Origin of the sequence: Paenibacillus naphthalenovorans (assembly GCF_900099895.1) — a bacterium.
GTDB classification, from domain to species: Bacteria; Bacillota; Bacilli; order Paenibacillales; family NBRC-103111; genus Paenibacillus_G; species Paenibacillus_G naphthalenovorans.
On the sequence record NZ_FNDY01000002.1, the window covers coordinates 1 to 57671 of the forward strand.

Here is a 57671-nt window from a genome sequence, read left to right on the forward strand (position 1 = left end):
GAAAGAACGAAGCAAAGCGCTTACAAGGAAGAGGTTCCTTCGGGGTTCGCGTTCCAGGCATCTTAAATGACTGCCCACGCTAGCTTGACACTGACAAGCATTCCCTAAAGATTGCGGGAAGCGGTCATTTTATGCTATAAAAGATGTAGTTCACTATCAACCCGAACTTTGGTGACGGATATCGCCCATCGTTCACGGTACTATACATAGAGGAGTTGGAAATGTAGCTATGTCGATTGAAATGAATACAGAAGAAGTTATTAATCTTATTAAAACGAGCAAGAAAAAGACCCCGGTTAAAGTATACTTGAAAGGCGACCTCGAGTCGATTTCCTTTGGCGAAAACGTTCAAACGTTTATTACAGGCAAAACCGGCGTCATCTTCGGAGACTGGGCGGAGATTCAAAGCGTGCTTGATGCGAACTCCTCCAAAATCGAGGATTATGTGGTCGAGAACGACCGCCGCAACTCGGCTGTACCGCTGCTGGACTTGAAGGGCATCAATGCCCGCATCGAGCCGGGCGCCGTGATCCGCGATATGGTCGGCATCGGCGATAACGCCATCATCATGATGGGCGCGGTGATCAACATCGGAGCTTCCATCGGCGCAGGCACGATGATCGACATGGGCGCCGTCATCGGCGGCCGCGTGAAAATCGGCAGCATGTGCCACATCGGCGCAGGCGCCGTCCTTGCCGGCGTCATCGAGCCGCCTTCTGCGCAGCCGGTTGTCATCGAGGATGACGTGCTGGTCGGCGCCAATGCCGTTATTCTCGAAGGCGTACGCGTAGGCAAAGGCTCGGTTGTTGCCGCAGGCGCCGTCGTCGTAGAAGACGTTCCGGAATACAGCGTAGTTGCCGGTACGCCAGCCCGCGTCATCAAAAAGGTGGACGACAAAACGAAGTCCAAAACCGAAATTTTGAAGGATTTGCGCAATCTGTAAATCGGTCGAATTCAGGCTCGGCGTCGCGACGCCGGGTCTTTCTATTAGTATCAGCCTTTGTCAAGGTCCGCCAAAGTAAAGGAGGTTAACCCACCGTGAGCGTCACTGCCACTCCAAGCCGTTATGTGAAACTGCGCCGCGACCTGCATCAGATTCCCGAAACGGGCTTTCAAGAATTCAAGACGCAGCAGTACTTGCTTGACTATATCTCCACCCTTCCGCAGGAACATATTGAAATCCGCACGTGGAAGACAGGCGTCCTGGTCAATGTCCGGGGCACGCAGCCGCAAAAAAGGCTCGGCTACCGGGCAGATATGGACGGCCTGCCGATCCAGGAGGATACCGGCTACGATTTCCGTTCCAAGCACCCCGGCTACATGCACGCCTGCGGCCATGATCTGCACATGGCAATCGGACTCGGTATCCTGACGCATTTTGCAAGCCACCCCGTCCAAGACCATCTGACGTTTATCTTCCAGCCGGCTGAAGAGGGTCCCGGCGGCGCCAAACCGATGCTCGAAAGCGAGGAGCTGAAGGATTGGATGCCGGATGAAATTTTCGCTCTGCATATTGCACCCGAATATCCGGTGGGAACGATTGCCACAAAGCCCGGCATTCTGTTCGCCAACACCTCCGAGCTGTTCATCGATTTGACCGGCAAAGGAGGCCATGCGGCGTTTCCGCATAACGCCAACGACATGGTGATCGCCGCCTGCCAGTTGGTGGGCCAACTACAGACGGTCATCGCACGAAACGTGAATCCGTTGGATTCAGCGGTAATCACCATCGGCAAAATCGACGGCGGCACGAAGCAGAACATTATCGCCGAGAAGGCGCGTCTGGAAGGAACCATCCGTACGCTGTCGGCGGACACGATGACCCTGGTCAAGTCCCGCATCGAAGCCTTAGTCCATGGGTTGGAAACGGCATTTGCCTGTCAGGCTCATATCGACTACGGCTCCAATTACCTGCAGGTGTACAACGAGGAAAAGATCACCAGCGAGTTTATGCAGTGGGTACGCGAAACGCAGCAGTCTTATCACATCGACCTTATCGAGTGTAAAGAAGCCATGACCGGTGAAGATTTCGGTTATTTTCTGGAATCCATTCCCGGCTTCATGTTTTGGCTGGGCGTGGGCACGCCATACGGCCTGCATCATGCCAAGATCGAGCCTGATGAACGCTCGATCGATCTGGCTATCGGCCTCATGACTCGTTACCTGACCTGGAAATCGAATCGTTAAAATAAGGAAAAAAACCGAGAAGGGCCGCGCCCCTCTCGGTTTTTTTCTTTATTTTAAGCCAGCTTCCACTTCTTTAGCCATTTCCGCTACCGATATTAACCCGCCGCCGGAAAGATACCAATAGTTAGGATCCAGATAAACGATCGTTCCGTTTTGGTAAGCTTTGGTCTTTATCACCAGCTCATTTTCAATCACCTGCTTGGCCGGCGATTCGTTGCCGACAGCGGCATCCCGGTCAATCACAAACAGGTAGTCCGGATTTTTTTCAACGATAAATTCGAAGGAAATGCTTTGGCCGTGAGTGGAAACTTCAATATTTTTCTCCACAGGAGCAAACCCAAGCACATCATGAATAAGACCAAACCGGGAACCCGGTCCATAAGCGCTGACTTTCCCGCCGGTAACCAAAACAATTAAACCGTTTTTACCGCTTGCCGTTGCTTTTTCCTTGACATTATTGATCGTAGCGTCAATTTTGGCAAGCTCTTCCTCGACAGCGGAGGCTTTTTCGAAAATCGATCCCAGCAACGTCATATTTTGCTTGAAGGACTCCATATATTTGGCGTTATCCACGCCTACAAAAATCGTTGGACCAATCTTCGACAGTTCTTGATAAGCCTCGGATTGTCTGCCGGAAATGATAATTAAGTCCGGACCAATCTGATTGATTTTTTCAAAGTCAGGCTCTTTCAAACTGCCTACATTCACATATTTTGCATCCTGATATTTGGACAGATAAGGAGGAATGTTCGCTTGAGGTACGCCTGTCACTTGAACCCCCAGCTTGTCTAAAGTATCTAAAGCGCCAAAGTCAAAAACAACCACTTTCTGAGGATTTTTCTTGACCTTGGTTTCACCCAGCTGGTGCTTGATCGTCAATTCTTCATCAACCTTCGGTGCCGGGGCTCCATTGGAGCTGCCGTTAGAAAGGTTTGCAGCCGTATCGGTCGTTCCGCCGCCCGTCGTACCGCACGCGGTAAAAACAACGGCCAGCAGCACGGTCAAGAAAATCAAAGAAAGCTTTTTACTCATTCATGTCACTCTCCTAAACAAATGGTTTTATGAATTACATTGATGATGCTTCAACATGGGACTCATGATGAATACCACCAAAATAATGCCTGAAAAATACCGGATCGATTAAGCAAAATAAACACAAATTTTATTCTGGTTGATATCCTCTATGTGAATATCCATATCATAGACTTCTTTCAATACCGACGGATGGATGATGTCATCCGTATCTCCCACTTTAACGACCTTCCCGTCTTTAAGAGCGACGATGTAGTCGGAATAGCAGGAGGCAAAATTGATGTCATGGATGACCAGAACAATGGTTTTGCCCAGTTCGTCTACCATTCTTCTCAACACTTTCATAATTTGAACGGAATGCTTCATATCCAGATTGTTCAGCGGTTCATCCAAAAGGATATATTCTGTATTTTGGGCGATGACCATCGCAATAAACGCCCTTTGCCTTTGCCCGCCGCTTAATTGATCAAGATATTTATGCTGTATATCCTCCAGCTCCATATAACGGATCGCCTCATCGACATACTCCAGATCCTCCTTGGACAGCTTTCCTTGGGAATAGGGGAAGCGTCCGAATGAAACCAATTCTCTGATCGTCAAACGGATATTGATATGGTTGGATTGTTTCAAGATCGATATTTTCTTGGCGAGCTCGCCGCTTTTCCAGCGGCCGATTTCCTGACCGTCAATGAAAATTTCTCCGCGATCCTTCGGAATCAGACGGCTGATCATGGACAAGACCGTGCTTTTTCCCGCTCCGTTAGGTCCGATTAAAGAAGTGATCCTCCCTTTGGGGATGCTGATACAAACATCGTCGACCACCGATTTATTGCCGTATTGTTTAGATACTTCCCTTACTTCTACCACGACTTATTCTCCTTTAATAGAAGATAAATAAAGTAAACGCCGCCTATGAAATTGATAATCACGCTTAACGTCGTAGAGAAGGTGAATACCCTCTCGACAATCAATTGACCTCCTGCCAAGGCAATCATGCTAACGAGAATGGAGCCTGAAATCAGATAGGTATGCCTGTACGTTTGTATAAATTGATGGACGATATTTACAACCAGCAAGCCCAGGAATGTGATCGGGCCGACTAAAGCAGTCGAAATGGAGATCAGCACGGCTACGATGATCAGCAGTCTTTTGACAACCAGATCGTAGGGAATCCCCAAATTGACGGCATGCTCTTTGCCCAGCGACAGTACATCCAGGAACTTGGCATATTTCATAAAATAAACGGCTGTCGCCAAGACCACCAGGAACGAGATCAAAAGAAGATCCGTATTGATATTATTGAAGCTGGCAAACATCCGGTCCTGCACCACCATAAACTCATTGGGATCGATGAGCATTTCCATGAATGACGAAAGGTTCGAAAATAGCGTCCCGAATATAAACCCGACCAGCAGCAAAAAATAGATGTGCTGCCCTTCTTTTCTGAACAGAAATTTATACAAGACTCCCGCAAACAGGATCATCGCCCCGACCGAGATGAGGAATTGAACGTTGCTGTTCATCATCGTGAGCGTCGTGGCGCCGAACAAATAAACCACAGAAGTTTGAACCAACAGATATAACGAATCCAACCCGATCATAGAAGGCGTCAATATCCGGTTGTTGGTGATCGTTTGAAATACCACCGTAGAAAAAGCGATGGCAGCGCCGGTCAGCATAATCGCAAGAATCTTTTTGAGCCTTCGGGGAAGGACATAATCCCAATTGGATCCGGCATCGATGAATAAATACAGGATTACTAACAGGACCGCAGCCATTGCCAGAAAACCAAGCTTGCCTCTATAAGCCATGTGCCTTTCTCCTCATGAGTAAATAAAGAAAAATACCGCTTCCGATCACGCCGACCGTAAGGCCTATGGAAATTTCATACGGATAAATAATGACCCGGCCGAGGATGTCGCAAAATAATACAAACACAGCTCCCAATAAAGCGGTATGAGAAAGGTTTTTTTTCAGATGATCTCCCTGATAAATCGTCACGATGTTAGGGATAATGAGACCCAGGAACGGTAACATGCCGACCGTAAGCAGCACGACAGAGGATACGGCCGCTACAATGATCAAGCCTATGTATACCACCTGTTTATAATTCAGTCCCAAATTGACGGAAAATTCCTCACCCATCCCCGCAATCGTAAACCGGTTGGCGAACAAATAAGCGATGACCACCAACGGAACACTGATATACAACAGCTCATAGCGCCCCGTCATCATCATGGAAAAATCTCCGTGAAGCCATGTGGAAATACTTTGAATGAGATCATGCTTATAGGCAAAAAACGTAGTGATCGAGCCCAAAATATTTCCAAACATAAGGCCAACAAGAGGGATGAATATCGTATCCTTCATCTTCACTTTGTCTAAAATTTTCATGAACATCAGCGTTCCGAGCAGCGCAAAAACAAAAGCGACAAGCATCTTTTGCAAAGGAGTGGCTGAAGAAAAAATCAGCATGGACACCAGTATGCCTAATCGGGCCGCGTCCATCGTTCCGGCTGTCGTCGGGGATACGAATTTGTTTTGAGTCAGCTGCTGCATAATCAGACCAATGATGCTCATGCTGGCACCTGCGATAATAATACTTATTAACCGGGGCAGCCTGCTGTCCATCAGGATGTGGGCTTGGTCCTCGGATAAATGGAATATATCCAGGATCGAGATGTTCTTAACCCCGATAAATACGGATGTGACGGATAAGACGACGAGAGCGAGCAGTAAGTATCTTTTTTTCATAACGGTTCCTTACTCGATAAATTAGGATTACGCGCTTTAAAATCAATAAAGATAATCATTCTCAATTTGATCCCAAAAAAAATGATGCTGAGCGGTCACCGTCATCATGGAACGGCTGCCTATTGCAATTTTTCGCTGCCCTCCCTATAAAAAGCATCATAACAAGCACGTATGCAATCGATGATTAAAAGTGATAATGATTATCACTTTTTCTATTTTACATAAATTCTCCTCAACATGAATGGATATTTCTTCTTTGGAGTATGGATTTTCCTCATTTCCCCGAGGTTAGCAGCAGTTGATTAACGGTTTGATCAAGCAAGCTTTCGTGCATGGAAGGATTGTACAACAAGGGTTCAACATAACGTATAAAAAGACAGTGCTTCTTCTTCCCGTTCCGTTTAAGCCGCCGCCATTCTTCCTCCAGCTTTGCACAGTAATCGTCTGAAGCCGTGGACGGCACCAGAAACAGGACATTATTGCAATCCAGCGACGCCACCTCGCCAAGCGTCATGACTTCATGAAAGTTGACCTTATTGGCCTGGGCAGGCGGCGTAACCTGCAGCTCGTCGTAAAACAGATCTCTCATTTTTTTGTGCTGCATACCAAACACGCGAAACTGTTCCTCGAACGAACCGACCAATAAAAAGGGTTCGTCCCCCAACTGCCGGCGAATATGAAATTTTGCGTTTTCCACCTTCATATCAAAATAAGCCAGCCACCGCTCGGCAACGGTTGACAGACCCAGAATCCCGCTGATTTTCAGCAGCCGCTCCTTCCAGGACATCCCTTTCCAATGAAGCATGACGACCGGGGCGATTTTGCATAATCTCCGGTACAAATCTTCCGGTACGGGAGAGCAAAAAATAAGCTCAGGCCTGCAGCTTTCGATTTGGTGCAAATATTTCTCCGGGTGATCCGACCAGCCTCTTCTTAACGTAAGCTTCGGTGTAATACCAAGAACGGATAAATCGCCCTGAAATACCGGAGATAAATTGGCAATGCGTATTTTGGCGCACGCGGCATATTCCGTCGGCGACATCCCCATATGCTTTTTAAACACCCTGCTAAAGTATAATTCATCGGAATAACCGACGGAGTGCGCCACTTCCATGACCGATGACGGCGTATTCGCCAGCAGGCATAGCGAGGCATTCAATCGGATCGTGGTCATGAATTTGTGCGGGGTGAGCCCTGTATGCCTCCTGAAAGACTGATAAAATCGATTGGGGCTTACCCCCGACAGACGGGCGATCTCTTCAATATCCATCGGCGTATTATAGTGTTCAAGCATATAACGTTTGGTCTGTTCCACGTAATCGGTCAGAACGTCATCCACTGCCCCCGGCTTTTGAATATAAGTCATCAATGAGGAAACCATCGCGTATAAATGCGATTGCAGCTGGTAGAACAGCACCGGCTCATCGTCACCGCAGTCACTCATGAAATCTTGAATCCAATGGCGGATTTGCGGCATCCTAAAGCTGTATAAGTGAAATTCATCCGAAGGCCTGAAAGGTCGGGCCGATGGCGCCGGTATGGATAAGCGGCTCCAATCCCATTCAAACCGGATTATGATGACTTGGGAGGCCGCAGCTCCCCGATTCTCAATCGTACACTGGCAGTGCGGAGGAATGAAAAATAATTCCCCGCTCCACACTTTGCCCGACCGGCGTCTGCTCTCCGATTCCAGAGTCACCTTCAAGCTTTCCTGCATGACGAAGCCGAAAATTGATACATGATCGGCAGACAGCTCTATGCTTTGCAGACTGTCCAGTTTAAACTCCTCTGTCCCCATATAATGCAGAGAAGACTTACGAACAGGTTGTACAGGTCTCAAAGGCTTCACTCCTTGACAGTCAGAATGGCTTGATTCTTATGAAAATGATTATCATCTTCAATTATATCAAAAAATACCCCGCCACAACACTCTTTCAGTGTATCGCGGGGCTTCTTATCAACATTGTTAAATGATGTTCATTTTTAACTGCCTTGCTGCTTAACGAACTTTTCCAGCCGTTCCATCCCCTGCTCCAATACTTCCATGCTGTATGCATAGGAAATACGGACATATCCTTCGCCATAAATGGAAAAGGCATCGCCGGGTACAACAGCCACTCGCTGCTCTTCCAGCAGCTTCATTGTGAAGTCCATGGATGACAACCCGAACCGCTCGATGGAAGGAAATAAATAAAAAGCTCCCTCCGGTCTGTCCAGCTCAAACCCCATGCCAATCAGCCGGTCATACACATAATCGCGCCGCTTCCGGTATTCTTCTTTCATCGGCTGCGCATCGTCCATTCCCGAGGTCAACGCCTCTACCGCGGCATACTGGCTGATCGAACTGGCGCAGGTGACATTATATTGATGCACTTTGACCATGTGCTGCGACAAATAAGCGGGCGCCAGCGTGAAGCCGATCCGCCAGCCGGTCATCGAATGCGATTTGGACAATCCGTTGATCACGATCGTTTTGTCCCGCATGCCCGGCAAAGCGGCAATCGACCGATGAGGCGCGTCGTAAATCAGCTCGCTGTAGATTTCATCGGATATGACGAAAATATCCCGCTGCGCAAGCAGCCGCGCCATCTCCGACAGCTCCGTTTCCGACAGGACGCGACCTGTAGGATTGGACGGATAGCACAAGATGATGCATCTCGTCTTCCCGGTGATATGCGGCTCCAGCAGCTCCGCCGTCAGCTTGAAGCCGTTGGCCCGTGTATCCACGTATACGGGAACGCCCCCGCACAGGCGAACCAATGGCTCATATCCCGGATAAATCGGTCCGGGCAGAATCACCTCGCTGCCTTCGTCCAGAATCGTACGCAGCGTAATATCGAGCGCTTGACTTGCGCCCGTAGTTATAATGACTTCATTCGCCGCACCGTACGTTAACCCGTACTTTTTCTCGATAAAAGCGCTGGCTGCCTGTCTCAGCTCCAGAATACCCGGATTAGGGGTATAAGTGGTCCGGTGGTCTGCAATAGCTTGCTCGGCAGACCGCAAAATATGCTCCGGCGTCGGAAAATCGGGCTGGCCGATCGTGAGTGTGATCGCATCCTTATAGGTCGCCACCAGATTGGATATTTTGCGGATGCCGGATATTTGAATGTCCTTGACTCTCGGATTAACTAGACGCTCTAAATGCTCCATGTCCGTTTCTCTTCCTCTACCTTGTTTTTAATACTTCGAGTACGTTCACCATATCCTCCGGCATCGGAGCTTCAAACTGCAGTGATTCTCCCGTCCGCGGATGCTCGAAACCAAGCACAGCGGCATGAAGCGCCTGGCCTTCCATATGGACTCCCCTGCTTTTCGACGGGCCGTAAACCGGATCGCCCACCAGCGGGTGGCCGATAAATTTCATATGTACCCGAATCTGGTGTGTCCTCCCCGTTTCCAGCTTCAGCTCGAGCAGGGTGTAATCCTTGAAACGTTCGATGACGGCAAAATGAGTGACCGCATGCTTGCTGTTCCGTTCCGTAACCGTGTACAACTTGCGATCCTTCGGATCGCGGCCGATCGGAGCATCCACCGTACCATTATCATGGGGCACGTTCCCATGAACAAGCGCCAAGTATTTGCGGTTCACCGTATGAGCCTTCAGCTGCTCGGCAAGACTATTGTGGGCCAGATCATTCTTGGCCGCCATCAACAGCCCCGACGTATCTTTATCGATGCGATGAACGATCCCCGGACGCATGATGCCGTTAATACCAGACAAATCCTTGCAGTGGTAGAGCAGCGCATTCACCAGCGTCCCTCCCGGATGTCCCGGTGCCGGGTGCACAACCATCCCGCGCGGCTTATTGACCACAATCACATCGGAATCTTCGTAGACGACCTCAATCGGGATGGCCTCCGGCGCCAACTCCAGCTCCTCAGGCTCCGGCATCATCAGCACAACGGTATCTCCATCCGACAATTTATAATTGGGCTTCACGGTCTTTCCATTGACGGTGACATGTCCGTCTTTGACCCACTGCTGCACCTGTGTACGGGATACTTCTTCCTCCAATACTTCCGTCAGGAACTTATCAATTCTTTCTCCCGCTTCTTCAGGCTCGGCAATCCATTCAAACCGGTTGTCCGAGGATTCACGTTCTTCCCCTATGCTCATGATTTACGCATCTCCGCCTTCCGTATTGCTTTGTGCATTTTGTTTGCTTTCCTGACGCCAGCTGATGAACGAATCTACGAAAATCAGTACAACGCCGATGACAATGGCCATATCGGCCACATTAAAAATCGGATAAGTATAATCTACAGGAGTACCGAACCAGTTAAATTGAAACCGGAACATCAAAAAGTCAACCACTTCACCGAATAACGCCCGATCGATAAAATTGCCAAGTGCGCCGCCAAGCAGCAGGCTCAAAGCAAACGGGAGCAGCTTTTTGCCTTCCTTTACCGTTTTTTGCAGGTACCAGATCACTCCTACGGCAACACCGATCGTGATCACAATAAAAAACCAGCGCTGATCCTGCAAAATGCCAAAGGCGGCGCCGCGGTTCCGATGTGACGTGATCTGAAAAAACTCGCCGATGACTGAACGAACTTCTCCCAGCGCCATTTGGCTGACAATGATCCATTTGGTTGCCTGATCCAGCAGCAGCACGATCAATGCGTAGATGTAATATTTCAACGTACCAGCTCCTTTATCCGTTTCCGTGCTAACAACGATTCCCTTGCCTAAGAACAGCCGGAACCGTGAAAAATAACGTTACTTGCGATTGTGTAAAAAGGAGGCTACTCAATGACGAGCGGACCCGTACCATCCCATTCGCTTACAGCGCAGCAGCTTCAGGAATTGACGAACACGCTGCGTGAAGAGAAGCATTGGCTCGAAGAGCATTTGCAAGACGGCGAACATTTCGGTTTGGGCGACGAGATGCGTGTCCAAACCGGTGATCTGTCCACCAATGACAACCATCCCGCCGATTTGGGCACCGAGATGTTCGAACGCGGCAAAGACATTGCGCTGCTCGAGAACGCCGAGCGTCATCTGTCCGACATCAAAGAGGCGCTTCAACGTATTCAGGACGGCACTTACGGGGTATGCCGAACATGCGGCGCGCCGATTCCGTTCGAACGTCTGCAGGCGGTCCCGACAGCAGCTTACTGCGTCGATCACGTACCGGATCCGCACGCGTCCGACCGTCGTCCGGCAGAGGAGGAGCTGCTGGCTCCGCCTTTCGGACGCACCAGCCTTGACGAGCTTTCCAAACAGAATTCATTCGACGGCGAGGACGCCTGGCAAATTTTAGAAAGCTGGGGCTCATCTAACTCTCCGGCCATGGCCGAAAACCCGAATGAAGCGGACAGCTATAACGAAATGGAAATCGAGGCCGATGAAGCCGTCGGCTATGTGGAACCGTTCGAAAGCTTTTTGGCCACCGACATGTACGGTCAGCATGTCACTGTTGTCCGCAATAAAGCTTATAAAGATTATATGCGAAGCGGTGAAGGCTATGGGCTGCTTGAGCCGGATCGAACCCTGGAGGACGAGGATAAGTCCTAGAAATAACGAGCTTATCCTTGGGTTTGATTCCCTCGGATCAGCTCGTTGATCTGTTTTACGCTTCTACACCCGACTCCAAAACTTCGGCACAACGTTTGCAAAGCGAAGGATGCGTATCATGATGGCCTACTTCCGGCGTGACGATCCAGCAGCGTTCGCACTTCTCGCCTTCCGCTACGGAAATGCTCACCGACATGCCTTTATAGGCATGAGCGTCCTCCGGAATCGCAGCGCCGGCCTCATGTACATGTACGGCCGATACGATAAACAGCAGATCCAGCCGGTCGAAGCCGCTCAAAAACTGCTGCGTCTCCTGATCCGGGTACAAATGAACCGCCGCGCTGAGCGAATTTCCAATCAGCTTAGCCTTACGGGCCTCCTCAAGCGACTTCAGCACGTCGTCGCGCAGTTCCGTGAACTTCTCCCACTTCTCTTCCAGCTGGCCGTCAAACAAGCTTCTGTCCACCTGCGGAAGCTCTGCGATTTGTACGCTGGGCAGCTCTATTCCGGGGATATAGTTCCAAACCTCATCGGCCGTATGCGGCAAAATCGGTGCGATCAATTTAGTTATTGCCGTGAGGGCATCATATAATACGGTTTGTGCCGCTCTTCTTTGCGGATCCTTCGGCGCGCTCGCATACAGACGATCCTTCAGAATATCGAGATAGAAAGCGCTCATCTCCACCGCGCAGAAATGGTGCACAGCCTGATAGACCACATGGAATTCATAGTTGTCGTATGCTTCGATGACACGTTCTGCCATCCGGTGCAATCGCACCAGCGCATAACGGTCCAGCTCGTTCATTTGATCCACGCTTACCCGGTCTGTCGCCGGGTTGAAATCATATAGATTCCCGAGCAAGAACCGGAGCGTATTACGGATTTTGCGGTATCCTTCGGAAATTTGGTTCAGGATGTTATCCGAGATGCGCACGTCCGACTGGTAATCCGTAGACGATACCCACAAACGCAAAATGTCGGCGCCCAGCTTATTCGATACCTGGTTCGGATCTACCGTGTTGCCCAGCGATTTGGACATTTTGCGGCCTTCTCCATCCAGCGTAAAGCCATGGCTCAAAATTCCTTTGTATGGTGCAGAGCCCTTGACCGCCACCGAGGTAATCAACGAAGAGTTGAACCAGCCGCGGTATTGGTCCGAGCCTTCCAGGTACAGATCCGCAGGCCACTGCAGCTCTTCGCGCGTTTCCAGTACAGCGGAATGGCTTGAACCGGAATCGAACCAGACATCCATAATGTCGGTTTCCTTGCGGAAATGATCGTGCCCGCATTTCGGACATACGGTCCCGTCCGGAAGCAGCTGTTTCTCATCCTTCAAGAACCAGGCATTGGAGCCTTCCCGTTCAAAAATCAATGCCACATGCTCAATCGTCGCTTCGCTGACCAGGGGCTCGCTGCAGCTCCGGCAGTAGAAAATCGGGATCGGAACGCCCCAGGCGCGCTGCCGTGAAATACACCAGTCTCCACGGTCGGCAATCATGTTATGCAGGCGGGTTTCCCCCCACTCCGGCGTCCATTTGAGTCTTTTGATTTCATCCAGCATGGCCTGGCGGAATCCGTCGACAGACGCAAACCACTGTTCCGTAGCACGGAAAATCACCGGTTTTTTCGTCCGCCAATCGTGCGGATATTGGTGCTGGATCGTGGTCATATGAAGCAGATGCCCGGATTCCTGCAGCCTCTCCGTGATGATCTTATTTCCTTTTTCATAAAACAGCCCTTCAAAGCCCGGGGCCTCCGAAGTAAAATGCCCCTGATCATCTACAGGACAAAGCACGCCGAGGTTGTATTTTTGCCCGATCACAAAGTCGTCCTCGCCGTGGCCCGGCGCCGTGTGCACACATCCGGTACCGGCATCTAGCGTTACGTGCTCGCCAACCATCACAAGTGAAGTACGGTCATAAAACGGATGCTTGCAGAGTACATATTCCAGCTCGCTTCCCTTTAGGGTGGACAATACCTTAACATCGGTCCAGCCGATTTCCTTGGAGACAGCTTCCAGAAGTCCTTGGGCCAGCACATATTTTTTGCCGCCGGTTTCCACCAGAGCATAATCGAAATCCGGGTGAAGGCTGATCCCCAGGTTAGCGGGAAGTGTCCATGGCGTTGTGGTCCAGATGACGATGGACGCATCCTCCGGAAGCTTGCCCTTACCGTCCTTCACTTCAAAAGCAACATAGATCGAAGTGGACGTTTTGTCTTTGTACTCGATTTCAGCTTCCGCCAGGGCGCTTTCGGACGACGGAGACCAATAGACCGGCTTCAACCCTTTATAGATATAGCCTTTATTCACCATTCCGCCGAAAACGCGGATTTGCTGCGCCTCATACTTCGGCTGAAGCGTGATGTAAGGGTTGTTCCAATCCCCGCGGATCGAAAGACGCTTGAACTGGGCCTTTTGCTTTTCAACCCATTCCAAGGCATACGCTTTACAGTAGTCCCGGAATTCGGGCACGCTCATCTTCTTCCGGTCAACCTTGCCGCTGTTGGCAATCGCCTGCTCGATCGGCAACCCATGCGTATCCCAGCCGGGCACGTAAGGAGCGTCATAGCCCTGCATCGTTTTGAAGCGGACGATAATATCCTTGATGATCTTGTTTAACGCATGACCTATATGAATATCGCCGTTCGCATACGGCGGGCCGTCGTGCAGTATAAACTTCGGTTTGCCTTTACGGCTCTCCTGAACCATACGATAAATGTCCATTTCTTCCCAGCGCTGCTGCATCTTCGGTTCGGCCTGCGGCAGATTTCCGCGCATCGGAAAATCGGTCTGCAGCAGGTTCAATGTTTTGCCATAATCCATTGCCATTGCACCATTCACTCCTTACTTGATATAAACGCAAAAAAGACTTCTTATCCCTTAGGGACGAGAAGTCTCGCGGTACCACCCAAATTAAGACACAAACGAATACAGGGCGATCGCTTGACCATTCAAGCCAACCTGCCCTTTCACCGAAGCGTCTTCGCTCCATGATCGATAACGGGATCAGCCGATGCTCTTTACTTCTAATCGGTTCAAGAGATGCTCATGGGTGATATTCCTTCGCCGCCAAAGTCCGGGCTCGCACCAACCCCCGGTTCGCTGACATCAGCTTGACGCCAAGTACTCGTCCCAATCATCGCTTTCACTCATGTTCACTTATAGAGTGGAGTATAGCGGAAATCAGCGGCGGCGTCAACATCCGAGTGCAGCTCCGGTCAAAAACAGGCATGAACCCGGGTGCAGCCGTATATGTCACTGGTTTTGCTTTATGGCTGCTCTACTTCCATGCGTTCCAGAGAAGTCCAGTCTTCTTTGCTGAGCAGTTCCAGCTGCGCCTCAATCAGCGTGCGGAAACGCGTGCGATAAATCGAAGCCTGTTTCTTCAGCTCTTCGGTTTCCATGGCGATTTTGCGTGTCTTCGAGAGGGCTTCGTTGATGATGCGGTCTGCATTCTTCTCCGCTTCCTTAAGGATCAGCTGCGCTTCCTTCTTCGCATTCGTCTTGACTTCATCGGCCGCTTCCTGCGCGACGATGATGGTCTTGCTTAACGTTTCTTCAATGTTGGCAAAATGATCCAGCCGTTCTTGAATCGCGTTCAGCTGATTCTGCAATTCTTTATTTTCACGGATTAACACTTCATAATCCTTGATCACCTGATCCAAAAACTCATTGACTTCATCCTCATCATAACCGCGAAATGACCGTTTGAATTCCTTATTATGTATGTCGAGCGGGGTTAAAGCCATTGTTGCACCTCCTGCAAATTTAGCAACCAACCTAATCACGTATTGCTATATTCGACAATTGACTGCAATTTCCTGCAATCGCAAACAAAAAAAAATCGGCTTAAGCATACTTGCCGATTTTCACGCGGTACCTCCCCTTTTTGGTCACACCCTCGACCTCAAGCAGCTTGAAGCGTCCGAAGCCCTGAAGAGATACGACATCCCCTTGTTTTAGCGGCTTACTCGGATCTTCCACCTGCTTCCAGTTAACCTTGCACCGCCCCGCTTTAATCGGGATCAGCACTTTGGCGCGACTCAACCGGTATACATCACTGACAATACCGTCCAGGCGCAGTGAAGCGACAGACAGGCTCATCTCGTCCAGCTTGACCTCTGTGCTGATAAGACGGTCCAAAGGCAGCAGCTCGGTTTGCACATGCACACGATGGACAGCGTTCAGGTTCAGCCGGATATAATCGGCGACCTCGGCGGCGGCGAGAAAATGGCAGCCGTCCGGTCGGACATAGATGTCGCCCACCTTATCGCGCTTGATGCCAAGCCCTAAGATCGCTCCCATATAGTCCCCGTGATCGAGCTGCTGCAGCTTCTCGTCGGGCGAAGTCACTCCGATCAGGCGAATGCCCATGTCTTCGTCGTCCAATACGCGGTAATCCGGAGCGATGAATGCCCGTTTGCGCTCGGCGCCGGGATGGCCTCCGTCAAAGCGCACGTGAACATCTGCACTCCGGTTCACCAGCGACGTAACGATAAATGCCTGGCGCGGGTCCAAAAAATCGGTAAGTTTGACAGCGTGCTGCTCCGCCCGCTCCACCCATTCGGCCGCTTTGTCCACAAACCGGTGTTCATCCGGATGGAAGTGGGCATAAATATGTTCATTCATTCGTCAAAATCTCCTTCGACTCCATGCACCGTTCCGCCCGATGACTTAAAAAATAGCGGACACGATCGCGACAATCCCTTCGCCAACGAACCGGAGTGCAATCAGCGCCACGATCGGAGAAATATCGATCATCCCGCCAATGGGCGGAATAAAGCGGCGGAAGATGCTCAAATACGGCTCGCACAGCTTTCCCAGAAATTCTCCGATAAAGCTTTCCCGCGCATTCGGCAGCCAGGAGAGCAGAACATAGGCGATGAGTACGTATTGGTAGATATCGACCAGAGTGCGTATGTAACCCTCAATCAAGCTGTTCACCTCGTTTTGTTTAGTGGGGGCTATCCTTCGTCATGATTCATGGTTTCCGAGATCGAACCGTGAATTTCTACGGTATCCGGAGTACACAAAAAGATGTTGGGGCCAATTTTCGATATCGAGCCGCTCAGTGCGTACACGGTTCCGCTCAAAAAATCGACGATCCGGGTCGCCTGGTCCGGACGAACGCGATGCAAATTGACCACCACCGGACGCCGGTAGCGCAAATGATCGGCAATTTCCTGCGTCTCTTCATAGGTGCGCGGCTCGTTCAGCACGACCCGGACATTTTTTTGCGAGTGAATGCTCACAACGTTCCCCTTATGTTTACGTGTATCCTGCGCCGGGGTTTCAACTTCTTCATGCTGTTCTACGATACGTTCGCGCTCCACTACTTCTTCTTCTTCCTGCAAACCGATTAAATTCATGAATTTGTTCATGACGCCCATGTCCACTCCTCCTTCGTGTTTCTTACAGTCTCACTCTTTTCCCACCAGAATAGAACCGAGACGCACCCAAGTCGCCCCTTCTTCAACCGCGACTTCAAAGTCGTTGGACATCCCCATCGATAGGTGACCGACTTCGTAATCGAGCAATGCTTCCCGATTCAGTCGATCGCGCCACTCTCTTAACCCCCGGAATACGGGACGGGTTTGCTCCGGCTCCGTCTCATAAGGCGCCATTGTCATTAAACCTGCAATTCGGATATGGCGATATTCGCGAATTTCTTTGACGAAGTCGAACAGCGCTTCCGGCTCCAGACCGTATTTGGTTTCTTCCCCGGAGACGTTAAGCTGGATGAAGCACGGCATCTCCATTCCCAGGGAAGCCGCTTTTTTTTCTATTTCTTTGGCAAGCGACAGCCTGTCCAATGAATGAATGTAAGCGAACCGGCCGACAACATCCTTGACTTTATTCGTTTGCAGATGGCCTATGAAATGCCAGGTCCCCCGATCGCCGAAAGCTTCCCATTTGGCCGCGGCATCCTGCCAGCGGTTTTCTCCGATATCGGTCAGCCCTTGCTGCAGAACCTGCCCCGTTGCAGCCAGCGACACGTACTTGGTGACGGCGATGATCCTCACCTCTTGCGGATCTCTTCCCGCCCGCGTGCACGCCGCAGCAATCTTTCCTTTTACCTCGTTTAAGCGAGCTTGCAATTCCAATGTCATTGTAAAGATTCACCTACCTCCCGGCTTGCGTCAAGCGTGAGTTCAAAAGCCCCGAATGGGAAGATCCTCAAACCGGCTTATTCCCGCAAACCGATCCATGCGGCCATGCGGCCCGTTGACCCGCCATTCTTGCGGTGCGAGTAAAACAGATCGAGCCGACAGCTTGTGCATAAACCACTTATTTCGATATTTGATGGCAAAATTCCTGCTTTTATCATAATTTGTCGGTTTATTTGTTGCAAGTTTAAATTATATTTTCCGTTCGGTTTTCGGGTATACAGCGGAGGGACTTCCCCTATGGCTTCATCTTTGTACCTCAGCCCCGGCTCTCCGATCACTTTGTCCATCCGCACAATGACTGCATCGTCCACTTCATAGCAGCACATGCCAATGGAAGGCCCGATGGCCGCCTTCAGCTCGCGGGGCTTTGTGCCATATGCGGCGCTCATCGCCTCAGTAACGGCCTTGGCAATCTCCAGCGCCGTCCCTTTCCAGCCCGCATGAGCCAATCCTACAGCCTTATGTACCGGATCATAAAAGTACAGCGGCACACAATCGGCAAAAAGTGCATGCAGGTAAACTCCCGGCTCGTTGGTGATAAAGCCGTCTTTGTCCTGCAGCGCTCCTTCTCTGGAATCATGGCCCGCTCCACGCTGCCGCCTCGTTACCACTTGGACCTCTTTGCCGTGCACCTGCTCTGCGTAGGTACAGGACTCAAAAGGCACGGCAAGCGCTCCGGCCAGCCGTCTGCGGTTCTCCACCACATCCTCCGGAGCATCCGCCACATGGAGCCCGCAATTCAAGCTGTCATAATCCCCCCGGCTGACTCCGCCGATCCGTGTCGTAAATCCGGCGGTCAGCCTGGGATTTAAGCGCATGAAACCGGTAAGCAGCAGCAGTCCGCAGCCATTATCGGCCTTGTCAAGTACGAAAGGCTCCGACGTTTGCATCAACATCCATCCCCCTGCTGTCAGAATATTAACAAGTATACACGAAACGGAAAAAAAGAGCATCCTGTTCTGCTGTCAGCCGGGACAGGAATCCTTCAAACCAGTTTCCTAAGCCTTCAAGATCCGGTTCCGTTTAATCGCGGTGCTGCCGATAATATTCATAAGCAAAATTCGTCTCGTCATGCCGGCGGTAGCTTGGAATATCCTCCAGCTTGACCAGTACGACATCCATTCCGATCTTCACAATGTTTTCCCACGGTATGATCACATCCCCGCCGCCGCTAAGCAGGCCGAAAAAACGCGTTCCGTTCGGCACCACGACGGCATCAATCCGGCCATGCCACAAATCGAGCTCCAGGTCGCTGATCTGCCCCAGCTTTTTGCCGTCTACAATATTGATGACATCCTTCATTTGAAGGTCGGATATTTTCATGCTGTTATCCACCACCGTGAAGACTTGGTTATTTGAACCAGCCTTTTTTACTATATATATGAGAAACCTCTGCAAAATACCTTACCGGCACAAAAAAAGACCGTTCCCTTCATCGGGGCAGGTCGGATTTTCGATCGAAAGTCATTTTAGTTTTTAACGTGCTTTTGCATTTGCGAGATCGCCGACTTCTCCAGCCGCGATACTTGCGCCTGAGAAATGCCGATCTCGTCGGCCACCTCCATCTGGGTCTTCCCGTCGAAAAAACGCATGGACAATATCATCTTCTCACGGTCATTGAGCTTGTGCAGCGCCTCCCGAAGCGCGATGCCTTCGATCCAGGAAACGTCTTTATTGCGGTCATCGCTGATTTGGTCCATGACATAGATCGGATCGCCGCCGTCATGGTAGATCGGTTCGAACAACGATACCGGATCCTGAATAGCATCAAGCGCGAATACCACATCCTCCTTCGGTACGTTCAGCACCTCGGAAATTTCATATATCGTCGGTTCGCGCGAATTTTGATTCGTAAGCTGATCCCTTACCTGCAGCGCTTTATAAGCGATGTCACGCAAGGACCGGGAAACTCGAATCGGGTTGTTGTCCCGTAAATAACGGCGAATTTCACCGATAATCATCGGTACCGCATACGTTGAAAACTTCACATTTTGGCTCAAATCAAAATTATCAATCGCCTTCATCAGTCCAATACATCCTACTTGAAACAGATCGTCGACAAATTCCCCGCGGTTATTGAAGCGCTGAATCACACTCAGCACCAGCCTGAGGTTGCCGTTGACTAATTTCTCTCTTGCAGATCGTTCATGATTCGTTTGCAGCTGAACGAAAAGTTCACGCATTTCCGCATTGGTCAAAACCGGAAGCTTAGCCGTATCGACGCCGCATATTTCGACTTTGTTTCGGGTCACCGCGATTACCTCCCAAGGAGAAACATTACTGTTAATTATCTCCTGGGGACGCATTTTTATGCGCAAGCCTACGACCTCCCGACGCGCCTGCGGGGAACACAAATCGACCAAAGTCATACCCCGCAAGGAAGATTTCGCTTTCACGGAAAACGAAAAAAAATTTTACCAGTTTACACCATTTTGTTGAATTCTTTGCGCAGCCGCTTAATAATACGTTTTTCCAAACGGGAAATATAGGACTGTGAAATGCCCAGCATATCCGCTACATCCTTTTGTGTCTTTTCCTGGCCGTCCTGCAAACCAAAACGCAGCTCCATGATGATCCGCTCCCGTTCCGACAGCTTATCGAGCGCTTTATGCAGCAGCTTACGGTCTACCTGCTCCTCGATATTGCGGTAGATCGTATCGTTCTCGGTTCCAAGCACATCGGACAGCAGCAGTTCATTGCCATCCCAATCGATATTCAAAGGCTCGTCGAACGACACCTCCGTACGGATCTTGCTGTTGCGGCGCAGGTACATTAAAATTTCATTCTCGATACAGCGGGATGCATAGGTGGCCAATTTAATCTTTTTTTCCGGGTCGAACGTATTTACGGCCTTAATCAAACCAATCGCACCGATCGATACGAGGTCTTCAATGTTAATCCCGGTATTCTCAAATTTGCGTGCGATGTAAACCACGAGCCGGAGATTTCGTTCAATCAGCATCCCTCGTATGGCCGCATCACCGGACGGAAGCTTCTCCAGCAAATATTCTTCCTCTTCGCGGGTAAGCGGGGGCGGAAGCGCTTCGCTTCCTCCGATGTAGTATATTTCTTCTCCCTTTAACCCCAGCAGCAGCAAAAGACGGAAATACGCGATCTGCATCATCAGCTTCCACTTGACTAACATATTAAACCTTCCTCCTACCCTGAATGTCTTCTCAGGTTGGCCGTCCCGCTCATCTGTGCATTCGTCTGGTGTTTCCGAGCGATATGGCCACCTAATCGGTACAGTTGATTTATGCGGACCGGGCGAGAACCGGGACGACCGTTCCTGAAAATCAAGGCCGGTCGATTTCCATAAGCGCAGGATGAATGATGGCTTGATAGGCATTGTCTGAGCTGAGCCTCCCGCCGTCCAGACCGATCAAAACCTTCGTCGCCTCGATCTGTTTGCCTTCAGTTGTGATGACGACCCGATCCGGTTTGATCGCCAGCATAAATTGCGTACTGCGGTTCACCCCCCGATAAGGGACCAGCCGAAGCCGATCCTGCCATATAAAAGGCTCCGTTCCGATCAACGAAACCAATTGATCGACTTCCGCACGCCGGATTTTGGCCATCCACGTTTCCGGCAAGTGCTCTCCCCATTGTGCGGCCTCCATCACCATTACAGGCGTCTTGGTTAAGGGGTCGTACAGCTGATTTCCCGTATCAATCAGTCCGGTACAGCTGGAAGCATAATCGTCGATATGTACATCCACTTTCACTGTAAACGCCGCCAGCTCCTGCTTCCGCCTGAGCGCCTGCGTCACCTGCCGATAAATCCATACGGTAAAAGGGATCGAAAACAGCAGCAGCGGGAGCGTCACCTTGAGATCACGGCTGATCAAAATCCCTTGCACAAATTCGCCCGACGATTGCCAAAAGTACACACACCCGACAACCCCGCCGGCCGCAGCAAAATTAATAAGGTAAAAGGCTCCGAGATTTCTGACAAAATGCTGTAATCCTCCAAATCCGAATGCCGTGAGCAGCATCAGCAAGGACAACACAAACTTGACCGCAAACGTGTATAAGAACGATAACGGCGGGAAAAACAGCAGGATGGCGTAGCTGCCGCCGATCGCCGCGGAAAGCGCGAGTCTCCACCAGCGAAAGCTGAGCTTGCGCGACCAGGCTGTCGTCCATAGCAAAATGCCGTCAATCAACACGTTAAACAGGAAAATGACATCGATATACACGATCATTTCCCGTAACCTCCTGCCATCTGCCCCTTCTCCGTCGCGAATGAGACAAGTATATAGCAATCCTATTCCAAAGTCTGTCTAAACATGCCGATAGCGGGTGACTTTTTTTGTCGTATAGCGGAAGGGTATGAAAAGTTCGCCAAGAGAATGCAAGAGATAGGTGTAGTCACGCTGGAATAAAAAAGCCGCCTCTTATGCAGAGGCGACTGCTCGTTAGTACCTGAAATATTGAATTTACTTGTCAAAACCGCCCCGGTTGCGATTACGCAGGAAAGCGGGAATATCCAACTGATCTCCGGAGGGTTGTCCTCCGAAAGGCCGAAGATTACCCAATCGGGAATCCGACTGTTCCTGTTGAACGTTGCCCGTTCCTGCAGGCTTTCTTGCGCCGGGATTTGCCGCAGGCTTGTCCTCGAAGCCGGTGGCAATCACCGTTACCATAATCTCATCCTTCAGGGATTCATCGATGACGGCGCCAAAAATCATGTTGACCTCCATATCGGAAGCGGACGCTACGATATCGGCCGCTTCATTCACTTCATACAGCGACAGGTTGATCCCGCCGGTAATGTTCATCAGCACGCCGCGCGCGCCGTCAATGGAGGTCTCCAGCAGCGGGGAACAGATTGCTTTCTTTGCCGCTTCAGCCGCACGGTTCTCGCCCGTGGCCACGCCGATCCCCATCAACGCGGAGCCGCGCTCCGTCATGATCGTCTTCACGTCAGCAAAGTCCAGGTTAATCAGACCGGGAACTGCGATCAAGTCGGAGATCCCTTGAACCCCTTGACGGAGCACGTTATCCGCTTCGCGGAACGCTTCCAGCATCGGAGTCTTCTTATCGACAATTTCAAGCAGACGGTCATTCGGAATAACGATCAGCGTATCGACCTTTTCTTTCAAGGCCGCGATCCCCTGTTCCGCCTGTATGTGCCGTTTGCGCCCTTCAAACGTAAAGGGTCTGGTAACGACACCTACGGTTAAAGCGCCGCATTCTTTAGCGATTTCGGCAATGACCGGCGCTGCGCCGGTTCCCGTGCCGCCGCCCATTCCGGCTGTAACAAACACCATATCGGAACCCTTCAGGGCGTTCAAAATCAGTTCGCGCGATTCCTCCGCCGCTTTCTTGCCAACCTCGGGATTCGCTCCCGCTCCGAGACCGCGCGTCAGCTTATCCCCGATCTGCAGCCTTTGCTCCGATTTGGCAAGATGCAGAGCCTGAGCGTCCGTATTGACGGTAATAAACTCGACGCCCCTCACTCCGTTGTCGATCATTCGGTTGACGGCATTACTGCCGCCGCCGCCGACGCCAATGACTTTTATTTTCGCTAACTGGTCCATGTCCATGTCAAATTCAAACATACTAGCGTCTTCCCCCTCATTAGGCTTTCATCGTGCAAGCTTTTTCGATCATATAAATTCGCTTAACCAGTTTTTAAACCGTTCCATGGCCGATGGCTTTTGCTCTTGACCGGAAGACGTCTTTTTGCTGACCAGCTTTTTCACGCCGGTGTTTTGTTTGGAGCCGCGCAAATATTTGGATGCGTATTGAATAATTCCTACTCCGCTTGTAAATGCGGGATCCCGAACGCCGATATAATCCGGAACGGCGATTCGGACAGACGATGCCAGCTCCAATTGCGCGACAGCCAGCACCCCGGGCAAAGAAACGGTCCCGCCGGACAATACATACCCGCCCGGCAAATCACTGAATCCCAGCCTTAGCACTTCCATCTTTATCAAATGAAATATTTCCTGTACGCGCGGTTCGATAATATTCGCCAAATCGACCTGTGAGTACTCCTTGTCCACATTGCTGCCGAGACGGTTCACCTTGAACACTTGATCATCAGCCGCATGTTCCACCATGGCGCATCCAAATTTCTGCTTGATTTTCTCGGCGATATCCGCTTGCGTCCTGAGCCCGTATGCAATGTCATTGGTAATATACTCGCCGCCGATCGGAAGCGTGGTTGTCGCAACCAAATTGTTTTCATTAAACACAGCAATGGTGGTTGCTCCCGCGCCGATATCCACCAATGCGGTGCCAATCGCCTTCTCATCCTTGGACAAAGCCAGATGGCCTGCGGCCAGCGACAAAAGCACCAAGCCGGCTACCTTCAGACCGGACTTCTCAACAACGCGGAGCAAATTATGAATGGCTGTTTTGGTGCCGGTTATAATCGTCGCTTCCACTTCCAGCCTTACGCCGATCATGCTTCTGGGATCATGAATTTGATCCGTGCCATCCACCACGTATTGATTGGGGACAACACCGATAATTTCCCTCTCGGGAGCCAAAGGAATGACCCTGGCGGCTTGAATGACACGTTCTATGTCATCATCCCCGATTTCACGGTCTTCATTTGACACGGCCACGACGCCATGACTGGACTGCAAAGAGATATGATTGCCGGAAATACCAACATACACTTCCGCTATTTGAATGCCCACCATCCGCTCCGCATGATCCACCGCACTTCGAATCGATTGCACCGTTTGGTCGATATCAACGATTGCTCCCTTGCGGATTCCCTGCGAGTCGGCAGATCCAACTCCAATTATATTAATGGTGCCGTTAACGACTTCCCCAATAATAGCACGAACTTTGGATGTACCGATGTCCAAACTAACAATGATGTCATTGCTGCTCAACCTGTGGCACCTCCTGTGATATGTAATGTAAACGAGCCTTGGCCAGCAAACCTCCTGTAGTTATTCCACACAGCTCGTTCGTTTCCTCTTTTTCTCGCAATTTTTTTCGGAATAAGCGCATAAAATATACCATAATTACAATTCTATCATTTTTTTGTAAGGTTGAGTAGCCGGATTTTTCAATTATTGGCTTGAAGCCGGGTATTGGCGTCTCCCTCTTTTCTGCCCTGTTCGAACGGTAAAGGCGTGTGGGAATCGGCTTCCAATAACCTCAATACTCCGCCTGACTGGTTATTTTCTTTTAAATTAGCAATATACGTGTTTAAATGTATGATTTTTTCCGGCAGATATCCTATCGTGGTCTGAACTTCGAATTGCGAGCGGGTATACATCTTAATTTTGTCCGGATACGATGAGCTCGGGTCAGGCTTGATTTCCGATACGTCGGCAAAATAAGCAGCGGACAGCTTGGACATCGTTAGGCAAAGCTGGGTCTTGAGCGGATCATCCTTGCCCCAGCCCGTTAACAACGGCTTGTCCGGCACAAATCCCTGAAGCGTCACCGGAACCACGCTGGCATCCGCAAGCAGCGCTTCGATGCGGCCGTCCTCACCGATTTGATAGGCCACCCTCGGGTATTCCTTTATTTCGATCAAAATCCGCCCGGGAAAATGCTTGGACACCTGCACGGATTCTATCATTCTTAAGGCTTTGACCTTCTCTGCAATCCCGCTGGAAGAGACAGAGAAAAAATGGTCCCCCGGCTTTACCGCGGCGGCTGCCTTGACGTCTTCCGCAGACACAAGCTCTTGCCCTTGAACTTCGATTTCCGTAATCTGGCTCAGCGATGATTGAAAGAACAGCACGAGAAGCAGCGTAATGAAGAAAACGAAAAGAAACAGAAGCAGCCTTTTGCTGCTGCGGTTTCTCGGTGCAGGTTTTTTGATGACCGGAAGCCTGTCTTCTGAAGTCATGGAAATCCTCCCGAGCTCAGGAATAATATGTAAACCGCTGAATTCCCTTCCCGCAGGGGAAAAGGGATATTTCAACGGTTATGGTCATATGGATGAATATAGCTACTCCGCCCTAACGGGAGTAATCCGTTCAATACTGGCGCCCAAAGCGCTCAGCATGTGCTCGATATGCTCATATCCGCGATCGATATGGTGAATCTGCTCGATGATCGTCGTTCCTTGGGCGGCAAGGCCTGCAATGACCAGTGCGGCGCCCGCACGCAGATCGGTTGCCTCTACCGTGGCCCCGTACAACCTCGACACCCCGCGGATAAACGCCGCATTCAGATCCACCCGAATATCCGCACCCATGCGCGAAAGCTCATCGACATGCTTGAATCTGCCCTCAAACACGGTTTCTTTTATAATGCTGGCGCCGTCCGCCAAGCTCAACAGTACCATAATTTGCGACTGCAGATCCGTCGGGAATGAAGGATAAGGAGAAGTGACGACCCACCCTACGGCTTTGGGCCGGGCTTTGGCACATATGTTCATTATATCACCGTTAATCGTGATTTGAACACCTGCCCTCTTCAATACGTGAATCGCGGAGGTCAGATGAGAGGGATTTACCCTCTCCAACGTGACGTTGCCTTTTGTAACCGCAGCGGCAATCATCAGCGTTCCGGTTACGATCCGGTCAGGGATAATCCGATAAGAACAAGGAATCAATTCGCGAACGCCTTCAATCGTAATCGTATCGGTACCTGCGCCGATAATTTTGGCGCCCATGGCATTCAAAAAATTTTGCAGATCCTGGATTTCGGGCTCTCTGGCCGCATTGGTGATCGTGGTCATTCCACGAGCCGTCACGGCGGCCATCATAATGTTCTCCGTAGCCCCTACGCTCGGATAATCGAGCACGATCTCCGCGCCCTCAAGCTCATCGACCGTGCAAACGATTTTGTTGCCGCTCTCCTCAATGCTTGCCCCCATGGCAGCCAATCCCTGCAAATGCAAATCGATCTTTCGTTCTCCGATGGCACAGCCTCCGGGTTGATAAAGCTCCACTTTCCCCAGACGGGACAGCATCGGACCCATAAGGAAAATAGAAGACCTCATCTGGCTCATCAGGCTCTCGGGAATGTGAAACTGATGAACGCCATGTGTGTTCACAATGACAGCATCGCCCTTAAGCTCGGCTTGACAGCCGAGGGCACGCAAAATACCCAACATAACATGGATATCGGACAAATCGGGCACATTTTGAATCATTATTGTACCTTTTGCCATGATGCTTGCCGCAAGTATGGGCAGTGCAGCGTTCTTTGCGCCGTGAATTCTGATGGCTCCCGATAGAGGTTTCCCGCCTTCGATAACCAACTTTTCCAAAGTCCCACCTCCGATTTACCGCTCACCCACCACCAATACTTCAGGTACAAGACGAACTCCGAACCGCTCCGAAACGGCATTTCGCACTTGTTCGATCAGGGTGAGCACGTCGTGGGCTGTCGCTTGCCCGGTGTTGACAATGAAGTTGGCGTGCAGTGGCGATACTTGGGCGTCACCGACCCTTAAGCCCTTGAGTCCGGCCTCTTCAATCAGCTTTGCGGCATGATGCCCTTCCGGGTTACGAAATACGCTTCCCGCGCAGGCAAGCTGAAGCGGCTGCGTTCTCAGCCGCCTGTCTTTATAGGCTGCCATGGCCGCTGCGACCTCCTTCCGGTCCCCATAGCTAAGCTTAAAGACAGCTTCCGTCACAATCCCCGGATTCGTGTGCAGAATCGAATGCCGGTAAGCGTACGCCAAATCATCTTTTTGCATCGTCACCAACTCCCCTGTCGGGAGCAGCACTTCAACCCGCTGTAAAATGCGCGACACATCCGACCCATGCGCCCCGGCGTTCATGTAAACGGCGCCTCCCACGGTTCCCGGAATGCCTCCGGCAAACTCCAACCCGGTCAATCCTTGCTTGCCTGCCATGACCGACAGTTTGATGAACGAATATGCGCCGCCGGCAAAGGCGTACTCTCCTTCGAAACGCACGGTCTCCAGCGCATGCCCCAGTTTGATCACGACCCCCCGGATGCCTTTATCGGTTACAAGCAGATTAGAGCCTCGGCCGAGCGCAATCCATGGGATATCGTGCTGATGGAGCAGCTTAACGGCGCTGATCAATCGGCTTTTGTCCTGCGGAATGAGCAGGACATCGGCCGGACCGCCGATTTTCCATGTGGTATAAGGGGCAAGCGGTTCGTTCAATCGAACTTCACCATACGATCCTTTCAGCAATTCTGTTATGACCTGTTGCATGGGAAAACCTCCTTCACAGAACGACAAGACGATGGGCTTCCGGTACATCCCCGGAAGCACGAGAGCCTCAGGCCATGCGCCTCTTTTGTCTTTTATCGCACATTGCGGCATGCGGCTTCGTCAGGTGTCTGTCACGGTTATAGTGTAGTTTATGTGAATCACTGCAGAGTGTGACAAATGCCCAGGCAAATTTGTCATGCTTCAGGCAACCGGCAAGCTTCGATCAGCTCTACAATCCTTTGAGTCCCGTTGCCGAAGGGGTTGCCGGACATTTGCTCTTGTATGCGGACGCGTTCTTCATAAAGATCGGAGACGGCGGATACTAACGTTTGCGGGGAAAGGTTTTCCTCATAAAGCACTTTGCTGTAACCCATCTTACGGAAAGATTCCGCATTCAATATCTGGTCTCCCCGGCTGGCCTCGCGGGACAGCGGGATCAGAAGCATAGGCTTGCGGAGCGCCAAAAACTCAAAGATGGAAGTAGATCCCGCCCGGGAGATGACCAAGTCCGCACAAGCCAGCAAATCGGGCAGCTCGTCTTTCACATATTCGAACTGCCGGTAACCCGGCACCCCGTCCAGGGAAGGATCGGCGTTGCCTTTACCGCAGATATGGATGATTTGAAATTGTGTGAGCAGCGTCTCCAGCGTTGCTCTGAGCGCTTCGTTAATCCGCTTGGATCCCAGACTGCCGCCCATCATGAGCAATACAGGCTTATTAGAGTGAAAATCACACATTTGAAGTCCACGGGAAGCTTGGCCCTGCAAAATTTGTTCGCGAATCGGCAGTCCGGTGCATACGGCTTTGCGGCTGCGAATACTCTTAAGCGTCTCGGGAAAGGTAACGCAAATGCGAGAAGCAAATGGCAGGGAAATTTTGTTGGCGAGCCCCGGCGTCAGGTCCGACTCGTGGCAGATCACGGGAATGCCATTCAGCCTGCATGCCAGAATGACCGGAACGGTCACGAATCCCCCTTTGGAAAATACAATATGAGGCTTGATTTTTCGAAGCAGATGATAGGCTTGCCCAATGCCCAGAAGCACTTTAAACGGATCTTTCGCATTCTTCAGATCGAAATAGCGCCTGAGCTTTCCGGAAGCGATATGATGGAACGGAATGCCCTCGTGATCGATGATTTCTTTTTCAATACCGTCACGGGAACCTATATATTCAATCTCCCACCCCTGCTTGCGCAGCTCAGCCATCACCGCCAAATTCGGCGTGACATGGCCAGCCGTTCCGCCGCCGGTGAAGACGATTTTTTTCATGTCAGGATCACCTCGAAAACCGGGAAATGTTAAGCAATACACCGATCGAGGTCAGCATCAGCGTAAGTGATGAGCCTCCGGCGCTAATAAGCGGAAGCGTGATGCCCGTGACGGGGAACATGCCGATGACGACGCCGATGTTGATTATCACCTGTACGGCAATCATCCCGACGATACCGGCAGCCAGCAAGCTGCCGAACGTATCCGGAGCCGTGATAGCCGTACGCATGCCGCGCCACAAAAGCAGTATGAACAGGGCAAGTACGAACGTTCCCCCGATAAAGCCGAGCTCTTCGGCGATAATAGAGAAAATAAAGTCGGTCTGCGGCTCGGGCAGATAGCTGTACTTTTGCCGGCTCATGCCCAGTCCGAGGCCGACTAGACCGCCCGGACCGATCGCATACAGCGATTGAATCGCCTGATAGCCCGCTCCGAGCGGGTCCTGCCACGGGTCCAGAAAAGCCGTAATCCGCTTCAAACGATAAGGCGCCGCAGCGATCAAACCGACCAGGCCGAGAACCCCGACAAGACCGAGATAAGATAAATGAACAAGGCGCGCTCCCGCCGTATAAATAATCAAAAGCGAGGCTCCCACCAGCACAGCGCCGGTGCCAAGGTCCGGCTGCAGCATGATCAGGCCGAAGGCTAGTCCTACAAGCCCGAGCGGAGGAAGCAAGCCTTTGCCGAACAGCGTAATCGTGTTTTGTTTTTCGGAAAGCCAGTTGGACAAAAAAATGATCATGCCGATTTTCATAAATTCGGAGGGTTGAATCCCGAACGATCCGATGCCAAGCCAGCTGCGCGCGCCGCCGCGAACCACGCCAATGCCCGGAATAAGCACCGCTACAAGTAAAATGAAGCAAATGATAAGCACGAGTTTGGCATACTTTTTCCAGATCCAGTAATCTGTGTTCATTGTAAAAACCATGGCCATAATGCCTAAGGCCGCGAACAGCGCCTGCCTCTTCAAGTAATAGAAGGCATCGCCGAATTCCCGAAACGCCAGCACTGCGCTGGCACTGTACACCATGACCACGCCGATTCCGAGCAGGAGCAGCGTGGAGCCCAGCATCAACATGTCCGGAGCCGACCGTGCTTTAACCATAACCGCCCACACCTCTAACCTTGAGTTTGATGGGAGCGTCTGTCCTCAACAGCCTGCAGCCGCGGCATTTGCCGTCTTTTTAGGCGGCGGCAAGCTTGTTTACTCCCTCTTTACAGGTTATGCACGGTCTGCTTAAACATTCTTCCCCTTTCCTCGTAAGAAGGAAACATGTCCCAGCTGGCGCAAGCCGGGGACAGCAGCACCACATCACCCGGCTTTGCCATGGCAAAAGCGGCTCTCACCGCTTCTGCAACCGTATCCTGCAATTCCTTAGCAGTATCGACGGTTTTGATCCGGCTCATGCCTGCAAGCCGGGCCACGCGGGCGATTTTTTCCTTTGTTTCCCCCAGGACGACCAGTCCTTTCACCTCCTGCTGAAATGCGGGAAGCAGTTCCATGTAATCGGATCCCCGGTCGAGTCCGCCGGCAATCAGGATAATGTCTTGAGAGAACGACTCGATGCTTTTGATCGTTGCCGTCGGATTGGTTGCCTTGGAGTCATTGTAAAATAAAACTTCATCTTTCAGAGCCACATACTCCAGACGGTGCTCCACCCCGCGGAATTCTTTCAATACCCGGGCAATAACGTCCGTCCGCACGCCGGAAACGAGCGCCATACAGCTGGCGGCGAGCGCATTCTCCACGTTGTGCTTGCCGGGGATGCCCAGCTCCCTGACGGCAATAACGGGATGCTCCGCGCCATCATGATCGCGGTAAACGATCATGCTATCCGCGTCCTCCCCCGTGCCGAACGGAGACGACACATACATGCCGTAAGAAAGCTCCGAGCTGACCGAAAATGGAAACACCCGGGATTTGATTTCCCCGGCAGCCTTCCGGCATACGGCATCGTCCCAATTCAACACCGCAGTGTCTTCCTCGGTTTGATTCGCAAACAGCTTCGTTTTGGAAAAAACATAATCTTCCATGGTATCGTGGTAATCCAGATGAGTTTCATATACGTTAAGCAAACAGCCGATGCGGGGCCGGAAGCTGCGAGTGCCCTTCAATTGAAAGCTGCTGAGCTCAACGACCATCCAGTTGTCTGCCTCGGCCTCCAGAGCCGCCTCCGTCAGAGCGCGGCCGATATTGCCGGCAACAATCGGCTTCAAGCCGCCGGCTTCCAGCATCAGTCCGGTCAAGGTCGTTGTGGTGGTCTTGCCGTTAGAGCCTGTAATACCAATGATGGGAGCCTTACAAATATGATGGGCTACTTCGACCTCGGTAACGACTTCGATACCAAGCGCAGCCGCCTTCTTCAATGGTTCGATCGTGTATGGGATGCCCGGATTTTTCACGATGAGCGAAATCCCCTCATGAATCAGCCCCGCCGGGTGACCCCCGCAAACAACAGAAATACCCAGAGCCTCCAACTCATCGGCTTCAGGGCATAGTTTGCGTTCCTTTTTATCATTAACCGTCACCAACGCTCCCTTGTCGTGAAACAGCTTTGCAGCAGCGACGCCGCTGCGCGCAAGGCCCAATATGACCACCTGGCGGCCGCAATAATTCTGCGGATGCTCCATCATTACAACACCTCGTTAATATATAGTCCGACGCCTGCAAGAATCAGACCGGCCGTCCAAAAGGAAATCACCACGCGCCACTCCGACCAGCCTACAAGCTCGAAGTGATGGTGAATCGGGCTCATTTTGAACACTCGTTTTCCCCTCGTTTTAAAGGAGACGACCTGAATGATAACCGATAGTACTTCGACGACAAATACGCCGCCGATCAAGGCCAGCAGTATTTCCCCTTTGGTCAGGATCGCTACCGCGGCGAGCCCGCCGCCTATACCGAGCGAACCGGTATCCCCCATGAACACTTTGGCCGGATGAGCGTTAAACACGAGAAAGCCCAGCACCGCCCCTACCATGGCGGCGGAGAAAATCGCAATGTTCGGCTGCGAGTTGTTTAAGGCAATCACCGCGTAGGCCCCAAAAGCAATGGCGCTGGTACCGGCCAATAGTCCGTCCAAACCATCCGTGAAATTCACCGCATTGGACGTGCCCAGCATCAGAAACACCACAAAAGGAAAATAAAGCCACCCGGCGTCAAAAGAAAAGTCGACGTAAGGAATGCGTATTTCGGTGCTGTGCCCGGACTGTACGAGCAAAAAACAAACGATGCCCGATAAAACCAGCTGCCCAAGCAGCTTTTGCCTGGCGGTAAGCCCTAACGAACGCTTAAACAATATTTTAATGTAGTCGTCCAGAAAACCGATTAATCCGTAGCCAAGCGCAGCAACCAGAAGAATGACGGTTTCGAGGTTTTTTTCCCCGAATCGAAGCACGGCAACCGCCAGCGCCAGCATAATGATGATCCCGCCCATCGTCGGCGTGCCTGCTTTTTTCAAGTGTCCCTGCGGCCCTTCCGTACGAATCTGCTGCCCGAATTTGAGCCTGCGGAGCAGCGGAATGAATAGAGGCCCCATAATCACAGCAAGTAAAAAAGCCACGCCGAGCGTGATCAACACAATATTAAAATCCACGCGTTATCCCCCCAATTGCTTAAACCCCATCGCTTCCCGATGAACGAAAGCGATTCATGATTGCTTCTTTGGCTACCTTGCGGTCGTCAAAAGGATGCTTGACGCCCATGATGTCCTGATACGTTTCGTGTCCCTTCCCCGCAATCAAGATGCAGTCGCCCGGAGCTGCGCGATCGACTGCTTTTTGAATCGCTTCTCTGCGGTCGGCAACCAGCTCGTAGCGGCCGGGGTCATACCCTGCGGTACGAAGCCCCGGAACAATGTCCTGAAGAATGCGCTCCGGGTTCTCGGTACGCGGATTGTCGGAAGTGACGAATACATAATCCGCATACTTGGCCGCCACGCCACCCATCAGGGGACGTTTGGCGCGGTCGCGGTCTCCTCCGCAGCCAAAAACGCAGTATACCTTGCCTTCGGCAAATTGACGAATCGTCGAAAGGGCGTTCTCCAGACCGTCAGGGGTATGCGCATAGTCGACAAGAACAAGAAACTCCTGTCCGGCATTCACTATCTCCATCCGGCCTTCAACCGAATCCACCCGGCCGAGGCTGTCGGCAATCCTTGCAAGCTCAATCCCCTCCGCAAGCGCGCAAGCGATGGCTGCAAGCGCATTGTATACATTAAACCGCCCGACAAGCCGCATGCTCACCTCGGCGCTTCCGCGAAACGTTACACATTTGAACCGTGTACCTTTCGAAGAAATTTCGATCGCTTCAGCTCTCACATCCGCAGACGGATCCTCGATTCCATAAGTTATGATTTGTGCGGCAGTCAGTCTCGCATAATCCTTCGATGCAGGATCGTCCGCATTGAGCACGGCGAACCTGCTTTGGTTCGGATCATCGGAAAATTCATTGCCGAGACGGGAGAAAAGCAGTCCTTTGGCCGCCTTGTACTGTTCCATGGTATGGTGAAAGTCCAGATGATCCTGGGTTAAATTCGTGAAAATGCCCGTACGGAAACGACATCCTTTGACCCGGCCCAATTCCAGTCCGTGCGAGGAAGCTTCCATGATACAATAATCCGTTCCTTCGTTCACCATCTCACGTAAAATCCGCTGAAGCTCCACTGCTTCCTGCGTATTCGTCATCGCGTTTGGAATATATCGGGAACCGATCTTGACATGAATGTTGCCCATCAGCCCGGTTCGAAACCCTTGATCGCTCAAGATTTTTTCCAGCAAGTAAGTTGTTGTTGTTTTACCGTTGGTCCCCGTGATCCCGATCAGCTTCAGCTCGCGGCTCGGATAACCGTAATAATGGTTCGCAAGCACCGCCATCGCATATCGCGCATCCTTTACGATCAACACGGGAACGCCTAGCTCCATCTCCCGCTCGGCAACCAAGGCAACAGCTCCCCGCTCAACCGCTTTCCCCGCATAATCGTGTCCGTCTACGGCAAATCCCGGGATGCAGATAAACAAATCGCCAGGGTTCACCTTGCGGGAATCCGTCTGCAATCCGGTAATATTGATGCGGTCATCGCCAACGAGGCGGCTCACCGCAAGCTGAGAAGCGAGTTCCTTCAGTTGCATCAAGCGTCCTCCTCCGTTTATGCACATGGTATCTATTATGGACAAAAAAATGTGCCGTGAAAAGCCCCTTTTGAAAAAAGGCACGGGGGACGGCGAACTTTTGTTCAAGGCGTATGAAAGCGGCCGGACATAACAGACTCCAAGCCTGTTAAATCGACCTTACGTACAGACCGGGCGAGCGGATCGGACGCTCAAGTCTTCTCCACTCACCACTCGCAGATTCAGCATCTCCCAAGCCGGCTCTGCCGGGGCAGCGCTATTGAACTTGCGGTCTGGCCCCTCTATCGGGCACCGGCTGCGTATCCGACAAATAGATCCGGATCGTAGAGCCTTGTTCGATCCTAGTACCGGGCTTCGGCACTTGGTTGATCACCGTGCGGCCGACGCCGGATTTGGCAAGTTGGAAATTCATATTGAGATCTTCGTAGATATCAGTAAGGGTCATGCCGACCAGATTCGGCACTTCCACAATTCTTTTGTCTCCGTATACGTATTTGCGTTCCATTTGATCCTTACGCGGCGGAATTTTCATATATTGAAGCGTATCCTGCATGATATTCTTAACCAGCGGAGCAGCAATCAAACCGCCGAATTGGATTCCCTGCGGATTATCCACGGCCGCATAAATGACGACCTTCGGATCGTCTGCAGGAGCGAATCCGATGAAGGAAACAATATGCTCACTGGAGGAATAGCGCCCATTGATGACCTTTTGTGCCGTTCCCGTTTTCCCGCCTACGCGATAACCGTCGACAAATGCATTCCGCCCCGTACCGTTGGCCACAACGCTCTCCAACGTTTCGCGCACCATCCTGGAGGTTTCCGGAGAGATCACCTGACGGACCAGTTCCGGGTTCACAGTCTCGACCACGTCGCCTGTTTCAGGCTTATACCAGGCTTTGGCTACATGCGGCTTAAACAGCCTGCCGCCGTTAATGGCTGCGGATACCGCCGAGATTTGCTGAATCGGCGTGACCGAGACGCCCTGCCCGAACGAGGTCGTCGCAAGCTCCACAGGGCCGACACGTGAAGGCTTAAACAAAATGCCATTCTCTTCGCCGCCAAGATCGATACCGGTTTTTTTACCGAAGCCGAAATTGTAGATATAATCAAACAGCTTCTCCTTGCCCAGCCGCTGCCCCATGACCACAAAGCCGGGGTTGCAGGAATTTTCGACCACTTGAAGGAAGGTCTCGCTTCCATGTCCGCCCCGCTTCCAGCAGCGAAGCCTTGCCCCGGCGACCTCAATCGCGCCGGGATCGTGAAACCCTTCGGTCAGGCTTATTTTTTTCTCCTCCAGGGCAGCTGCCAAAGTGATAATCTTAAACGTCGACCCCGGTTCGTAAGTCATCCAGATCGGAAGATTCCGGTTGTAATTCTCCACCGGATAATTTTTATAATTGCCGGGCTCAAAGCCGGGTCTCGAACCCATGGCCAAAATTTCTCCATTGTTCGGATCCATCGCAATGGCAATGACATGATTCGGCTGGTACTTCACCATGGCTTGATCGAGCTCCCGCTCCATGATGGATTGGATATGACTGTCGATCGTAAGCTGCAGGTTCATACCGGCCAACGGCTCTTTGTACTCATCCGTCGACCCCGGCATCAGCTTGCCGGCCGCATCGGACAAATACGATATGCTTCCGTCGATCCCTGTCAATCTGTTGTCATATTTCAATTCTATGCCTGTCAAGCCTTGATTATAATCGCCCGTAAATCCAAGCACATGGGCAGCCAGGCCGCCGAACGGATAGTACCTCTTGTTGTCCTCGGTCACCCAGATGCCGGGAAGCTGCAAATCGCGAATCTCATCCGCTTTTTCTATCGTAATCTTTCGTCCGCCCGGCTTAATGTATACACTGGCTTTCCGGACTGTAATTTGTTTGTATACCGTTTCCTCGCTGATTTGAAGAACCGCGGCCAGTTTGGCGGCCGTTGCTTTCGGATCTTTAATTTGCGCCGGTACGGCAACAACGGTCGGTGAACTGACGTTGTAAGCCAGGCGATCCCCGTTGCGGTCTAGAATCTCTCCCCGTTTGGCCGTCACCTTGATATCCCTTCTCCAGGAATCCTCCGCTTTGTCCGACAGCTCCGGACCTACCCAAATCTGCACATACGCGAGCCGCACCACCAGCGCCAAGAAAAGAAACGTGCCGACGATCAGTGCGGCGAATAGACGTCGACGAACCGTTACGTTCGATGCCCTCATGCCCGCTTTTTCCCCCTCCCGAAATGCTGCAGCCGTTACGGCGTTACAGCCGCCGTCAGCTGTCAACAGTGCTACAACCTTTACAACGCTTCTTCCACGTTGTCCGTTGTAAACAAAAATCGTTTCATAATCATCCCTATTCAGGACAACCAGGGGTTAGAACAAGCTGTCGCGGCGGTGCGGCATGATATGCGGATTAATTGCCGTGGGGGGCCGAGGGTGCGGACTCCTCTTTATTTTCTTTATTTTCGGCACCATTCTCAGCGCCGTCATGGTTCGGGTTGGTTTGCGGTTTCTCCGATTCGGCATTCTCCTCCGTCTCACCGTAAGGATGGAGCCGCAGGTGCAGCACCCGGTCTTCCCCGGCGCCCTCCAACGTCTGGCTCGTTACATATCCTTCTCCCTCGGATTGACATCGCAGCTTGAGGAAGGAGCAGAGTCCGATCGCATCGCGAAGCGATTTGCCGGTCATGTCCGGTACCGGAACATCTTTCGTCTCCTGCATCATTACATACATTCGCTGCAAGCCTCCGATTTCGGTGCCAGGGGCGGGATATTGTGCAATCACGCCGGCTCCTTGGCCGATCGCCGCTACCGAAATGCCGAATTTGTCCATCGTCTTCCGGGCTTGATCAAGCGACAGGCTTGTCAAATCGGGAACAGCGGCAAGCATCTTCTGTTCCGCCGCTTGAGCGTGCTGTTGAGCCGCCGTATTCGGCGCGATGCCCATATAACGCAAGGTTTGCGAGACGATTTCCTTGAACGCCGGGGCCGCTACATCCCCTCCAAGATGGTAGTTTCCCCCCAGGTCCGGTTCGTCGACGATAATGGTAACCAGAATTTGAGGATTTTCAAGCGGTGCATACCCGGCAAACGAAATCACCCATTTGCCTTCGGCATACCCTTTCTGACCCGGAATAACCTTATTCGCCGTACCTGTCTTACCGGCTATGCGATAGCCGTCGATATAAGCTTTTCTTCCCGTACCTATCGATTGGTCGGCTACAACCTGCTCCAGATATTCACCGACCTGCTTGGCCGTGTTTTCCGAAACGACTCTGCGGATTTCCTTGGGTTCGAATTTTTTTATAATTTCTCCCGTTTCCGGGTTATAAATTTCTTTGATCAAATGAGGCCACATCAATTTGCCGCCATTGGCAATGGCCGCATAGGCCGCCGTCTGCTGTATCGCCGTAGCCGTCAGCCCTTGACCGTAAGTAGCTGTGGCAAATTCCGCCGGATAACGCATATTTACGATTCCGGCGACTTCTCCGGCAATATCCACACCGGTCTTTGCGCCGAAACCGAACTTTTCGATATACGCCCGAAGCTTATCCTGCCCGAGCTTCTCATACCCCAGCTTGACAAATGCGACATTACTGGACCGCTTCAAGCCTTCGAGATAGGATATTTGTCCCCAGCCCGAGACGTTGTGGTCATGCAGCCTCCGACCCGGGACGGCAATCGAACCAGATTGATAGGTTTCATTCGGATTGAAAATGCCTTCCTCCACCGCTGCAGCGAGCGTGACCAGCTTGAAGGTCGATCCCGGTTCGTATTGGGAAGCTACCGCATGATTGACAAAATCGCTTTGCCGCTTTGCTTCCCAATATTTATTGGGGTTGAACGAAGGCATATTGGCCAATCCGAGAATTTCCATGGTATGGGGATCCACCGCGATCGCCGTCACGCTTTTCGGACGCCATTTTTCGTACACTTTTTGGATGGCGCTCTCCATATAAAACTGGATGTTTTTGTCCAGCGTCAGCCTCACGTTGTCTCCGTTGACGGCCGGCTGGTACTTTCTCTGGGAATGGGGCAGCTCCACGCCGTAGCGATCTTTCTCATAGCTCAGCCATCCGGATTCGCCTTTTAGATATTCATCCAGCTGGGATTCCAAACCCATGATCGGTTTGCCATCTTTATCCATGTAGCCGAGCAGATGAGCCGCCAGACCTCCGGACGGATAAAACCGTTTGCTCTCGGGCAGCAATAGAATGCCCAGGCTTTTTTTCGTATTCAGCTTCTGTTGAAGCTCCTTCTCGAGCGCTTTGATTTTATCGGCAATCTCCGCATCGATCTTCCAGCCTTCATTCCGAATTTCCACTTGGGTATAATAGGAACCGTCATCTCGCTTCTGATTGATCCGGGTACGGATTTTATCCGCAAGCGCCGCCAAAGCGCCGGAATCATTCGAATTGCCCAAAATTTCAGATAGTCCCTGAACGATTTCGTTCTCGATGCCCTTATCATGAATGATTTTCGGATTCAGCGCCAGCGTATAGGCGGGCGAATCCTCCGCAAGCACTTTATCATTGCGGTCCAAAATCGTGCCACGTACCGGCCTGAGCTCCTTGTCTGTCGCCCACATCATTTTTGCGTCCGACAGCAATTCCGCCCCCTGGACCACTTGAACCCAATACAATCGGGTAACCAGGACAACAAAAAGGAGGGTGAAGGCCCCTCCAATAATTAACGACCGCAACTTTACTTTTCTAGTCATCGGCTGCTCCCCCTATTCGAATAGCAGATCAGGGTTGATCCTTTGATTTGTTCGTATTTGCGGCTATACCTTGAGAAGATACGGACGATGTACCCGTTTTGGCATTGCCGGACGGTTTGACCTGGTTGTCTCCGGGAACTCCGTAACCGAGTTTTTTGGCTTCCTCTTCCAGCCTTCTCGGATCAGACAATCCATCCACCCGCTGCTTCAAAATACTGTTCTCCGCTTCCAGTCTACTGATTTTCTGTTCAATGGACTTGATGTCCGCATTCATCTCATAGATCAGTGCATATCTCCAGATAATCAATCCCGCCACCACTACGCAAATGAGGACGGTGAATAAATAAAGAAGCTTCTCCTGCAGCGGCAGCGCCTTGCTCCGGTAAACGACTTTCTTCGTTTCCCTGATCTTCACTTTGGGCTGCGTTTTTTGTTCTGTCGCTAAATTCCCATGCATGTAGGCTGGCAACGTCATCTCCCCCTTAAGAAGGTAATTTTTCAGCTATTCTCAGCTTTGCCGAACGCGCTCGCGGGTTCTCTTCAAGCTCTTTTGCGCCGGCTTCGATCGGTTTGCGGTTAATCAACTTGACAATACCTGCGGGGTTGCATACGCACAATGGAAAATCCGGCGGACATGTGCATTTCCCTACGTATTTGGCAAACGTTTGTTTGCAGATTCGATCCTCGAGCGAATGAAACGTAATGACTGCCACTCTGCCTCCCGGAGCCAGACAGCGAATCGTTTGCTCGAGCGCTTCTTCAAAGGCTCCGAGCTCGTCGTTAACGGCAATGCGCAGCGCCTGAAAGCTCCGTTTGGCCGGATGAGGCCCTGTGCGGCGCGCGGCTGCAGGGATAGCTTCCTTAATCAGCTCGACCAAGCGGCCAGTCGTTTCGATCGGCGCTTCGGCCCTCGCAGCAGCGATTTTGGCAGCGATTCTTCTGGCAAACTTCTCCTCGCCATATTCGAATAGAATGTCGGCGATTTCCTGCTCAGACCATTCATTGACAATATCTTTGGCTGTTAACGGCGATGTCCGGTCCATCCGCATATCCAGCTCGGCATCATGGTTGTAGCTAAATCCTCTGTCCGCCTCGTCAAGCTGAGGCGATGAAACGCCCAAATCAAACAGTATGCCGTCCACCTGGGGGCGGCCGTCTTTTAACGCCCGGGGGATACGTTTCAATTCCCGTTCAAGATAACGGAAATTACTCCGCACCAGCTTTACCTTGTCCGCCGCTCCGGCCAGACGCTGCCGGGCATGATCCAGCGCCGCATCATCCTGATCGAATGCGATAAGCAATCCCTCCGGACCCAATCGCGAGGCGATCTCCAAACTGTGCCCCGCACCGCCGAGCGTACAATCAACATATACGCCGTCCGGTTTGATATGCAGACCTTCCACTGCTTCGTTCTTTAGTACGGTTACGTGATGAAACATGCGCTTGATTCCTCCTGAGGCGTCCGTAAACACGAATTACAAATCAAAGTTAAAGTCGACCAATTTTTCAGCAATCTCATTAAAGGATTCCTCGGACTCCTGGAAATAGTTTTCCCAAATCGGCTTGCTCCAAATCTCCACCCGATTGGAAACGCCGATCACAACGCAATCCTTGTCCAGCTTGGCATGTTCAATCAAATTGTTCGGCAGATTTACTCTGCCCTGCTTGTCCAGCTCGCACTCGGTGGCGCCGGAAAAAAAGAATCGGGTAAAGGCACGGGCATCGGACTTCATGAGCGGCAGCGATTTGAGCTTTTGCTCCAGCACCGCCCATTCCTGCATAGGGTATACAAACAAGCATTGGTCCAGGCCGCGAGTGACGATAAACGATGTTCCGAGGGCTTCACGAAATTTCGCCGGCACGATCATGCGGCCTTTCTCATCGATGGTATGTTGAAACTCCCCCATGAACACCACTCGCCACCCCCTTTTCCACCACTTTACCCCACTTCTCACCACTTTCAATATAATATTTCGCCATGTTAACAAAAAATCCTGCTCCGTCATCAGACGATCGCAGGATTTTTTTAAACCCATTATTCGTTTTTCGGTTCCTGAAGCTGATTATGTTCTGAAAGTCTGGCACGAATCTCCTCCAGCCTGGCCTTTCGCCGCCGCCTCATAAGATAAACGGGAACAATAGCCAAAGCAAGAAGAAGCAGAACAGGCAGTGCCCCTGCTACGATAACAATCACCCATTGGAACAGGAAACCAAGCATCGTTGCCGTTCCGTTCAGCGCAGCTGCCGCACGCTCCATCAGAGGGCCGCGCTCCTGTGCCTTGATCGCTTCCGCAGAACCGATCTTTTGCGTAATCCGGAGTTCGATGGTCGAATAGGCCACGTTTTGCTCCAGGTATCTCATTCTTCCCTGGATGCGCTCGATCTCCTCCTGCACCTTGCCCAGCTCGTTGGAAAAAGCGACCAATTCATCTGTTTTCTCCGCCTTTTCCATAAAAGCGACCAAACGTCCTTCCATCACCTGCTTCGCCTTTAACCGGGCCGTCAAATCGACGTACTCTTCGGTGACATCCTGGCCCTGCATGTTTTTTTGCATGCTTGGGTTGATTTTCTCCAGAAGATCGAGCAACGATTGAAATCCGTTTGCAGGTACTTTAATGGTAAAAATCCCGTACTTTTCCGACGAAGACGTATTTTCGTTGAATTGCAGAATATACGCGCCCGACTGTTTGACTGCCTCCTGCACCCGGGACTCCGCTTCTTCATAATTCTCCACCTGCATAACCAAATTGGCGGTGTAAATAATCTTGCGGCTAAACGGCTCCGCCGCCAGTGCCGTTTCCGCCGCAGGGCCGCCGGCTTCCTGACCTTCCGAAGCCCTCCCGGCCGTATTGGTCTGACTGTCCGCAACCGCGCCCGGGCTTGCTTTCGCATCAGCGGCCTGGTTGTGGCCGGAAGCCGCCGACGAAGACGATGCCGCTGGATCATTCGAAGCGCTGCAGCCTGCCAGTAAAGCTGCCAAAACTGCGCTTAACGCCATCCCTCGCCATAAACGGTTCCAGCTTGTTCGAGCCGTCCTTCCCAACCATTCCTTTTCGCTTCGCATGAAAGATCCCCCTTGTTTTTTTATCTTCGTACGCTTCGCTGAAAAACCGATGGTGTTAATGATATGACGCAGGGGATGGCGAGGTTGTTGCAGAAGAATGGAAATTTTTATCCTGATTAGCAGATGTTTGGAGGGGGCGGATGTTTGGGTAAGGGTTCGTTTGGCGGCAATGCAAAAAAATCCCCCTGCGCTGAGGCAAGGGGAAGTACGGTTTTGAAAAGCTGGAATATTAATGCTCCGCCCAGCTATCCAAATAGCTTTTTTGCTCCTCGGTCAGCGAATCGATCCCGATGCCCAAGGATGCAAGCTTGAAGCGTGCCACTTGCTCATCCAGTTCATAAGGCACATTCACCACTTTATTGCCGATCTGCTTGTAGTTATCGTTTACGTATTTCAGAGACATGGCCTGCAGCGCAAAGGTCATATCCATGATTTCCGCCGGGTGACCGTCGCCAGCCGCCAGGTTGACCAACCGGCCTTCCGCCAGCACATAAAATTTGCGCCCGTCCTTCATCGTATACTCCTCGATGTTGCGGCGAACCGTCCGCTTGGAGACGGAAAGCTCTTCCAGCTCCACTTTATTTACTTCAACGTCAAAGTGTCCGGCATTGGACAAAATCGCTCCGTCCTTCATTACCTTGTAGTGCTCTCCGCGGATCACGTCCCGGTTGCCCGTTACGGTGACGAAATAGTCGCCCACTTTGGCGGCTTCCAGCATCGGCATGACGGCAAAGCCGTCCATATAGGCTTCCACCGCTTTAATGGCATCAACTTCTGTAACGATGACGTTGGCGCCAAGTCCTTTTGCCCGCATCGCCACACCTTTACCGCACCAGCCGTAGCCCACAACGACAACCGTTTTACCCGCAACCACCAGATTCGTCGTCCGGTTGATGCCATCCCATACCGATTGCCCGGTACCGTATCGGTTATCGAACAAATATTTGCAGAACGCATCGTTGACAGCCACCATCGGGAACTGCAGCTGTCCTTCTTTTTCAAGAGACTTCAAACGAAGAATGCCTGTCGTTGTTTCTTCCGCGCCGCCGCGTATGTTCTTCAGCAGGTCTTTGCGTTCGGAGTGCAGAATCGTAACCAGGTCGCCTCCGTCGTCGATGATGAGGTCCGGTTCGGTTTCCAGCGTTTTGATCAGCAGCTCCTTATATTCCTTCGGATCCGGGTTGTATTTGGCAAATACCGTGATGCCATCCTCGACTAGTGCGGCGCACACATCATCCTGCGTCGAAAGCGGATTGCTGCCGCAAATCGTTACATCCGCTCCTCCGGCCTGCACTACTTTGGCGAGATAGGCGGTTTTAGCCTCCAGATGAAGCGAGATGGCCACTTTCAACCCTTTAAACGGCTGCTCTTTCTCAAACTGCTCCCGAATGCGGTTTAATACTGGCATATGGGCATTCACCCAATCAATTTTCAAATGCCCCTCAGGCGCTAGCGCGATATCGCGAATCACGCTTTTTTCAATCGTACTTTTCATGAGCAGCTCCTCCTCGATATATCGTCGAATGGATGATTCTCTACATATAACATATATAATGCTTTCCGTCTATGGTTACCGGCAGCTCCAGCAGCTCCTTCAGCCAGCCGTCACCGTATTTATTCAAATAAGCGGATATGTTATACACTCTTTCCTGCGGTTTGCCGCCAGGCGCAATCGTAAGACCGATCCGCTGGAAATGCCGCAGTCCCGACTCATTCTGGGAACGCAGCCCGTCTTCGGCCTTATGCTGTAAAAATTCGATCTGTTCGATAATTTTGCCCAAATTGGTCTCTCCTAATTTCCCGAGACCCGGATTAATACCGGAAATCGCCGCGATCAAGGGCTCATAGCCCGAACGGAACTGTTCTTTCACTTCTCCGAACCGGGCTTCGAGCTGCAGCCGGTCTTGGGCACGCAGCCATTCCTGCTGTTTCTCTTCAAGACGCAGCACCACATCTTCGAACGTGAGACCATATTTTTGCATGTTTTTGTGGACCGTGCCTTCCACAATGGTGAATCCGAGGCGCGGAACCAATAGCGGCATCCTCATCCCCAGCAGATGAAACGCCTTGCGCGTCAAGCCCCAATAGGCAATTTCCGCAGGGCCGAGTACGGTGGCCAGTACAGGAAACAAAAATTCCTGCATCAGCGGCCGGGTCATGACATTATTGCTCAGCCGCTCCGGCGCGGTGTCCGCCCAATCCAGCAGCCGTTCCCGCGAGAACCTCCGCACGCCCTTGCGGTCGGTGAAGCCCCCACTGTCATCGGCATACAACAAAATCCGTTCGCCTTCTTCATCGTATACAAATAAATTGGCTGCATTCGTATGGAGCTCCGCTTGAGGCTGATAGCCGCATGCCATCAGTTGATCACGGTTTTGGAGGAAGGCTTCGTTCAACTCGCCGTTTTGCTCAATGAGCGTCCGAAACATGGATCCTTCCACCTTGCGCAGGGCGGGATCGTCGGAGTCCAGAAGCACGAGCCCTTGCGAGCCGAACAGCCGAGCCATCAGCCTGGCGAATAAATCCACCAGCGTGGCCGACTCTTCCACCGCAGCCCGAAACGATTGGACTAATTCATCCTTAAACTCGGTTGTCATTAACGACTGCTCCAGCTGCCGCAGCGCATCCTCCCACTGCTGGCGTCCAAGCTTCGTTCGGCTGACCGACGTTCTCAAGCCAGTAGGATGCTCCACCTTAATTTTATCCACTTGAAGATTCGGCGTCAGATAGTTCACGTGATTGACTTCATCAAAATCATGATCCTCACCGGCAATCCAAAACACCGGCACCACCGGCCGGTTCAGTTTCCCGGAAGCTTCTTTCGCCAACCGGAGCAAGGTGACCGCCTTATAAATCACGAGCAGCGGTCCCGTAAACAGCGAAGCCTGCTGGCCTCCTACCACGCACAGCGTCCGTTTGTCTCTCAGCCGCTCGATCGCATCCATCGCTTCGCCGGCGTTGCCGGCCCGCTCATTGAACTGGCGCAGCGCATCCGCCAGCCGCTGACGATCCGCTCCGGTCACGCGCTCCTGATCAAGCCAGGATGCTCGGGCCCGCCAGCTTTCCCATTCCCAAGGATTATAGTCATAAAGCTCGCCCGTCTTCTCAAAACGGCTCACATAATCGTCCGTCAAAGGCTGGCCGGATTCCCATTGTATTGCTTCCAAGCGCACGTTTCCCGCCACCTTTCCCATACTTGATCCTGCTTATACTTATGTAAAGAAAGCCGCTTTCGCTTTGTAATCGCAAGTAGCATCTATATTGTACACATGTTGAGAAAAATCGTCAAAATGTACGTCCCCGCTAACAGCAAGAACCGTCCGCCAACTGCCCGCGGACGGTTATCTTCTTTATATAATACAACCACGCTGCAAAATCGACGAGCTTGCCGAGGTCCGTTATGCCGATCCGGCCGGAAATCGGCTTGGCTATCGCCAACCAGGCCATGTTCTATTCGCTGTCGGCCCGCAATGCAAACTTCCTTTCCGAATTCAACACCACATGTATGGCATTCGACAGCTCCCGGTATACATCGGTCTCCACCTGCATCCGCAGCTGGGTTTTGGCGAATACCTCTCCCTTGACCGTCGAAACATATTTGGCCGGAAGTTTATTCAGTGCAATCGCGATGATGTCGCTTTGTTCAATTTCCGTTAGATCGGCCAAATACTCCTGGGAATTCATCAATTCTTTCAGGCAGCTTTTCACAACGTCTTCCATTAAGTTATGTACGTTCATTAGGCTTCTCTCCTCAAGAGCTAATCATATACTTGCCGATGCCGAAAAATAACAGCAAAACATAGCAGGCTCCAAGCAGCAAAAAACCGAGTCGTCCAAGCGTCCGGACAATTTTGACAAGGTCGATGCGCCCCTTAATCCGGTTCTGCAAATTTCCGAGCAATCCGGCCGCAATTAAAAAAAACAGTATGATCGTCCACAACAGCATTCCCGATCCGAACAGATTGCGGCTCATATAGGCTACGGAGCCGATTAGGAACAAGGTGGTGATGTCCATGCTGACATAGGTCGCTTTACGTTTATTCCGGCCGCAACCGTAATAAACGATCAGCCATGTGATCAAAAAAGCCACGAAGGGGACAAAAGCAATCACCTTGTAAAGCTGATGGAGCCACTCTAATATTTCGTTCAACCCTCATCACCGACCCTCAAATAAGTTCAACGTCTAATCGGCGGCAGGCGTCCTTCCAGCGCTTTCACAAGCCGGTATACGGCAAGGTGCGTCGGCATGGAAAGGCCGATCGCCTCGGCTTTCTTAAGCAGCCCCCCGTTGATCGCGTCCAGCTCGGTAGGACGGCCTGCAAGCACATCCTGCAGCATGGAAGACCGATTGGCCGAGGTTCTTCGGCATACCTCGAGCAATTGTTCCCATAGATCCGGTTCCAGCTCGATATGAAGCGCCGCTGCCAAAGCGGTTCCTTCATCGAATAAAGCACGCATCAGCTGCTGCGCTTGCGGCAGCCCCGGCAGTTCTCCATTGGTCACTTGCAATATGGCTGTCAGCGGGTTGATGATGGAATTCACGAGAAGTTTGTGCCAAATTCGGCTAGTGATGTTTTTCGACAGAAAAGCCTCGAATCCTGCAACCTCCAGCAGCTTTACCCATTTTTTTTGCGCATCCTCAGCACCTTCATTGTAATGAGGAGAAGCGCTCCCGATCCAGGTGCGTCCTCGGCCGGTATGCTCCGCTTCCGTTTCCGAATGCTTCAAAGCGGCTTCGGTCGTTACGGCAAGCAGGATCCGCTTTGCAGGAATGAATTTTTCAAGCGTTTCCACGTGGCCGATTCCGTTCTGCAGACAAATCACCCAGGAATGAGGGCCCATTCTTTGTTGTACCGTATAAGCCAAGTCCATTGTTATCGCCGTTTGCTTCACTGCGAGCACAATCCAATGCGTACAGCCCTCCCAAGCTGCTTTGCTGCAATCCTCTTCGTTCATTAAACTGATCTTGGGAAAGATCTTTACCATTTTTTTCGATCCATCCGGCCAAGCGCCGGCTTCGGTTAAAGAAACCCCTTCAGACATCAAGAGATGCTTTTGCTCCGCTCGTCGAACTACAAGTTCCATATTGGGAACGGCGCTTGCAAGCTTAACAGCAAAGAGCATACCCAGCGCCCCTGCCCCGATGACCGTGATCCGGTTCACATCTTTCACATCCTTTTATTGTAAACGGCTATCTGAACTCTATCATAACAAAAAAAACGGAAGCCGTAACAAAAAAACCCCCAAACGCTGAAAACGTCCAGGGGGATGCTTATGTAGGAATTGTCGGATATGCGGTCTCTTCGCCGGACTTATTCAATCCGTTCGAGATTTCCGTTCTCATCCATTTTAAAACGCGCCTTGATCTCCTCTTCTTCCTCCGTGAGAAAAGCCAGCTTCCTCGCTCGGTCCATGATTTGAATCAAAGCTTTATAATCGTCATTGACCACACGATAATCGGTGGAAACATCGCTGACCTTCCTGCTTAGCTCGTCATTGATCGTACGAAGCCGCTCCAGCTCATCCTGCTTCTCATTCACTTCTTTTTCCAGCTGCCGCACATGGCGGACCATTTCTTGATAGCTTCCTTTCCACTGCCGCAAAAACCGGATCACCGCGTCGATGGACAGCTCTTCTACGATGCCGTCGCTGCGGACGGAGCCTCCTTCCACTAAAGGACCTGCGATAGCGCCGCCCGCCACGGTAGCAAATGAGCCCGTATGCTTTCTTTGCTGGTTGCGTTTTTGCCGCTGTGCCTTGGCGATTTGGATCGCCGCTTCGTATTTTTTTCTGACAAAGCTATTCCAACGGAAGCCGCAGGCTGCCGCGGTTCTACCGATCTTCTCACCAACTTCTTCGAAAGCGGAGAGCTGAGTGCTGCCCTCCCGGATATGCCTTAACGTCACCTCCGCCAATATTAAATCGTCTTCCTCGCTCCATGCATCTTGTCTGATTGCAGTCATCAAAGCCGTCCTCCTAACCACTATAGGTTCATCCACATCTATGATAGGCAGTGCATGAAATATTGCGTTACTTTATCTCTATGCCCATGGTAGAGTTCATAGAATACTTTTCTAGTAATTTGTATTGCCATTTTTACAGGAGGTCATACATCATTTTATTCAAAAATGGGGATGATATTTATCAAGCGGGCATAAATTGACTTAATTTCGTCACCGTTTGGACGTTTACACGTCAATCCGGTTTCGCTATAATGTTGAGTAGTAACGTAAAAAATGCAACGTATTGTGATGGAAGAGAGGGGGCTGCAGAATGGATCGCATGTTTCGTGTTCTCGGTTTTTGGACGCTTGTCATCGGACTAGCCGCGCTGGCCGGGGAGATGATTCCGTTCGCTATGATCTTTTTCGCCCAAACGGCGATTTTCGTACTGTTAGGATACATGAAATTGTCCGAACGTGCCTACATATTGATTTTTTGGGGGTACATGATTCTTTCGTTTACCGGATTTACGTACTGGTCATTCTTCAAAATGTCCGTATAATCCTGAAACGAAACCGCTATCGCATAACGCTAAAGGTGAACCGTTTTTTACTGCGGTTCACCTTTTTTTTTGGATCAGCACCTTAAACAGCTCGCTCATTTGATCGCTGATCAGCAGTTGTCGTATGGCGCGGTTTCGCTTGGCTGCCGGAGAGAACGGATCGGCGGCATCGTGCGGCTGCAGCCTGTTCAATAATCCGTTTTCCACCAAAAATTGCTTTTGGGTCATCAACTGGAATTGATTTAGGCCGCACTCCCGCCCTGCATCGATCAGCATACTGAAATTAACATGAGAGGTCATATCCTGCTCGCCCGGATACAACAAAGGCAGATCATAAGCCTGATGCTTCCGGTAGCACAGGAACGTTCCATTCATGCGATGCGGGGCATAAAGCTCTTCCCGGACATCTCCGTAATCGATCGTAATCAGCTCGGCCCGTTCTCCCAAGCCCGCGGCTACGTTTTTGAGCCACCGTACGGACGCAAGTCCCGCCTCAAACCTTTGTCCTTCCCGCATAGGCATCTGTTCTTTGGAGATAAAATCCAGCAGCCCTTGGTCCGTCACGGGCATCTCCCGTTCTACCAGCGTCTGTTCCCGATCGTCCCACGCTACGAAGGTTTCCATCCAACCGTCTTTCCGATATGTAATGCGATGCACCGGCAGGGCATCCGGGAGCTCATTGGAAAACACAACGCAATCCTTCCAAGGACCTTCCTCCACCCACTCGTCTTCCATCAGCCAGCGCACCTTCTCTATATGCGGCGCCAGCGTCTCAGCCTGAAGCCTCCGGTGATAGGCACTCGCCTCTATGCTGATATACTGAAGCCTGTCGTACAGATCCGGAGAAGACAGCTGAAGGGCGTTGAGCAGATGCAGCGCCAGCATGCCCCGGCCTCCGCCCCACTCGGTCAGGCAGATCGGTCCCGATTGACCGGACGCTCTTCGGCTCACATATTGCGCCAATACCTCCCCCAGCAGCGTACCTACAGAAGCTGCGGTATAGAAATCACCGTCTCTTCCGATTTTTGTCCTCTCTTTCATATAGTAGCCGTAATCCGGATGATATAGACACAAGTCCATGTATTCAAAAAACGAGATGGCCCGCTCCTTGCGTTTCTCCATACGTTCGCGGATGATCGCCAGAAGCTCGCGGCCTCCTGATGGTTCCATATGCATATGCCCTCCAAGTATCACGCGATTTTAATTACAGACAAAGCATCTCCTGCCCGATATGATGAATGAAGACGACAATGGAAGGAGCGCAACCTTGCTGATTACTCGAAAAATGTTACCTTTACTGCTTTTATGCTGTATCCTTGTCCTTGCCGCCGGATGCACGGATCATGAACAGCTGAAGCAAGATCTGCTGCAGGCCGCAGCCAAGCAAAAACAGGTACAGAGCTACCGATTCTCCAGCCAGGCCAACCTCGACCCCTCCCTCTTTCAGGGAGCGCAGCCAATGACAGCCGCAATGCTAGCTTTGTTTAAGGAAAGCACAATTCAATATGAAGGGATGGTCTCGCTCCCGGAACCGGTCCGAATGGAAGCGACATTCACCCTGACGCCAAAGGGCGCAGTATCGCCGATTGTACTGCCGGTCCTTCTTAAAGATAACAAAATGTACCTGCACTTGCCAGCGATCAGTCCAACGGATGAATATATTATGCTCCCGCTTGAGAATGCTCAGAGCCTATGGAATGCCGATCGCGGGCTTGCTTCCGGCATCTTTGCAGAGCAATGGAGTCCGGCCGCGCCCTCTTCCGTAAGCACCGTGATCGATGAACAGGGCTTTATCCGTGAGCAATCCGGCAAGCTGAGCTTTACGGATAAAAAGAGCTGCAAAGCGGTGAGCGTGATCGAATGGACACAACAGATAGACGATGTGAACCAGACGCCGAATTTTACCAAAGAAGAGCCGAAACAGGTGAAGAGTCACCAGGATATCCTTCGGCTTCTCCCCGCGGCGCCCAAATGATAATATCTTTCCGCTGCTTTTCGCCGATTTCCGTGTCAAAGCCATTTTTTTGTCATCATTTTCCCATTCGTATGATAATCTTTAGGTGAGAGGATGGGAGGGAAACTCGGGTGACATCGCCATTAAGACAATTAAGACGAGCCATCACTGGTTTTATTCTGGTTGGCTGGTGCGTTCTTGGCTTGGAATTCCCAATCGCGAAGGCCGAAACGATTCAGGAAAACAAAGAATTGCTGCAAAAAGGTCTGACGATCTACGAGATCGACCAGGAGCTCATGCGCATAACGGAGCAAGAGGCAAAGCTGCAGGAGGAGCTCAAGACCGCCGAAGAACAGCTTAAGCTGGCCGAAGCGTCGTCGGCCGAGGCGAGGGCCCACGCGGCCAAGGTCATTCGCGCTTATTACATGGGAGACCGGGATTCGCTTTGGGCTTTGCTGTTTACGATCCGCAGCTTCTCCGAAGCGCTGGCCTCGTTGGACTACCTGCAAATGATTCTAAAAAACGATCAGCAAGCGCTCAGGCGTCACACCGAGACCTGGCGGCAGTTAACGGAAGTGAAAGACAGGCTGACCAAGGCGCAAACCGGACTGCGGCAAACCAAATCGAATTATCAGGAGCAGCGGACGCGTCTTGCGGCTTTGCAGCAGGAAGTGGACGATACCCTGGCAGAAAATAAAGAAACAGCTGTTCAGCTTCAGCAGCAGATGCTGGAACTAAACCGCTTATGGCATGACAAGGGTGTGCCGATGCTCAGAACCTACTTTCAGGCGCTGGGGGATGCGTTGGAGCAGCTGCCTGAACTGGTGACCTCCGGGTCAGGCTCGGGCAATAATTTGATCATGAATGGATTTAACTATACTTTTCAGATGTCCGACCGGGAGCTGAACGACTATTTAAGGCAAAAACACGAGCTGTTCACGGATATGACGTTCCGGTTCGCGCCTGACAAGATGACGGCTGCCGGAAGCCGGGACGGCATCTCCGTGCAGATGTCCGGCAGCTACGAGCTGGCTTCCAGGGACGATCGCCGAAATGGAGCGTTTTTGCGTTTTCGGATTACAGAGCTGCAGTTCAACGGCTATATGCTGCCCTCCACGACGATCGATGCCTTGGAGAAAGACTTCGATTTGGGACTTTATCCGCAAAACATCGCATCGTTTCTCCAAGTGACAGGGGTGAAAATCGAGGAAGGAAAGCTTAGCATCATGCTGAAGCTGGCCTTGTAACGCAAAGGTTGCACCGGCCGGCTTTTTTTGTTCATAATAGTGAAATAAGAAACAAACGGAAAGAGAGGAACGGCAGGTATGACAGGATTACAAATGAAATTCGGTTTGGCTATGGACCTGCCTGAGGACAAGCGGGCGGGTTACTACGCACAAATTGTAAAAGCGCTGGCCGGTAAAGCAAGCCTATTCGACCGGGATAAGGAGCTTCTGATCTTCTCCACCCCGCAAGAGCGCGAGCAGGCCAAACCGATTATGAACCAGTATTCCGTACCCTGCGAGGAGTTCGATTTGCTGCTGCTGCCTTCAACGGTGCGAATGAGCCCTTCTTTTGAGGATTACGGTTTTATCACTCGGCTGGAGAACGCTTATCTCTACGCCGATATGGCCGTCGTATGTAAGCTGAATAAGCCGGAAGAGCCGTCCAGCCGCGCTTATGAGCCGGAACAAGCGGCTGCGCAGCTTGAAGAACACCTGCTGGCGTATTGGAGCTCGGATGATGACGGCGCCGCGGTTTACACCCTGGAGAAGCAGCACGCCGAACTGGCCGAAGGCATTGCCCGTGCCTACGGCTGCAGCGTCGAATGGATCTGCGGTCCGTAAGAAAAGCTTCTGAGCGAAGCCCCTTTGCTGAAGGAAACCGGTCATAACCTGATAGGCAGCTTTGTTTTGGGAAAAGGAAGGTTTAGGCTCCGCATGAATCTCGTATCATAACAACATCGGCCGCAGGACGATAAGAATATCGCTGCGGCCGATGGGTATGGGAACTGCCTTTGCGCTGCCTATAGGGTTGAACCGGATGCGAAGCTTTCCCCCGCTTTTCTTTACAGCAAATCCGCTGCAAGCTGCGCCAGATGGGAGCGTTCGCCCCGCTCCAGCATAATATGCCCGCTGATGCTCTGATCTTTAAAACGTTCCACGACATACGTAAGTCCGTTGCTGGAGGCATCGAGATAAGGATGATCGATTTGTTCGGGGTCCCCGAGAAGAACGATTTTGCTGCCTTCCCCAACGCGGGAGACGATGGTTTTGACCTCATGCTTGGATAAATTCTGCGCCTCATCGATAATGATGAATTGGCCCGGTATCGACCGCCCGCGGATGTAAGTCAAGGCTTCAACTTGAATACTTCCGAGCCCGGCCAATATTTTATCGATATCTCCCGGCTTTTTCGTATCGAACAAATATTCCAGATTATCGTAAATCGGCTGCATCCAGGGGCGCAGCTTCTCTTCCTTCTCACCCGGCAAAAAACCGATGTCCTTGCCCATAGGAACGACGGGACGGGCGATCAGAAGCTTCTTGTACTTCCTTTCGTCTTCCACCTTCATCAAGCCCGCTGCAAGCGTCAAAAGCGTCTTTCCCGTACCGGCCTTGCCTGTCAAAGTAACCAAAGGAACCTCATCATTGAGCAGCAGTTCCAGAGCCATCCGCTGCTGGGCGTTTCTTGCCGCAATGCCCCAGATCGGGTCGTTGCTCAAAAAGAGCGGCTCGAGCTTCTTGCCATCCGCATTCACCTTCAGCAGAGCCGATTTGCTGGTCCCCATTTCATCTTTTAGAATGACGAACTCGTGAGGATGCAGCCGGTAAGTCAAGTTTAAAGAGCTGACGCTCAGCTGGCGGTACGTATAAAATTCATCGATAACGGATGGATGCACACGAACGGTAAGATACCCGGTATAAATATCATCAGCCACATTCACAATCCGGTCCGACAAATAATCCTGCGCCGTAATGCCCAGGACGTCGGCTTTAATCCGGACCAGCACGTCTTTGCTGACCAGAATAACCGGCTTCGGTTCGGGCTTCTCATTTTCCTCCAAATGATAATTCAGCGCAACGGCCAGAATTCGGTTATCGCTGGTCGCATCCGCAAATACTTCCTGCAGCCTCGCAAAGCTTCTGTGATTGAGTTCCACCTTCAAGCTTCCGCCGCTCTCAAGGTCAATGCCTTCAAATAGTCTTCCGCTGCTCCGCAAGCCGTCCAGCATCCGGGAGATCTGGCGTGCATTTCGCCCCAGTTCGTCTGCGTTTCGCTTTTTGGAATCGATCTCCTCCAGCACTACCGCCGGAATAATCACCTCATTATCCTCAAAAGCATATACGGCATTTGGATCATGCAGCAAAACGTTGGTATCCAGCACATAAATTTTTTTCACCTTGAGTCCCTCCCAGGTTTGGTGTTCGGTAAAAGCTAAATACATAGGAACTAGCCAGTCAGGACAAACTAAACCTAAGCAGATCATGAACAGAAAGGAACGAAAACAAGTGAGGAAATTTGTTGCGCTTATTATGCTGTTGTCCGCTGTGCTAACAGGTTGTACCCAATCACCAAAAAATGGAGCAGCCCCTCCTCAAAACGTTGATCCAAACCATCAGGTGCAGGTTAATCAAACGGCTCCTCAAAAGAAAGAGATTACAGATCCCGCGGGCGTTGCCCAAAGGCTGGAGCAAATCGCCGGCAGTGTGCCGAATGTGGAGAGCGCCAATTGCGTCGTATTCGGCAATACGGCCGTCGTGGGAATCAACGTACCGCAAGGTATGGATCGAGCCAAAGTCGGTACGGTCAAGCTGTCTGTCGCAGAAGCTTTAAAGCATGATCCTTATGGGGTGGACGCGCTTGTGACGGCCGATATGGATCTGGCCGAACGTTTGCGCCGCGTAAGGGATCATGTCATGAACGGCAGACCGATCAACGGATTTGCGGAAGAAATGGCGGCCATTATCGGAAGAATCGTTCCCCAAGTGCCGCGGGATGTGGTTCCGCCACAAACGAACCCGAACCGTTGATCTGTGTAGAAAAAAAGCCTAGAACGCATAACGATTCTAGGCTTTTTTCATGGCGTCGAACACCTGCGTGTCCAGCTTCTCGGCGGCACGCTTATCGTACGTCTTTTCATATTCAGGCGCAACGGAAATGCGAGCTCCGTAGAACATGGCATCCCGTACCGCAGAAATGTCGATGTCATAACAGGCCAGCTTAAACGGAACCCCGTCTAATGCTTCAGCAACAAGACGTGCAGTACCATAAACAGCATGTACCGAGCCGGCACCGATGAAGGTCAGATTCACTAGCGGTTGTTTCTTCAGGTTGGTTCCGATACGCGAACGCTGGTCCACGGCAAAACGAATGGTCTTCTCATCCTTGGCATAAAGCCAGGAAATAGCATTCATGGCCGGCGCACCGGTTTCATGATCAATCGTGCTTAACAAAGCAAACGATTCCTTCTGCAATGCGTCGAAGAGCTGTTCCGAAAGAGCTGTGATCGTTTCGGCCATGGATTCCCCTCCTACAGTTATTCCTGCTGCTGAGTTCATTATATCATACGTGAATACTGACAGCTACAAACAGTTGTCATGGCCACTCCTTTCCATTGTTAATATTTTATTTTATCTACCTGTTTAACGGATTATGTCATTCATTGTATTTCGGGTTTGAACGAATATCCTCCAGCAGCTGCTCTGCGGACTCACGGTCAAATTGCTGTGTACGTTGTTCCTCTGCTGTTTCATATTGAACCCGGTATACGTGATCGTCCGCGGTATACCCGAATTGAGTCAGGTGATGGTCTTCCCGCAAGATCACTTCAAAAAACGCTTTCGTCTCCGCGGCTGCACGATCTTCCGGACGAGCTTCAGCGACGATACTGATTTGCAGCCAATTGAACAGCGCATCCTGTAATTTCAAAACGCTTTCAGTCCTCTCTCAGCAAAATGACGAAGCGGCCCTGCTCCAGCCATTGCCGCATTGTCTCCAACCACGGCTCCGCTTCCTTGCCGGCGTCCGTTTGCGACAGCAAGGATAAAGCCTCCTGCGGTGTCATCAAACGATTGAAATACGCTTCGGCACAATGGGACAAAGGATAATCTTCCCCCTGTTCCGGCTCCTGTCCCTTCTGTTCACCGGCTGCAAGACGGATCGGTTGTCCTTGTCCCAAATCAAACGGAAGCGCGTCTGTTCCGCATGCTTCAAGAGCTTCATCGGCGAGCAGCAGCTCCGCCTTAAAGCTTAACAGCAGCCTGGGATGAACCGGGCGAAGCGCTTCGACAAAACGGATACGGGCTTGTTCCGGCTCCAGCAGCAGCCTTTCTTCACCCAGCACAGCGTAACTCCCGTCCCACTGGACCGGCATCAGCCAAAATTTAGCCATAGGATCCACTCCCATCCGAACACCTTGTGCAAGGCGGCTCTATTCCTTTTTCTGGCTCCGCTCCTGAATGAAATAACGGATCTTCACCATAAACATCAAGGCTACGGCAACAGATAGGCTCGGTACGATCGGCAGACCCGCCAACTGAAAGAACAGCAGCATGCCGGAGCCTAATGCGAGCATCAAATAGATGATCGCGTCTTTTAAGATCGGCAGCTTCCGTACCCGAAACACTTTATTGTAAACATAAGTGATAAGAACGAAAATCAGAACCCAAGTGATATAAGGATGAGCACGAAACCAATCCGTCATAAAATACACCTCTCTTCGGGAGCGATTATTCTATCATGATGGAAAAGAAAGCTCTGATCCCTCAGAGCTCTCGTCATGAAGCATATGATCATTACACGCGGGCTTCCGCCATTTTGCGGTGTTTCTCAGCCCGTTCACGCTCATTCTTATTCAAAATCTTCTTCCGCAAGCGGATCGATTTCGGTGTAATTTCACAGTATTCGTCGTCGTTCAAATATTCGAGCGCCTGCTCCAGCGAGTAAATGCGTGGCGTCTTCATTTTGACGGTGTCTTCCTTCGTAGCGGAGCGAACGTTGGTCAGCTGCTTCTCTTTACAAATGTTAACGATGATGTCGTTATCGCGGTTATGTTCGCCAACGATCATTCCTTCGTAAACCTCCGTTCCCGGTTCCAGGAACAGTGTACCCCGGTCTTCAACCGACATCATGCCGTAGAACGTGGAGACGCCGGTTTCACTGGAAATCAGCACGCCTTCATGACGTCCGCCTACGCCGCTGCCTGCATAGGGACCATAGCTGTCGAAGGCGTGGTTCATAATGCCGTACCCGCGGGTTAGCGTCAAGAAATAAGTCCGGTAGCCGATCAGACCGCGTGCGGGAATCAGAAACTCAAGCCGTACATTCCCCGACCCGTTGTTGATCATATTGACCATCTCGGCTTTACGCGTGCCCAGACTTTCCATCACCGGGCCCATGCTCTCTTCCGGAATATCAATGATCAGGCGCTCAATCGGCTCCATCTTTTGTCCATCGATTTCTTTAATAATAACCTCCGGTTTCGATACTTGAAGCTCAAATCCTTCGCGTCGCATATTTTCGATCAAAATCCCCAGGTGCAGCTCGCCGCGTCCGGATACGATGAAAGCGTCAGGGCTGTCCGTCTCTTCCACGCGAAGACTGACATCCGTCTCCAATTCTTTGAACAGGCGCTCGCGCAGCTTTCTGGACGTCACCCATTTGCCTTCCCGTCCGGCGAACGGACTATTGTTCACCAGGAACGTCATTTGCAGCGTAGGCTCATCAATTTTGAGCACCGGCAAAGCCTCCGGATGGGCCGGATCGGCCAATGTTTCCCCGATGTTGATATCTTTGATGCCGGCAATGGCAATGATATCGCCCGCACCGGCTTCTTCGATCTCCAAACGCTTCAAGCCCTGGAAGCCGAACAGCTTCTCAACGCGCGCTTGCTTGGTTTGTCCTTCACGGTTAATGACAGCAACCGATTGGCCTTGACGGACCTTGCCGCGGTTAACCCGACCGATGGCAATGCGTCCCAAATATTCATTATAATCCATCAGCGTGACGAGGAACTGCAGCGGCTGCTCCACATCTTCCTTCGGATATGGGATATGGTTCACAATGGTATCATACAGCGCCTGCATGTTCCCGTCCTGACGGTCGGGCTCCAAACTGGAGGTTCCCATCAACGCCGAAGCATAGACGACCGGGAAGTCCAACTGATCGTCATCGGCTCCAAGCTCGATAAACAAATCGAGCACCTCGTCCACCACTTCGGCAGGGCGGGCATTCGGACGGTCGATC

At 51.5% G+C, this 57671-nt stretch carries 57 protein-coding genes and 1 other annotated feature (1 of these 58 running past the window's edge); of the genes, 8 read left to right on the forward strand and 49 right to left on the reverse strand.

All coding sequences use genetic code 11. The annotated features are described in order from the left end of the window. Nucleotides 1–229 precede the first annotated feature (229 nt). Both dapD and BLT35_RS02540 read left to right on the forward strand, forming a co-directional pair. On the forward strand, nt 230–943 hold the full coding sequence (gene dapD, locus BLT35_RS02535; RefSeq protein WP_062407693.1) for a 2,3,4,5-tetrahydropyridine-2,6-dicarboxylate N-acetyltransferase: 714 nt from the start codon (nt 230–232) through the stop codon (nt 941–943). A 95-nt stretch (nt 944–1038) separates the two neighbouring features. Beyond that, nucleotides 1039–2187: an N-acetyldiaminopimelate deacetylase gene (locus tag BLT35_RS02540; RefSeq protein ID WP_054818083.1), complete on the forward strand. Its 1149-nt coding sequence runs from the start codon at nt 1039–1041 to the stop codon at nt 2185–2187. Between the two features lie 48 nt (nt 2188–2235). Here BLT35_RS02540 and BLT35_RS02545 read toward each other — a convergent pair whose 3' ends face one another. The 8 genes from BLT35_RS02545 to lspA all read right to left on the reverse strand — a co-directional run bounded on the left by BLT35_RS02545 (nt 2236) and on the right by lspA (nt 10618). Beyond that, nucleotides 2236–3219, reverse strand: coding sequence for a siderophore ABC transporter substrate-binding protein (locus BLT35_RS02545; protein WP_074726953.1), 984 nt, complete (start codon nt 3217–3219; stop codon nt 2236–2238). A gap of 108 nt (nt 3220–3327) precedes the next feature. Then, nucleotides 3328–4086, reverse strand: coding sequence for an iron ABC transporter ATP-binding protein (locus tag BLT35_RS02550; RefSeq protein WP_062407692.1), 759 nt, complete (start codon nt 4084–4086; stop codon nt 3328–3330). After that, nucleotides 4080–5030, reverse strand: coding sequence for an iron chelate uptake ABC transporter family permease subunit (locus BLT35_RS02555; protein ID WP_074726954.1), 951 nt, complete (start codon nt 5028–5030; stop codon nt 4080–4082). Before BLT35_RS02555 ends, BLT35_RS02550 begins: the two co-directional genes overlap by 7 nt. Beyond that, a complete protein-coding gene (locus BLT35_RS02560; RefSeq protein WP_062407687.1) occupies nt 5020–5973 on the reverse strand; it encodes an ABC transporter permease in 954 nt (317 codons plus the stop codon). Before BLT35_RS02560 ends, BLT35_RS02555 begins: the two co-directional genes overlap by 11 nt. A 274-nt stretch (nt 5974–6247) precedes the next feature. Further along, a complete protein-coding gene (locus BLT35_RS02565; RefSeq protein WP_062407685.1) occupies nt 6248–7813 on the reverse strand; it encodes an AraC family transcriptional regulator in 1566 nt (521 codons plus the stop codon). Nucleotides 7814–7956: 143 nt separating this feature from the next. Next, nucleotides 7957–9126, reverse strand: coding sequence for an aminotransferase A (locus BLT35_RS02570; protein WP_062407683.1), 1170 nt, complete (start codon nt 9124–9126; stop codon nt 7957–7959). A gap of 16 nt (nt 9127–9142) precedes the next feature. Further along, nucleotides 9143–10093 carry an RluA family pseudouridine synthase gene (locus tag BLT35_RS02575; RefSeq protein ID WP_062407681.1) on the reverse strand — a complete coding sequence of 317 codons (951 nt, stop codon included), beginning with the start codon at nt 10091–10093 and terminating at the stop codon, nt 9143–9145. Between the two features lie 3 nt (nt 10094–10096). Beyond that, nucleotides 10097–10618 carry a signal peptidase II gene (lspA, locus tag BLT35_RS02580; RefSeq protein WP_074726955.1) on the reverse strand — a complete coding sequence of 174 codons (522 nt, stop codon included), beginning with the start codon at nt 10616–10618 and terminating at the stop codon, nt 10097–10099. Between the two features lie 111 nt (nt 10619–10729). On the opposite strand from lspA, the gene BLT35_RS02585 reads away from it, so the two are divergent. Next, nucleotides 10730–11494 (forward strand): TraR/DksA C4-type zinc finger protein, encoded by a 765-nt coding sequence (locus tag BLT35_RS02585; protein WP_062407677.1) that lies wholly within the window; start codon nt 10730–10732, stop codon nt 11492–11494. Nucleotides 11495–11549: 55 nt separating this feature from the next. Here the strand turns inward: BLT35_RS02585 and ileS are convergent, their stop codons facing one another. From ileS to BLT35_RS02750, 34 genes are all read right to left on the reverse strand, one after another. Continuing rightward, entirely contained in the window at nt 11550–14318 is a 2769-nt protein-coding gene (ileS, locus tag BLT35_RS02590; RefSeq protein ID WP_074727046.1) for an isoleucine--tRNA ligase, read from the reverse strand. A 56-nt stretch (nt 14319–14374) separates the two neighbouring features. Beyond that, nucleotides 14375–14644: a binding site (T-box leader), on the reverse strand. 120 nt (nt 14645–14764) lie between these two features. Continuing rightward, nucleotides 14765–15244 carry a DivIVA domain-containing protein gene (locus tag BLT35_RS02595; protein WP_054818078.1) on the reverse strand — a complete coding sequence of 160 codons (480 nt, stop codon included), beginning with the start codon at nt 15242–15244 and terminating at the stop codon, nt 14765–14767. A 100-nt stretch (nt 15245–15344) separates the two neighbouring features. Further along, entirely contained in the window at nt 15345–16124 is a 780-nt protein-coding gene (locus tag BLT35_RS02600; RefSeq protein WP_062407674.1) for a YlmH family RNA-binding protein, read from the reverse strand. Between the two features lie 45 nt (nt 16125–16169). Then, nucleotides 16170–16439 carry a YggT family protein gene (locus BLT35_RS02605; protein ID WP_062407672.1) on the reverse strand — a complete coding sequence of 90 codons (270 nt, stop codon included), beginning with the start codon at nt 16437–16439 and terminating at the stop codon, nt 16170–16172. 20 nt (nt 16440–16459) lie between these two features. Further along, nucleotides 16460–16885: a cell division protein SepF gene (locus BLT35_RS02610; protein ID WP_062407670.1), complete on the reverse strand. Its 426-nt coding sequence runs from the start codon at nt 16883–16885 to the stop codon at nt 16460–16462. 30 nt (nt 16886–16915) lie between these two features. Continuing rightward, the gene (locus BLT35_RS02615; RefSeq protein ID WP_171005934.1) at nt 16916–17599 is read right to left on the reverse strand and encodes a YggS family pyridoxal phosphate-dependent enzyme; all 684 of its coding nucleotides are present in this window, start codon (nt 17597–17599) and stop codon (nt 16916–16918) included. An 83-nt stretch (nt 17600–17682) separates the two neighbouring features. Beyond that, a complete protein-coding gene (gene pgeF / locus BLT35_RS02620) occupies nt 17683–18555 on the reverse strand; it encodes a peptidoglycan editing factor PgeF (protein ID WP_062407666.1) in 873 nt (290 codons plus the stop codon). A gap of 133 nt (nt 18556–18688) precedes the next feature. Further along, the gene (locus BLT35_RS02625; protein ID WP_062407664.1) at nt 18689–18988 is read right to left on the reverse strand and encodes a YlmC/YmxH family sporulation protein; all 300 of its coding nucleotides are present in this window, start codon (nt 18986–18988) and stop codon (nt 18689–18691) included. 146 nt (nt 18989–19134) lie between these two features. Continuing rightward, complete coding sequence (gene sigG, locus BLT35_RS02630; RefSeq protein WP_054818100.1) at nt 19135–19917, reverse strand: RNA polymerase sporulation sigma factor SigG; 783 nt, start codon at nt 19915–19917, stop codon at nt 19135–19137. 170 nt (nt 19918–20087) lie between these two features. Then, complete coding sequence (gene sigE, locus BLT35_RS02635) at nt 20088–20810, reverse strand: RNA polymerase sporulation sigma factor SigE (protein WP_062407662.1); 723 nt, start codon at nt 20808–20810, stop codon at nt 20088–20090. Nucleotides 20811–20961: 151 nt separating this feature from the next. Then, nucleotides 20962–21870: a sigma-E processing peptidase SpoIIGA gene (gene spoIIGA, locus BLT35_RS02640; RefSeq protein ID WP_054818074.1), complete on the reverse strand. Its 909-nt coding sequence runs from the start codon at nt 21868–21870 to the stop codon at nt 20962–20964. 234 nt (nt 21871–22104) lie between these two features. Then, nucleotides 22105–23229: a cell division protein FtsZ gene (gene ftsZ, locus BLT35_RS02645; RefSeq protein ID WP_062407660.1), complete on the reverse strand. Its 1125-nt coding sequence runs from the start codon at nt 23227–23229 to the stop codon at nt 22105–22107. Nucleotides 23230–23277: 48 nt separating this feature from the next. Further along, a complete protein-coding gene (gene ftsA / locus BLT35_RS02650) occupies nt 23278–24522 on the reverse strand; it encodes a cell division protein FtsA (protein WP_062407658.1) in 1245 nt (414 codons plus the stop codon). A gap of 179 nt (nt 24523–24701) precedes the next feature. Then, nucleotides 24702–25496, reverse strand: a complete 795-nt coding sequence (locus BLT35_RS02655) for a cell division protein FtsQ/DivIB (RefSeq protein ID WP_062407656.1) — start codon at nt 25494–25496, stop codon at nt 24702–24704. 102 nt (nt 25497–25598) lie between these two features. Beyond that, complete coding sequence (murA, locus tag BLT35_RS02660) at nt 25599–26867, reverse strand: UDP-N-acetylglucosamine 1-carboxyvinyltransferase (RefSeq protein WP_062407654.1); 1269 nt, start codon at nt 26865–26867, stop codon at nt 25599–25601. Between the two features lie 15 nt (nt 26868–26882). Further along, a complete protein-coding gene (gene murB / locus BLT35_RS02665; protein WP_054818072.1) occupies nt 26883–27788 on the reverse strand; it encodes a UDP-N-acetylmuramate dehydrogenase in 906 nt (301 codons plus the stop codon). A gap of 194 nt (nt 27789–27982) precedes the next feature. Then, nucleotides 27983–29056 (reverse strand): undecaprenyldiphospho-muramoylpentapeptide beta-N-acetylglucosaminyltransferase, encoded by a 1074-nt coding sequence (gene murG / locus BLT35_RS02670; RefSeq protein ID WP_074726956.1) that lies wholly within the window; start codon nt 29054–29056, stop codon nt 27983–27985. 7 nt (nt 29057–29063) lie between these two features. Beyond that, a complete protein-coding gene (gene spoVE, locus BLT35_RS02675; RefSeq protein WP_054818071.1) occupies nt 29064–30161 on the reverse strand; it encodes a stage V sporulation protein E in 1098 nt (365 codons plus the stop codon). A gap of 110 nt (nt 30162–30271) precedes the next feature. Next, entirely contained in the window at nt 30272–31687 is a 1416-nt protein-coding gene (murD, locus tag BLT35_RS02680; protein WP_062410862.1) for a UDP-N-acetylmuramoyl-L-alanine--D-glutamate ligase, read from the reverse strand. Between the two features lie 2 nt (nt 31688–31689). Beyond that, nucleotides 31690–32652, reverse strand: coding sequence for a phospho-N-acetylmuramoyl-pentapeptide-transferase (mraY, locus tag BLT35_RS02685; protein WP_074726957.1), 963 nt, complete (start codon nt 32650–32652; stop codon nt 31690–31692). Nucleotides 32653–32671: 19 nt separating this feature from the next. After that, nucleotides 32672–34186 carry a UDP-N-acetylmuramoyl-L-alanyl-D-glutamate--2,6-diaminopimelate ligase gene (locus BLT35_RS02690; RefSeq protein WP_062407648.1) on the reverse strand — a complete coding sequence of 505 codons (1515 nt, stop codon included), beginning with the start codon at nt 34184–34186 and terminating at the stop codon, nt 32672–32674. 256 nt (nt 34187–34442) lie between these two features. Further along, nucleotides 34443–36398: a stage V sporulation protein D gene (locus tag BLT35_RS02695; protein WP_074727047.1), complete on the reverse strand. Its 1956-nt coding sequence runs from the start codon at nt 36396–36398 to the stop codon at nt 34443–34445. A gap of 196 nt (nt 36399–36594) precedes the next feature. Beyond that, nucleotides 36595–38901: a penicillin-binding transpeptidase domain-containing protein gene (locus tag BLT35_RS02700; RefSeq protein WP_074726958.1), complete on the reverse strand. Its 2307-nt coding sequence runs from the start codon at nt 38899–38901 to the stop codon at nt 36595–36597. A 28-nt stretch (nt 38902–38929) separates the two neighbouring features. Then, nucleotides 38930–39370, reverse strand: coding sequence for a cell division protein FtsL (ftsL, locus tag BLT35_RS02705; RefSeq protein WP_062407646.1), 441 nt, complete (start codon nt 39368–39370; stop codon nt 38930–38932). Between the two features lie 13 nt (nt 39371–39383). Further along, nucleotides 39384–40340 (reverse strand): 16S rRNA (cytosine(1402)-N(4))-methyltransferase RsmH, encoded by a 957-nt coding sequence (rsmH, locus tag BLT35_RS02710; protein WP_062407644.1) that lies wholly within the window; start codon nt 40338–40340, stop codon nt 39384–39386. Nucleotides 40341–40376: 36 nt separating this feature from the next. After that, complete coding sequence (gene mraZ / locus BLT35_RS02715; protein WP_062407642.1) at nt 40377–40814, reverse strand: division/cell wall cluster transcriptional repressor MraZ; 438 nt, start codon at nt 40812–40814, stop codon at nt 40377–40379. 122 nt (nt 40815–40936) lie between these two features. Beyond that, on the reverse strand, nt 40937–41965 hold the full coding sequence (locus BLT35_RS02720; RefSeq protein ID WP_074726959.1) for a DUF4349 domain-containing protein: 1029 nt from the start codon (nt 41963–41965) through the stop codon (nt 40937–40939). A 229-nt stretch (nt 41966–42194) separates the two neighbouring features. Next, a complete protein-coding gene (locus BLT35_RS02725) occupies nt 42195–43460 on the reverse strand; it encodes an adenosylhomocysteinase (RefSeq protein WP_062407638.1) in 1266 nt (421 codons plus the stop codon). A 40-nt stretch (nt 43461–43500) separates the two neighbouring features. After that, a complete protein-coding gene (bshC, locus tag BLT35_RS02730) occupies nt 43501–45138 on the reverse strand; it encodes a bacillithiol biosynthesis cysteine-adding enzyme BshC (protein ID WP_074727048.1) in 1638 nt (545 codons plus the stop codon). Nucleotides 45139–45268: 130 nt separating this feature from the next. Further along, nucleotides 45269–45412 (reverse strand): hypothetical protein, encoded by a 144-nt coding sequence (locus BLT35_RS26730; RefSeq protein WP_174350715.1) that lies wholly within the window; start codon nt 45410–45412, stop codon nt 45269–45271. Nucleotides 45413–45415: 3 nt separating this feature from the next. Beyond that, nucleotides 45416–45703: a late competence development ComFB family protein gene (locus BLT35_RS02735; protein WP_054818066.1), complete on the reverse strand. Its 288-nt coding sequence runs from the start codon at nt 45701–45703 to the stop codon at nt 45416–45418. A gap of 13 nt (nt 45704–45716) precedes the next feature. Beyond that, nucleotides 45717–46115 carry a DUF3397 domain-containing protein gene (locus BLT35_RS02740; protein WP_062407636.1) on the reverse strand — a complete coding sequence of 133 codons (399 nt, stop codon included), beginning with the start codon at nt 46113–46115 and terminating at the stop codon, nt 45717–45719. A gap of 26 nt (nt 46116–46141) precedes the next feature. Further along, on the reverse strand, nt 46142–47137 hold the full coding sequence (locus BLT35_RS02745; protein WP_217634694.1) for a 2-dehydropantoate 2-reductase: 996 nt from the start codon (nt 47135–47137) through the stop codon (nt 46142–46144). Between the two features lie 140 nt (nt 47138–47277). Continuing rightward, on the reverse strand, nt 47278–47928 hold the full coding sequence (locus BLT35_RS02750; protein WP_062407632.1) for an RsfA family transcriptional regulator: 651 nt from the start codon (nt 47926–47928) through the stop codon (nt 47278–47280). Between the two features lie 310 nt (nt 47929–48238). On the opposite strand from BLT35_RS02750, the gene BLT35_RS02755 reads away from it, so the two are divergent. Then, nucleotides 48239–48469, forward strand: coding sequence for a DUF2626 domain-containing protein (locus tag BLT35_RS02755; protein WP_062407630.1), 231 nt, complete (start codon nt 48239–48241; stop codon nt 48467–48469). Between the two features lie 57 nt (nt 48470–48526). Here the strand turns inward: BLT35_RS02755 and BLT35_RS02760 are convergent, their stop codons facing one another. Beyond that, the gene (locus tag BLT35_RS02760; RefSeq protein WP_254777500.1) at nt 48527–49639 is read right to left on the reverse strand and encodes a class I SAM-dependent methyltransferase; all 1113 of its coding nucleotides are present in this window, start codon (nt 49637–49639) and stop codon (nt 48527–48529) included. Nucleotides 49640–49736: 97 nt separating this feature from the next. Here BLT35_RS02760 and BLT35_RS02765 point away from each other — a divergent pair, with 97 nt between their 5' ends. From BLT35_RS02765 to BLT35_RS02775, 3 genes are all read left to right on the forward strand, one after another. Further along, the gene (locus tag BLT35_RS02765) at nt 49737–50444 is read left to right on the forward strand and encodes a hypothetical protein (RefSeq protein ID WP_074726961.1); all 708 of its coding nucleotides are present in this window, start codon (nt 49737–49739) and stop codon (nt 50442–50444) included. A 110-nt stretch (nt 50445–50554) separates the two neighbouring features. Continuing rightward, a complete protein-coding gene (locus BLT35_RS02770; protein WP_074726962.1) occupies nt 50555–51670 on the forward strand; it encodes a hypothetical protein in 1116 nt (371 codons plus the stop codon). A gap of 78 nt (nt 51671–51748) precedes the next feature. After that, the gene (locus BLT35_RS02775) at nt 51749–52270 is read left to right on the forward strand and encodes a hypothetical protein (RefSeq protein WP_082660682.1); all 522 of its coding nucleotides are present in this window, start codon (nt 51749–51751) and stop codon (nt 52268–52270) included. Between the two features lie 221 nt (nt 52271–52491). Here BLT35_RS02775 and BLT35_RS02780 read toward each other — a convergent pair whose 3' ends face one another. Then, nucleotides 52492–53826, reverse strand: coding sequence for a PhoH family protein (locus BLT35_RS02780; protein WP_054819409.1), 1335 nt, complete (start codon nt 53824–53826; stop codon nt 52492–52494). A gap of 133 nt (nt 53827–53959) precedes the next feature. On the opposite strand from BLT35_RS02780, the gene BLT35_RS02785 reads away from it, so the two are divergent. Then, a complete protein-coding gene (locus BLT35_RS02785) occupies nt 53960–54457 on the forward strand; it encodes a YhcN/YlaJ family sporulation lipoprotein (protein WP_430072089.1) in 498 nt (165 codons plus the stop codon). Between the two features lie 36 nt (nt 54458–54493). On the opposite strand, the gene BLT35_RS02790 is transcribed toward BLT35_RS02785, so the two are convergent. From BLT35_RS02790 to typA, 5 genes are all read right to left on the reverse strand, one after another. Next, complete coding sequence (locus tag BLT35_RS02790; RefSeq protein ID WP_074726963.1) at nt 54494–54946, reverse strand: pyridoxamine 5'-phosphate oxidase family protein; 453 nt, start codon at nt 54944–54946, stop codon at nt 54494–54496. 136 nt (nt 54947–55082) lie between these two features. Then, complete coding sequence (locus tag BLT35_RS02795; protein WP_074726964.1) at nt 55083–55355, reverse strand: hypothetical protein; 273 nt, start codon at nt 55353–55355, stop codon at nt 55083–55085. A 7-nt stretch (nt 55356–55362) separates the two neighbouring features. Further along, on the reverse strand, nt 55363–55818 hold the full coding sequence (locus BLT35_RS02800; protein WP_062407615.1) for a hypothetical protein: 456 nt from the start codon (nt 55816–55818) through the stop codon (nt 55363–55365). 39 nt (nt 55819–55857) lie between these two features. Continuing rightward, nucleotides 55858–56130 (reverse strand): YlaH-like family protein, encoded by a 273-nt coding sequence (locus BLT35_RS02805; protein ID WP_054819407.1) that lies wholly within the window; start codon nt 56128–56130, stop codon nt 55858–55860. Between the two features lie 91 nt (nt 56131–56221). After that, nucleotides 56222–57671: the 3' portion of a translational GTPase TypA gene (gene typA / locus BLT35_RS02810; protein WP_062407613.1), read on the reverse strand. The gene runs 392 nt beyond the window's last position; 1450 of the gene's 1842 nt are visible here — the last part of the coding sequence; its start codon lies beyond the right edge, outside the window; its stop codon occupies nt 56222–56224.

Coding starts and splice junctions, on each gene's coding strand:
- dapD (WP_062407693.1), top strand. CDS start 230: ATGTCGATTGAAATGAATACAGAAGAAGTTATTAATCTTATTAAAACG.
- BLT35_RS02545 (WP_074726953.1), bottom strand. CDS start 3,219: ATGAGTAAAAAGCTTTCTTTGATTTTCTTGACCGTGCTGCTGGCCGTT.
- BLT35_RS02555 (WP_074726954.1), bottom strand. CDS start 5,030: ATGGCTTATAGAGGCAAGCTTGGTTTTCTGGCAATGGCTGCGGTCCTG.
- BLT35_RS02560 (WP_062407687.1), bottom strand. CDS start 5,973: ATGAAAAAAAGATACTTACTGCTCGCTCTCGTCGTCTTATCCGTCACA.
- BLT35_RS02570 (WP_062407683.1), bottom strand. CDS start 9,126: ATGGAGCATTTAGAGCGTCTAGTTAATCCGAGAGTCAAGGACATTCAA.
- BLT35_RS02575 (WP_062407681.1), bottom strand. CDS start 10,093: ATGAGCATAGGGGAAGAACGTGAATCCTCGGACAACCGGTTTGAATGG.
- BLT35_RS02585 (WP_062407677.1), top strand. CDS start 10,730: ATGACGAGCGGACCCGTACCATCCCATTCGCTTACAGCGCAGCAGCTT.
- ileS (WP_074727046.1), bottom strand. CDS start 14,318: ATGGATTATGGCAAAACATTGAACCTGCTGCAGACCGATTTTCCGATG.
- BLT35_RS02595 (WP_054818078.1), bottom strand. CDS start 15,244: ATGGCTTTAACCCCGCTCGACATACATAATAAGGAATTCAAACGGTCA.
- BLT35_RS02600 (WP_062407674.1), bottom strand. CDS start 16,124: ATGAATGAACATATTTATGCCCACTTCCATCCGGATGAACACCGGTTT.
- BLT35_RS02610 (WP_062407670.1), bottom strand. CDS start 16,885: ATGGGCGTCATGAACAAATTCATGAATTTAATCGGTTTGCAGGAAGAA.
- pgeF (WP_062407666.1), bottom strand. CDS start 18,555: ATGCAAACGTCGGAGCCTTTCGTACTTGACAAGGCCGATAATGGCTGC.
- BLT35_RS02625 (WP_062407664.1), bottom strand. CDS start 18,988: ATGAAAATATCCGACCTTCAAATGAAGGATGTCATCAATATTGTAGAC.
- sigE (WP_062407662.1), bottom strand. CDS start 20,810: ATGTTAGTCAAGTGGAAGCTGATGATGCAGATCGCGTATTTCCGTCTT.
- spoIIGA (WP_054818074.1), bottom strand. CDS start 21,870: ATGATCGTGTATATCGATGTCATTTTCCTGTTTAACGTGTTGATTGAC.
- ftsZ (WP_062407660.1), bottom strand. CDS start 23,229: ATGTTTGAATTTGACATGGACATGGACCAGTTAGCGAAAATAAAAGTC.
- BLT35_RS02655 (WP_062407656.1), bottom strand. CDS start 25,496: ATGACTTCAGAAGACAGGCTTCCGGTCATCAAAAAACCTGCACCGAGA.
- murB (WP_054818072.1), bottom strand. CDS start 27,788: ATGCAACAGGTCATAACAGAATTGCTGAAAGGATCGTATGGTGAAGTT.
- murG (WP_074726956.1), bottom strand. CDS start 29,056: ATGAAAAAAATCGTCTTCACCGGCGGCGGAACGGCTGGCCATGTCACG.
- spoVE (WP_054818071.1), bottom strand. CDS start 30,161: ATGGTTAAAGCACGGTCGGCTCCGGACATGTTGATGCTGGGCTCCACG.
- murD (WP_062410862.1), bottom strand. CDS start 31,687: ATGGAGCATCCGCAGAATTATTGCGGCCGCCAGGTGGTCATATTGGGC.
- BLT35_RS02690 (WP_062407648.1), bottom strand. CDS start 34,186: ATGCAACTGAAGGAACTCGCTTCTCAGCTTGCGGTGAGCCGCCTCGTT.
- BLT35_RS02695 (WP_074727047.1), bottom strand. CDS start 36,398: ATGAGGGCATCGAACGTAACGGTTCGTCGACGTCTATTCGCCGCACTG.
- BLT35_RS02700 (WP_074726958.1), bottom strand. CDS start 38,901: ATGACTAGAAAAGTAAAGTTGCGGTCGTTAATTATTGGAGGGGCCTTC.
- rsmH (WP_062407644.1), bottom strand. CDS start 40,340: ATGTTTCATCACGTAACCGTACTAAAGAACGAAGCAGTGGAAGGTCTG.
- BLT35_RS02720 (WP_074726959.1), bottom strand. CDS start 41,965: ATGCGAAGCGAAAAGGAATGGTTGGGAAGGACGGCTCGAACAAGCTGG.
- BLT35_RS02725 (WP_062407638.1), bottom strand. CDS start 43,460: ATGAAAAGTACGATTGAAAAAAGCGTGATTCGCGATATCGCGCTAGCG.
- BLT35_RS26730 (WP_174350715.1), bottom strand. CDS start 45,412: ATGGCCTGGTTGGCGATAGCCAAGCCGATTTCCGGCCGGATCGGCATA.
- BLT35_RS02735 (WP_054818066.1), bottom strand. CDS start 45,703: ATGAACGTACATAACTTAATGGAAGACGTTGTGAAAAGCTGCCTGAAA.
- BLT35_RS02750 (WP_062407632.1), bottom strand. CDS start 47,928: ATGACTGCAATCAGACAAGATGCATGGAGCGAGGAAGACGATTTAATA.
- BLT35_RS02755 (WP_062407630.1), top strand. CDS start 48,239: ATGGATCGCATGTTTCGTGTTCTCGGTTTTTGGACGCTTGTCATCGGA.
- BLT35_RS02760 (WP_254777500.1), bottom strand. CDS start 49,639: ATGGAACCATCAGGAGGCCGCGAGCTTCTGGCGATCATCCGCGAACGT.
- BLT35_RS02775 (WP_082660682.1), top strand. CDS start 51,749: ATGACAGGATTACAAATGAAATTCGGTTTGGCTATGGACCTGCCTGAG.
- BLT35_RS02785 (WP_430072089.1), top strand. CDS start 53,960: ATGCTGTTGTCCGCTGTGCTAACAGGTTGTACCCAATCACCAAAAAAT.
- BLT35_RS02790 (WP_074726963.1), bottom strand. CDS start 54,946: ATGGCCGAAACGATCACAGCTCTTTCGGAACAGCTCTTCGACGCATTG.
- BLT35_RS02800 (WP_062407615.1), bottom strand. CDS start 55,818: ATGGCTAAATTTTGGCTGATGCCGGTCCAGTGGGACGGGAGTTACGCT.
- BLT35_RS02805 (WP_054819407.1), bottom strand. CDS start 56,130: ATGACGGATTGGTTTCGTGCTCATCCTTATATCACTTGGGTTCTGATT.